General features: G+C 69.5%; 50 protein-coding genes, 2 tRNA genes and 7 pseudogenes (2 of these 59 only partly in view). 45 read left to right on the top strand and 14 right to left on the bottom strand.

The features are described from left to right. The 3 genes from gyrA to AB5L52_RS22130 form a co-directional block, all read left to right on the top strand. Nucleotides 1-1707: the 3' portion of a DNA gyrase subunit A gene (gene gyrA / locus AB5L52_RS22140; protein ID WP_351016962.1), read on the top strand. It extends 891 nt beyond the left edge of the window; only the last 1707 of its 2598 coding nucleotides appear in the window; its start codon lies off the left edge, out of view; its stop codon occupies nucleotides 1705-1707. Between the two features lie 18 nt (nucleotides 1708-1725). Then, entirely contained in the window at nucleotides 1726-2460 is a 735-nt protein-coding gene (locus AB5L52_RS22135; protein ID WP_351016965.1) for a DUF3566 domain-containing protein, read from the top strand. A gap of 121 nt (nucleotides 2461-2581) precedes the next feature. Beyond that, nucleotides 2582-2658 (top strand) — tRNA-Ile (locus tag AB5L52_RS22130). Between the two features lie 508 nt (nucleotides 2659-3166). On the opposite strand, the gene AB5L52_RS22125 is transcribed toward AB5L52_RS22130, so the two are convergent. Further along, on the bottom strand, nucleotides 3167-7288 hold the full coding sequence (locus AB5L52_RS22125; RefSeq protein ID WP_369365753.1) for a hypothetical protein: 4122 nt from the start codon (nucleotides 7286-7288) through the stop codon (nucleotides 3167-3169). A 516-nt stretch (nucleotides 7289-7804) separates the two neighbouring features. Between AB5L52_RS22125 and AB5L52_RS22120 the strand changes: the two genes are divergently transcribed. Both AB5L52_RS22120 and AB5L52_RS22115 read left to right on the top strand, forming a co-directional pair. Further along, complete coding sequence (locus AB5L52_RS22120; RefSeq protein ID WP_369365751.1) at nucleotides 7805-8287, top strand: hypothetical protein; 483 nt, start codon at nucleotides 7805-7807, stop codon at nucleotides 8285-8287. Nucleotides 8288-8383: 96 nt separating this feature from the next. Continuing rightward, nucleotides 8384-8572, top strand: a complete 189-nt coding sequence (locus AB5L52_RS22115) for a ferredoxin (RefSeq protein WP_351016974.1) — start codon at nucleotides 8384-8386, stop codon at nucleotides 8570-8572. A 31-nt stretch (nucleotides 8573-8603) separates the two neighbouring features. Here AB5L52_RS22115 and AB5L52_RS22110 read toward each other — a convergent pair whose 3' ends face one another. Next, the gene (locus AB5L52_RS22110; protein WP_369365749.1) at nucleotides 8604-9392 is read right to left on the bottom strand and encodes a glycosyltransferase family 2 protein; all 789 of its coding nucleotides are present in this window, start codon (nucleotides 9390-9392) and stop codon (nucleotides 8604-8606) included. A 246-nt stretch (nucleotides 9393-9638) separates the two neighbouring features. Beyond that, on the bottom strand, nucleotides 9639-9989 hold the full coding sequence (locus tag AB5L52_RS22105) for a DUF6344 domain-containing protein (RefSeq protein WP_351016980.1): 351 nt from the start codon (nucleotides 9987-9989) through the stop codon (nucleotides 9639-9641). 52 nt (nucleotides 9990-10041) lie between these two features. Between AB5L52_RS22105 and AB5L52_RS22100 the strand changes: the two genes are divergently transcribed. From AB5L52_RS22100 to AB5L52_RS22090, 3 genes are all read left to right on the top strand, one after another. Further along, nucleotides 10042-10170 carry a hypothetical protein gene (locus tag AB5L52_RS22100; protein ID WP_351016983.1) on the top strand — a complete coding sequence of 43 codons (129 nt, stop codon included), beginning with the start codon at nucleotides 10042-10044 and terminating at the stop codon, nucleotides 10168-10170. Nucleotides 10171-10338: 168 nt separating this feature from the next. Then, complete coding sequence (locus AB5L52_RS22095) at nucleotides 10339-10467, top strand: DLW-39 family protein (protein ID WP_003999697.1); 129 nt, start codon at nucleotides 10339-10341, stop codon at nucleotides 10465-10467. Between the two features lie 154 nt (nucleotides 10468-10621). Next, nucleotides 10622-12118 carry a hypothetical protein gene (locus AB5L52_RS22090; protein WP_369365747.1) on the top strand — a complete coding sequence of 499 codons (1497 nt, stop codon included), beginning with the start codon at nucleotides 10622-10624 and terminating at the stop codon, nucleotides 12116-12118. Here the strand turns inward: AB5L52_RS22090 and AB5L52_RS22085 are convergent. Both AB5L52_RS22085 and AB5L52_RS22080 read right to left on the bottom strand, forming a co-directional pair. Beyond that, complete coding sequence (locus AB5L52_RS22085; protein WP_369365744.1) at nucleotides 12082-13614, bottom strand: protein kinase; 1533 nt, start codon at nucleotides 13612-13614, stop codon at nucleotides 12082-12084. The genes AB5L52_RS22090 and AB5L52_RS22085 overlap by 37 nt on opposite strands. A 308-nt stretch (nucleotides 13615-13922) precedes the next feature. Next, entirely contained in the window at nucleotides 13923-14471 is a 549-nt protein-coding gene (locus AB5L52_RS22080) for a DNA-binding protein (protein WP_351016992.1), read from the bottom strand. Nucleotides 14472-14654: 183 nt separating this feature from the next. Between AB5L52_RS22080 and AB5L52_RS22075 the strand changes: the two genes are divergently transcribed. The 3 genes from AB5L52_RS22075 to AB5L52_RS22065 all read left to right on the top strand — a co-directional run bounded on the left by AB5L52_RS22075 (nucleotide 14655) and on the right by AB5L52_RS22065 (nucleotide 15871). Next, nucleotides 14655-14727 (top strand) — tRNA-Ala (locus AB5L52_RS22075). Between the two features lie 251 nt (nucleotides 14728-14978). Next, on the top strand, nucleotides 14979-15377 hold the full coding sequence (locus AB5L52_RS22070) for a hypothetical protein (protein WP_351575728.1): 399 nt from the start codon (nucleotides 14979-14981) through the stop codon (nucleotides 15375-15377). A 5-nt stretch (nucleotides 15378-15382) separates the two neighbouring features. Further along, nucleotides 15383-15871 carry a DNA-processing protein DprA gene (locus tag AB5L52_RS22065; protein WP_351575731.1) on the top strand — a complete coding sequence of 163 codons (489 nt, stop codon included), beginning with the start codon at nucleotides 15383-15385 and terminating at the stop codon, nucleotides 15869-15871. A gap of 210 nt (nucleotides 15872-16081) precedes the next feature. On the opposite strand, the gene AB5L52_RS22060 is transcribed toward AB5L52_RS22065, so the two are convergent. Beyond that, on the bottom strand, nucleotides 16082-17230 hold the full coding sequence (locus tag AB5L52_RS22060) for a hypothetical protein (protein ID WP_369365742.1): 1149 nt from the start codon (nucleotides 17228-17230) through the stop codon (nucleotides 16082-16084). Nucleotides 17231-18001: 771 nt separating this feature from the next. Between AB5L52_RS22060 and AB5L52_RS22055 the strand changes: the two are divergent. Then, nucleotides 18002-18085 (top strand): annotated as a pseudogene (locus AB5L52_RS22055) (IS5/IS1182 family transposase); the annotation flags it as partial. A gap of 82 nt (nucleotides 18086-18167) precedes the next feature. Here AB5L52_RS22055 and AB5L52_RS22050 read toward each other — a convergent pair. After that, nucleotides 18168-18392 (bottom strand): hypothetical protein, encoded by a 225-nt coding sequence (locus AB5L52_RS22050; RefSeq protein ID WP_351575734.1) that lies wholly within the window; start codon nucleotides 18390-18392, stop codon nucleotides 18168-18170. 35 nt (nucleotides 18393-18427) lie between these two features. Continuing rightward, nucleotides 18428-18712, bottom strand: coding sequence for a hypothetical protein (locus tag AB5L52_RS22045; protein ID WP_351575737.1), 285 nt, complete (start codon nucleotides 18710-18712; stop codon nucleotides 18428-18430). A gap of 605 nt (nucleotides 18713-19317) precedes the next feature. On the opposite strand from AB5L52_RS22045, the gene AB5L52_RS22040 reads away from it, so the two are divergent. The 15 genes from AB5L52_RS22040 to AB5L52_RS21970 all read left to right on the top strand — a co-directional run bounded on the left by AB5L52_RS22040 (nucleotide 19318) and on the right by AB5L52_RS21970 (nucleotide 38608). Further along, nucleotides 19318-21048, top strand: a complete 1731-nt coding sequence (locus tag AB5L52_RS22040) for a BTAD domain-containing putative transcriptional regulator (protein WP_369368949.1) — start codon at nucleotides 19318-19320, stop codon at nucleotides 21046-21048. A gap of 107 nt (nucleotides 21049-21155) precedes the next feature. Next, nucleotides 21156-23324, top strand: coding sequence for a TOMM precursor leader peptide-binding protein (locus AB5L52_RS22035; protein WP_351575743.1), 2169 nt, complete (start codon nucleotides 21156-21158; stop codon nucleotides 23322-23324). After that, nucleotides 23314-25233, top strand: a complete 1920-nt coding sequence (locus tag AB5L52_RS22030) for a TOMM precursor leader peptide-binding protein (protein WP_351766091.1) — start codon at nucleotides 23314-23316, stop codon at nucleotides 25231-25233. The genes AB5L52_RS22035 and AB5L52_RS22030 overlap by 11 nt, the downstream gene beginning before the upstream one ends. 9 nt (nucleotides 25234-25242) lie before the next feature. After that, nucleotides 25243-26817 (top strand): SagB family peptide dehydrogenase, encoded by a 1575-nt coding sequence (locus AB5L52_RS22025; RefSeq protein WP_351575749.1) that lies wholly within the window; start codon nucleotides 25243-25245, stop codon nucleotides 26815-26817. 27 nt (nucleotides 26818-26844) lie between these two features. Beyond that, complete coding sequence (locus AB5L52_RS22020; RefSeq protein WP_351575752.1) at nucleotides 26845-29535, top strand: lantibiotic dehydratase; 2691 nt, start codon at nucleotides 26845-26847, stop codon at nucleotides 29533-29535. A gap of 1 nt (nucleotide 29536) precedes the next feature. After that, nucleotides 29537-30610, top strand: coding sequence for a lantibiotic dehydratase C-terminal domain-containing protein (locus AB5L52_RS22015; RefSeq protein WP_351766087.1), 1074 nt, complete (start codon nucleotides 29537-29539; stop codon nucleotides 30608-30610). Next, the gene (locus tag AB5L52_RS22010) at nucleotides 30607-31704 is read left to right on the top strand and encodes a peptidase M50 (protein WP_351575758.1); all 1098 of its coding nucleotides are present in this window, start codon (nucleotides 30607-30609) and stop codon (nucleotides 31702-31704) included. The genes AB5L52_RS22015 and AB5L52_RS22010 overlap by 4 nt, the downstream gene beginning before the upstream one ends. Nucleotides 31705-31730: 26 nt before the next feature. Continuing rightward, nucleotides 31731-32636: an ABC transporter ATP-binding protein gene (locus AB5L52_RS22005; RefSeq protein ID WP_351575761.1), complete on the top strand. Its 906-nt coding sequence runs from the start codon at nucleotides 31731-31733 to the stop codon at nucleotides 32634-32636. Nucleotides 32637-32647: 11 nt separating this feature from the next. Beyond that, nucleotides 32648-33400 carry an ABC transporter permease gene (locus AB5L52_RS22000; RefSeq protein ID WP_351575803.1) on the top strand — a complete coding sequence of 251 codons (753 nt, stop codon included), beginning with the start codon at nucleotides 32648-32650 and terminating at the stop codon, nucleotides 33398-33400. Next, a complete protein-coding gene (locus tag AB5L52_RS21995; protein WP_351575764.1) occupies nucleotides 33397-35319 on the top strand; it encodes a TOMM precursor leader peptide-binding protein in 1923 nt (640 codons plus the stop codon). The genes AB5L52_RS22000 and AB5L52_RS21995 overlap by 4 nt, the downstream gene beginning before the upstream one ends. An 86-nt stretch (nucleotides 35320-35405) precedes the next feature. Beyond that, nucleotides 35406-36356 carry an ABC transporter ATP-binding protein gene (locus tag AB5L52_RS21990; protein ID WP_351575767.1) on the top strand — a complete coding sequence of 317 codons (951 nt, stop codon included), beginning with the start codon at nucleotides 35406-35408 and terminating at the stop codon, nucleotides 36354-36356. Beyond that, nucleotides 36353-37081: an ABC transporter permease gene (locus tag AB5L52_RS21985; RefSeq protein ID WP_351575770.1), complete on the top strand. Its 729-nt coding sequence runs from the start codon at nucleotides 36353-36355 to the stop codon at nucleotides 37079-37081. Before AB5L52_RS21990 ends, AB5L52_RS21985 begins: the two co-directional genes overlap by 4 nt. Nucleotides 37082-37104: 23 nt before the next feature. Continuing rightward, nucleotides 37105-37767 (top strand): hypothetical protein, encoded by a 663-nt coding sequence (locus AB5L52_RS21980; protein ID WP_351575773.1) that lies wholly within the window; start codon nucleotides 37105-37107, stop codon nucleotides 37765-37767. After that, nucleotides 37764-38081 carry a transcriptional regulator gene (locus AB5L52_RS21975; protein ID WP_351575775.1) on the top strand — a complete coding sequence of 106 codons (318 nt, stop codon included), beginning with the start codon at nucleotides 37764-37766 and terminating at the stop codon, nucleotides 38079-38081. The genes AB5L52_RS21980 and AB5L52_RS21975 overlap by 4 nt, the downstream gene beginning before the upstream one ends. A 95-nt stretch (nucleotides 38082-38176) precedes the next feature. Continuing rightward, the gene (locus AB5L52_RS21970; RefSeq protein WP_351575778.1) at nucleotides 38177-38608 is read left to right on the top strand and encodes an enediyne antibiotic chromoprotein; all 432 of its coding nucleotides are present in this window, start codon (nucleotides 38177-38179) and stop codon (nucleotides 38606-38608) included. 53 nt (nucleotides 38609-38661) lie between these two features. Here the strand turns inward: AB5L52_RS21970 and AB5L52_RS21965 are convergent, their stop codons facing one another. Next, nucleotides 38662-38820 (bottom strand): thiazolylpeptide-type bacteriocin, encoded by a 159-nt coding sequence (locus tag AB5L52_RS21965; protein ID WP_351575781.1) that lies wholly within the window; start codon nucleotides 38818-38820, stop codon nucleotides 38662-38664. A gap of 943 nt (nucleotides 38821-39763) precedes the next feature. Then, nucleotides 39764-40822, bottom strand: a complete 1059-nt coding sequence (locus AB5L52_RS21960; RefSeq protein WP_351575787.1) for an LLM class flavin-dependent oxidoreductase — start codon at nucleotides 40820-40822, stop codon at nucleotides 39764-39766. Between the two features lie 175 nt (nucleotides 40823-40997). On the opposite strand from AB5L52_RS21960, the gene AB5L52_RS21955 reads away from it, so the two are divergent. From AB5L52_RS21955 to AB5L52_RS21935, 5 genes are all read left to right on the top strand, one after another. Continuing rightward, the gene (locus AB5L52_RS21955) at nucleotides 40998-42269 is read left to right on the top strand and encodes an amidohydrolase (protein ID WP_351575789.1); all 1272 of its coding nucleotides are present in this window, start codon (nucleotides 40998-41000) and stop codon (nucleotides 42267-42269) included. A 95-nt stretch (nucleotides 42270-42364) separates the two neighbouring features. Further along, complete coding sequence (locus tag AB5L52_RS21950) at nucleotides 42365-42919, top strand: AMP-binding protein (protein ID WP_351575791.1); 555 nt, start codon at nucleotides 42365-42367, stop codon at nucleotides 42917-42919. Nucleotides 42920-42927: 8 nt separating this feature from the next. Continuing rightward, nucleotides 42928-43098 carry a hypothetical protein gene (locus AB5L52_RS21945; protein ID WP_351575794.1) on the top strand — a complete coding sequence of 57 codons (171 nt, stop codon included), beginning with the start codon at nucleotides 42928-42930 and terminating at the stop codon, nucleotides 43096-43098. Next, on the top strand, nucleotides 43095-43247 hold the full coding sequence (locus tag AB5L52_RS21940) for a hypothetical protein (RefSeq protein WP_351766085.1): 153 nt from the start codon (nucleotides 43095-43097) through the stop codon (nucleotides 43245-43247). Before AB5L52_RS21945 ends, AB5L52_RS21940 begins: the two co-directional genes overlap by 4 nt. Nucleotides 43248-43275: 28 nt before the next feature. Next, a complete protein-coding gene (locus AB5L52_RS21935; protein ID WP_351575797.1) occupies nucleotides 43276-43767 on the top strand; it encodes a flavin reductase family protein in 492 nt (163 codons plus the stop codon). A gap of 49 nt (nucleotides 43768-43816) precedes the next feature. On the opposite strand, the gene AB5L52_RS21930 is transcribed toward AB5L52_RS21935, so the two are convergent. Next, nucleotides 43817-44029, bottom strand: a complete 213-nt coding sequence (locus tag AB5L52_RS21930; protein ID WP_351575806.1) for a hypothetical protein — start codon at nucleotides 44027-44029, stop codon at nucleotides 43817-43819. On the opposite strand from AB5L52_RS21930, the pseudogene AB5L52_RS21925 reads away from it, so the two are divergent. The 3 genes and pseudogenes from AB5L52_RS21925 to AB5L52_RS21915 all read left to right on the top strand — a co-directional run. Beyond that, a pseudogene (locus AB5L52_RS21925) lies at nucleotides 44020-44496 on the top strand (3-deoxy-7-phosphoheptulonate synthase); the annotation flags it as partial. The gene AB5L52_RS21930 and the pseudogene AB5L52_RS21925 overlap by 10 nt on opposite strands. Before the next feature lie 565 nt (nucleotides 44497-45061). Further along, a pseudogene (locus tag AB5L52_RS21920) lies at nucleotides 45062-46272 on the top strand (UvrD-helicase domain-containing protein); the annotation flags it as partial. A 478-nt stretch (nucleotides 46273-46750) separates the two neighbouring features. Continuing rightward, a complete protein-coding gene (locus tag AB5L52_RS21915; protein WP_369365731.1) occupies nucleotides 46751-47008 on the top strand; it encodes a hypothetical protein in 258 nt (85 codons plus the stop codon). Between the two features lie 37 nt (nucleotides 47009-47045). On the opposite strand, the pseudogene AB5L52_RS21910 reads toward AB5L52_RS21915, so the two are convergent. Continuing rightward, a pseudogene (locus AB5L52_RS21910) lies at nucleotides 47046-47276 on the bottom strand (transposase); the annotation flags it as partial. Nucleotides 47277-47386: 110 nt separating this feature from the next. Here AB5L52_RS21910 and AB5L52_RS21905 point away from each other — a divergent pair. Beyond that, nucleotides 47387-47812: pseudogene (locus AB5L52_RS21905) on the top strand (helix-turn-helix domain-containing protein); the annotation flags it as partial. A 158-nt stretch (nucleotides 47813-47970) separates the two neighbouring features. On the opposite strand, the pseudogene AB5L52_RS21900 reads toward AB5L52_RS21905, so the two are convergent. Then, nucleotides 47971-48249, bottom strand: a pseudogene (locus AB5L52_RS21900) (transposase); the annotation flags it as partial. A 154-nt stretch (nucleotides 48250-48403) separates the two neighbouring features. Between AB5L52_RS21900 and AB5L52_RS21895 the strand changes: the two are divergent. Continuing rightward, nucleotides 48404-48517 (top strand): annotated as a pseudogene (locus AB5L52_RS21895) (leucine zipper domain-containing protein); the annotation flags it as partial. A gap of 115 nt (nucleotides 48518-48632) precedes the next feature. Here the strand turns inward: AB5L52_RS21895 and AB5L52_RS21890 are convergent. Beyond that, a complete protein-coding gene (locus AB5L52_RS21890; protein WP_351577049.1) occupies nucleotides 48633-48890 on the bottom strand; it encodes a phosphopantetheine-binding protein in 258 nt (85 codons plus the stop codon). Between the two features lie 309 nt (nucleotides 48891-49199). On the opposite strand from AB5L52_RS21890, the gene AB5L52_RS21885 reads away from it, so the two are divergent. The 8 genes from AB5L52_RS21885 to rfbA form a co-directional block, all read left to right on the top strand. Beyond that, the gene (locus AB5L52_RS21885; protein ID WP_351577052.1) at nucleotides 49200-50189 is read left to right on the top strand and encodes an ATP-binding cassette domain-containing protein; all 990 of its coding nucleotides are present in this window, start codon (nucleotides 49200-49202) and stop codon (nucleotides 50187-50189) included. 70 nt (nucleotides 50190-50259) lie between these two features. Continuing rightward, the gene (locus tag AB5L52_RS21880; RefSeq protein WP_351577144.1) at nucleotides 50260-50991 is read left to right on the top strand and encodes an ABC transporter permease; all 732 of its coding nucleotides are present in this window, start codon (nucleotides 50260-50262) and stop codon (nucleotides 50989-50991) included. Nucleotides 50992-51205: 214 nt separating this feature from the next. Further along, nucleotides 51206-51940, top strand: coding sequence for a TetR/AcrR family transcriptional regulator (locus tag AB5L52_RS21875; RefSeq protein WP_351577055.1), 735 nt, complete (start codon nucleotides 51206-51208; stop codon nucleotides 51938-51940). A gap of 178 nt (nucleotides 51941-52118) precedes the next feature. Further along, the gene (locus AB5L52_RS21870) at nucleotides 52119-53345 is read left to right on the top strand and encodes a macrolide family glycosyltransferase (RefSeq protein ID WP_351577058.1); all 1227 of its coding nucleotides are present in this window, start codon (nucleotides 52119-52121) and stop codon (nucleotides 53343-53345) included. Between the two features lie 102 nt (nucleotides 53346-53447). Beyond that, nucleotides 53448-54689, top strand: a complete 1242-nt coding sequence (locus AB5L52_RS21865) for a macrolide family glycosyltransferase (RefSeq protein WP_351577061.1) — start codon at nucleotides 53448-53450, stop codon at nucleotides 54687-54689. Further along, nucleotides 54676-55263, top strand: coding sequence for a dTDP-4-dehydrorhamnose 3,5-epimerase family protein (locus tag AB5L52_RS21860; protein ID WP_351577064.1), 588 nt, complete (start codon nucleotides 54676-54678; stop codon nucleotides 55261-55263). The genes AB5L52_RS21865 and AB5L52_RS21860 overlap by 14 nt, the downstream gene beginning before the upstream one ends. 3 nt (nucleotides 55264-55266) lie before the next feature. Then, a complete protein-coding gene (locus AB5L52_RS21855) occupies nucleotides 55267-56202 on the top strand; it encodes an NAD-dependent epimerase/dehydratase family protein (RefSeq protein WP_369365728.1) in 936 nt (311 codons plus the stop codon). A gap of 13 nt (nucleotides 56203-56215) precedes the next feature. After that, nucleotides 56216-56648: the 5' portion of a glucose-1-phosphate thymidylyltransferase RfbA gene (gene rfbA / locus AB5L52_RS21850; RefSeq protein ID WP_351577070.1), read on the top strand. It continues 440 nt past the right edge of the window; 433 of the gene's 873 nt are visible here — the first part of the coding sequence; its start codon is at nucleotides 56216-56218; its stop codon lies beyond the right edge, outside the window.

Raw genomic sequence — 56648 nt, 5'->3', positions numbered from 1 at the left:
GACGGCAAGGTCGGCGGCATCGCCGACGTCCGTGACGAGACGTCGTCGCGCACCGGCCAGCGGCTGGTGATCGTCCTGAAGCGGGACGCGGTCGCCAAGGTCGTGCTGAACAACCTGTACAAGCACACCGACCTGCAGACCAACTTCGGCGCCAACATGCTGGCGCTGGTCGACGGCGTCCCGCGCACGCTGTCCCTGGACGCGTTCATCCGGCACTGGGTGACGCACCAGATCGAGGTCATCGTCCGCCGTACGCGCTTCCGGCTGCGCAAGGCCGAGGAGCGGGCGCACATCCTGCGCGGTCTGCTCAAGGCTCTGGACGCCATCGACGAGGTCATCGCGCTGATCCGGCGCAGCGACACCGTCGAGATCGCGCGCAGCGGCCTGATGGGCCTCCTGGAGATCGACGAGATCCAGGCCAACGCGATCCTGGAGATGCAGCTGCGGCGCCTGGCGGCCCTGGAGCGGCAGAAGATCGTCCAGGAGCACGACGAACTCCAGGCGAAGATCAACGAGTACAACGAGATCCTCGCCTCCCCGGTCCGCCAGCGCGGGATCGTCAGCGAGGAACTGGCCGCGATCGTCGAGAAGTACGGCGACGACCGCAAGACGATGCTGGTGCCCTACGACGGCGACATGTCCATCGAGGACCTGATCGCCGAGGAGGACATCGTCGTCACCGTCTCGCGCGGCGGCTACGTCAAGCGGACCAAGACGGACGACTACCGCGCACAGAAGCGCGGCGGCAAGGGCGTGCGCGGCACGAAGCTGAAGGAAGACGACATCGTCGACCACTTCTTCGTCTCCACGACCCACCACTGGCTGCTGTTCTTCACCAACAAGGGCCGGGTGTACCGGGCGAAGGCGTACGAACTGCCCGAGGCCGGCCGGGACGCGCGCGGCCAGCACGTGGCGAACCTGCTCGCCTTCCAGCCGGACGAGGCGATCGCCGAGATCCTCGCGATCCGTGACTACGAGGCGGCGCCGTATCTGGTCCTGGCCACCAAGTCCGGCTTGGTCAAGAAGACGCCTCTGAAGGATTACGATTCGCCTCGCTCCGGCGGTGTGATCGCGATCAACCTGCGCGAGCGCGAGGACGGCAGCGACGACGAACTGATCGGCGCCGAACTCGTCTCGGCCGACGACGATCTCGTTCTGATCAGCAAGAAGGCGCAGTCGATCAGGTTCACGGCCTCGGACGACACGCTGCGCCCGATGGGCCGTGCCACGTCCGGTGTGAAGGGCATGAGTTTCCGCGAGGGCGATGAACTTCTGTCGATGAATGTGGTGCGACCCGGTACGTTCGTGTTCACTGCCACCGACGGTGGGTACGCGAAGCGGACGGCCGTCGACGAGTACCGCGTCCAGGGCCGCGGCGGCCTCGGTATCAAGGCCGCCAAGATCGTGGAGGACCGTGGTTCGCTCGTCGGCGCGCTGATCGTCGAGGAGAGCGACGAGATCCTCGCGATCACTCTCTCCGGCGGTGTGATTCGTACGCGAGTCAACGAGGTCAGGGAGACGGGCCGTGACACCATGGGCGTCCAACTGATCAACCTGGGCAAGCGCGATGCCGTGGTCGGTATCGCACGTAACGCCGAGGCGGGGCGCGAGGCGGAGGAAGTCGACGGCGACGTGGTCGTGGACGAGACCGCCGAGGGGGCCGCGACCGCCGGCACGGACGAGGGTGAGTCGCCCTCGGCCGAGTAGCACGAGGAGTGAGTCATCGTGAGCGGAGCCACGGGCGCCGGATCGGCCGGTACCTCCAGGGGTACGGATACGGACGGCGGCGGCCGTGGCTCCGCCGCGCATGCGGCGGGTGCGGGGAGCGTTGCCGACCCGCACACGACCAATCTCAAGCCGGTGAAGGTGTCCGAGAACGGCTCCTCCGGCGCACCTGGATCCCAGGGGGGAACCGTGACGGACACCCGAGGCCCGGCCGCGGCCGGCGAGGCACAGTCGTCGTCCCCGCTCCCCGGGGAGCGGCTCCCGGAGCAGCCCGCCGCGCCGTACCACCCGCCGCAGGCCTATCAGGCGCAGCCGCCGGCCGGTGCCGTACGGCGCCCGCGCACCGGTGCCCGGACGGCGCCGCGCACCCGTAAGGCACGGCTGCGGGTGGCCAAGGCGGACCCGTGGTCGGTGATGAAGGTCAGCTTCCTGCTCTCCATCGCGCTCGGCATCTGCACGATCGTCGCCTCGGCGGTGCTGTGGATGGTCCTGGACGCGATGGGCGTGTTCTCGACGGTGGGCGGCACGATCTCGGAGGCGACCGGCTCGAACGAGGCGAACGGCTTCGATCTGCAGGCGTTCCTCTCGCTCCCCCACGTTCTGACGTTCACGACGATCATCGCGGTCATCGACGTGGTCCTGGCCACCGCCCTCGCGACCCTCGGTGCGTTCATCTACAACCTCTCCGCGGGCTTCGTGGGCGGCATCGAGCTGACCCTGGCCGAGGACGAGTGACGCCCCCCGTACACCCCGCAGCTCTCTGACCTGATGGTCCCCCGACAACCGATTTTGGGACTGACGTGGTCGTGCGCTAATCTTCAGGAGTCAGCGCGCGGGACACACCGCACAGCGCGGCGGGGCTATAGCTCAGTTGGTTAGAGCGCATCCCTGATAAGGATGAGGCCACAGGTTCAAATCCTGTTAGCCCCACCAGCACGAAGGCCCCCGGTCCGGATGGATCGGGGGCCTTTGGCGTTCACGGCTGACCGCAGCCGCCGTGCGTCCGGAGGGCATACCCCGGAGAAGGGCATACCCCGGCGGGCTGAACGGGGAGGCGAGCGACAGGGGAGGTCGCCCAACCGCACCGTGCGCAGATTGGCGAGATTTGATCCATCGATGGCGGGGGATCGCCGCGCCGGCGCCCGGCGGTTGGTGGCGCCGGTCTGCCGCCGGGGGCGGTTCGCCGTCGTACGGCCGCGACGGGGCGCGGGGTGGGGAACGGGCACAGGAACGTCGCAGGAAAGGCGCAGGAAAGGCGCAGGGCGGGCGCAGGAAAGGCGCAGGAAGGGCACAGGAGCGGCGCGGGGAGGGCGCGGGGGTGCCATGAAAAGGCCCGATCGCTGGCGACGGGGGATGCACCAGCGATCGGGCTATGGCCAAGGTTAACAAGACTGGGCGGCTTGTGGGGGCAAGTCGGCCGGGAATCGGTCAGGTTGGCCGATCATCGACCGCACGGAGGGTCGTAGGAGAGGCGGGGCAGGTATTCGTGCCACTTCTGCGGGGTCAGCACGCCCCGGGTGACCGAGCAGATGTGTGTGATCGCCGCGTCGGTGTCCAGGCTCAGCAGCCGGACCGTGTCGGCGCCGCTGGAGAGGCCGAGGACGCGGCTTCTGGGGCTGAAGGAAAGGAAGTTGCCCGTCTGGCCGTTGGAGCTCATGGACTGGCCGATGGGCCTCGCCGAGGCGGGGTCGGTGACGTCCCACAGCCGGACCGTGTTGTCGTCGCCGCCGCTGGCCAGAGTGCGACCGTCGGGGGTGAACGTCAGTGAGGTCACCGCCTCGCTGTGGCCGATGAGCGGCTTGCCGAGCGCGGCGGCCGAGGCGGGGTCGGTGACGTTCCACAGCCGGACCGTGTCGTCGTCGCTGCCGCTGGCCAGGGTGTGGCCGTCGGGCGTGAACACGAGCGCGTTGACCGGCCCGGAGTGCTCGGCGAGCGGGGTGCCGAGCAGGGTCGGGCGGGCCGGGTCGGTGACGTTCCACAGGCGGATGGTGCTGTCCGCGCTGCCGGTGGCCAGGGTGTGGCCGTCCGGGCTGAAGGCGAGGGCGTTGATGTACCCCCGGTGGCCGCTGACCGGCTTGCCGAGCGGTACGGCGTGCGCGGGGTCGGTGACGTTCCACAGCTGGAACCGGTGGCCGTCGTAGGCGGTGACGAGGGTGCGGCCGTCCGGGCTGTACGCCAGCGCGTTGGGCCCCATGAAGCGGTTCTGCAGGGCGAGGGGTGCTCCGGCGGGGACCGGATGGCCGGGGTCGGTGATGTTCCACAGGTACACCAACCGGTTGGGGGTGAGGACCACGAGGGTGCGGCCGTCGGGCGAGAACAGCACGCGCCGGCCGTCCTTGCCCTGCATGAACGGGTCGCCCAGCGGCACCGGCCGGCCGGGCCGGGCCACGTTCCACAGCCGGACCCGGCCGTCCCGGGCCGCCGTGGCCATCACCTTTCCGTCCGGCCGGAACACCGCGCTGCGGCCGATCACATCGGTGGTCGGTACCGACCACAGGCGCACCTTGCCGTCGCCGCTGCCGGTGGCCAGGGTCCGCCCGTCGGGGCTGAACCCGAGGGCGTACATCTCGCCGCTGCTGCCCGCGAACGGCTCGCCGACCTGCGAGGGGGACGTCGGATCGGCCACGTTCCACAGGCTCGCCGTGCTGTCCGCGCTCGCCGCGGCCAGTCTGCGGCCGTCCGGGCTGAAGGCCACCGACCAGATCGGTCCGGTGTGGCCGGTCAGCGGTGAGCCCAGCGCGGCGGGGTGCGCGGGGTCGGACACGTCCCACAGCCGGATCGTGTCGTCCGCGCTGCCGCTGGCCAGGGTGCGGCCGTCGGGGCTGAACGCCACCGAGTGCACGAGGTCCGTGTGGCCCTTCAGCGCCGTGGGGTACGGCTCCGGCCGGCGCGGGTCCGCCGTGTTCCACAGCAGGATCGTGCGGTCGTCGCCGCCCGCCGCGAGGGTGTGGCCGTCGGGGCTGAACGCGAGGCTGCGCACCGCGGCGCTGTGACCGGTCAGCGGGGAGCCCAGCGCGGACGCGTGGGCGGGGTCGGCCACGTTCCACAGCCGTACCGTGTGGTCCTCGCTCGCCGAGGCCAGCGTGTGGCCGTCGGGGCTGAAGGTGATCAGGTAGATCGTGCCCTTGTGGCCGGTGAGCGGTTGGCCGAGTGGCCGCGGGTGCGCGGGGTCGGTCACGTTCCACAGCCGGACGGTTCCGTCGTCGCCGGCGCTCGCGAGGGTGTGCCCGTCCGGGCTGAAGACCGCGCTGCTCACCCAGCCGGTGTGCCCGGTCAGCGGCTTGCCGAGGGGCTGCGGGCGGCCCGGGTCGGCCACGTTCCACAGCCGGACGGTCCGGTCGTAGCTGGCCGTGGCCAGGGTCTTGCCGTCGGGGCTGAAGGTGGTGAGGTAGACGGCGCCGGTGTGGCCGGACAGGGGGGTGGCCAGCGGGGCGTTCACGATCGAGATCAGGCGGCTGTACGTGCCCTGGTCGTCGGGGCGCAGCCGATGGGCGACCAGGTCGAGCTGCGCGGCCAGGGACGGATCCGTGTGCTGGACCCGGTCGGCCTCGGCGAGCACCTGCTCGAAGACGGCGTCGTCCCGCTGCTGCCAGGCGATCACCGCGGAGACGCCCGCGACCAGCGCCAGCGCCACCAGGGCGGCCACCGCGGCCCGGCTGATCCACACCGTGCGCTTGCGCAGCCGTACCGAGGCGGCCAGGAACTCCACCGCGCTGCGGGTCAGGAAGGTGTCCCCGGCCGACCTGGCCCAGGTGCGGGCCTGCTCCAGCCGGGAGCCCCGGTACAGCAGCGAGCTGTCCCGGTCCGAGTCCTCCCAGGACCGGCCGTCCTCCTCCAGCCGCTGGCGCAGCAGCTGGTCGCCCCGGTCGTCGTCGATCCAGTGGCGCAGCCGGGGCCAGGCGTGCAGCAGCGCCTCGTGGGTGATCTCCACGGTGTCCGCGTCCAGCGTCACCAGCCGGGCCCGGACCAGGGCCTCCAGGGACTCCTCCGTCTTGCCGGGGTCCGCGGACTCCGCCGCGAGCTGGCGCCGGGTGCCCCGGCGGCGGGTGGCCTGGGTGTCCTCGCCGAGGCGGACGAGGCGCAGCAGGAGCAGCCGGGCGGCCGTACGGGCCGCCGGGTCGAGCCCCGACCAGGCGCGCTCGGCGGTCGCCGCGACGGCGCCCTGGATGCCGCCGGCCGCGCGGTAGCCGGCCAGGGTCAGCCGGCCGGCCTTGCGGCGCTGCCAGGTGGCGAGCAGGGCGTGCGAGAGCAGCGGGAGCACGCCCGCGTCGTGCGCCCCGCGCGGGCCGTCGGCGCTCACCTCGCGGACGATCAGCTCGGCCAGCCCCGATTCCAGCTCCAGACCCACCGCCTTGGCCGGTCCGGTCACCGCGTCGCGCAGCTCGGCGCTGGTCAGCGGGCCGAGCACCATGTGCCGGTGCTGGAGGGCGTCGGCCAGTTCCGGGTAGCCGAGGCACTGCTCGTAGAAGTCGGCGCGGATGCCGAGGACGACGAGGACCGGGGCGGGCTCGTGCGAGCCGGCGGCCGGGGTGCAGGCGGCGTGCAGCAGCTGGATGAACGTACGCCGCTCGGCCTCGTCCGCGCAGAGGGTGAACGCCTCCTCGAACTGGTCCACGACCACGACCGGCCGGGTCTCGGCAGCCGTCTCACGGCGGGCCCACTCCGCCACGGCCGCGCGCGCGGCTCGGGCCACCCGGGGCGAGTCGGAACCGGGAATCCCCGGGCTCTCCATCGCCTCCCGCTCGGCCCGGTGCGCATCGGCGGCGACCTCGCCGAGATCGGGGACATGGCGGACCAGCTCACCCAGGGGGTCGGCACCGGGGAAGAGGTGCAGGACGCAGTCGGCCGCGTTCTTGCCGTTGCCGGAGTTGCCGGAGTTGGCGGTGCTGCCGGTGACGGGGACGGTGGCGTCGGGCGCCGCGCCGGATCCGTCGCGCAGGGCGCCGCCGCGTAGGGCGCCGCCGCGCAGGGCCGGCACCAGGCCGGCGTTCAGCAGCGAGGACTTGCCCGCTCCCGAGGCGCCCACCAGCATCACCAGACCGCCGGTCCGCTCCGCGGCCCGCAGCTGTGCGACGAGCGCGCTCGTGCTGCGCTCCCGGCCGAAGAACCACCGGGCGTCCTCCTGCCGGTACGGGGCCAGCCCCCGGTAGGGGCACACGCCGCCGGTGACGGGCAGATCCTGGACGGGCGGCCGCCGGTCCTCCTCGGCTGGCTGTGCGGGCCGGTCGCCGACCGGGTCGGCCAGCGCGCGCTCCCACAGCCGCTGCCAGTGCGCGAGGTCGTACAGCCCCGAGGACACCGGCGCGGGCCGCAGCCTGCGTGCCTCCGGGATCAGGATGTGCAGCACCGCTGCCAGGGCGGTGAACTGGGCCGGCACGTTCTTGGCCCGGCGCCAGTCGCTGATCCGCTGCGCGGACACCCGCACGGGCCGCCCGCGCTCGTCCACCCGCTGCAGCCGTACGACCGCCTCGGCGACGCTCTTCAGGGGAGGGTTTCCAGCCTCCTTGTAGAGGAGCGCAAGGCGCTCGGCGAAAGCTGTGCGCGTCCCTGAGTCGGAACCCAAGGCCCCACCCCTTTACTTTCCCCCCGCATCTGGACGTCCGGACCGGAAAACCCACCTTATACGGCTGACCTGCGGATTAGCACGGGACCGGAGGGCGTGGTCTCCTCGCGGGCGGGCAACAGATGGCAGGATCCGGACGCGGTAGCGGACCGGTCACCCACCGTCCGACACCGTCCGACAGCGTCCGAACAGGCCACGGCCCTGTGCCCGGAAAGACAGAGCCATGGCGCCGAGGGATCTCGGCCAACTTCCACCCACGACAGACGAGCGGACACCGCCCTCCGGCGGCTCTCTGCCTCGGCCCGTGCCGAGCCGACATGGCACGGGCCGACACCCCGCACCGTTCGGCACCGGTCCCCACGAGGGGAGGGACCGGTGCCGGGCGGGTGGGGGTTCGTGCGATCAGATCAGCCGACCGCACCGCACCTCTGGTCATCTGACGCACCGTCAGATACGGTGCCCTCCGCCGGCTGTTCCCGCAGGGGCGAGCGTCCCGTTCCCGAAGGGGTGAGTGCCATGCAGAAACGTCCCCCGTGCCCGCCACCGCCCGGTGCGCCGCGCTGGGTCGCGATGTTCCACCGGCCCGGCCAGGACTCCTGGACGGTGGGCGCCGAGTCCCCGGACCGGGCTCCCGTGCTGTACGCCGTAGGGGACATGACCCAGACCGTGCGGGCGCGCGGCGAGGAGGTGGCGGTCGCGCTGTGGGGGCCCGAGGCCGGCGCCTGGCACCTCTTCGACACCCCGGCCGCCAGGGACACCGCTCCTGCCCCCGCCGCCTCGGCAGCCACGCCCGCGTCCGGCGCCGGCACTCCGGCCAAGCTCGCCGAGCGCATGACCGGCCGCCGGCACCAGGTGCTCCTGGCCGGCCTGGGCAAGGCGGGCCTGTACGACCTGAGCGCCGAGGACGGCGAGGCGGTACGGGCGATGGCCGAGCTGCTCGACGAACCCACGGTCCGCCGGGTGGCCCACTGGCTCGTGGTCGCGGGTGGGGAGCGGTAGCGCGTACGGGGAGCGGTAGCGCGTAAAGGCCCGATTCGGCGCGCGGTTCGCCGGGCAGGGACGTCCTGGAAGCCACCGTCCAGGGCTGGAGGGCGTATGAAGATCTCCGTCGACCGCTCCGTGTGCTACGGCTCTGCCGAGTGCGCGCACCGGGCGCCGGACGTGTTCGCGTTCGAGGACGGATACGGCGTCGTACGGCCCGGCCGGGAGGAGTCCGCCGACGACCCGCGGGTCCTGGAGGCGGCCGAGAGGTGCCCCTCACAGGCGATCCTGCTCAGGTCGTAACTCAAAGTGCCCGGATGGTAACTCGGGGCGCTCAAGCGGTGGTTCGGGGAGTGGGTGCGGCGGCCGGGTAGGCCCACGCGAGGCCGGCCAGGGCGCGGGCCCGGGCTTCGGCGACCGCCGTACGGGCCGCGTGTTCGACGGGGTCGGCGTGCGACGCCTGGCCCGTGGCCTGGCCCGCCCACTTGCGGTACAGCAGGCCGACCTCCGCCGAGAACCAGCCGCGGCTCACCGCGTCCAGCGCCAGCAGCAGGCCCGTGTCCTCGGAAGCCGGCAGGGCCATCCAGCCTCCGAGGGCGATGAGCAGCTCCCGCCGGACGCACAGGGTCGCCGGATGGACCGGTGCGCGAAAGTCGTTCCGCTTCCAGTGATCGAGCACGGAACCGCGGTCCAGCGGGCCGTCGTCCGGATCGCCGGGGAAGCCCGCCGTGGAGCCGTCGGGCAGCAGGTCGAGGGCCCGGGACGTCGTCCAGCCGATGCCGCGGTCCGCCTCCAGCACGGCCAGATCGCGGGCCAGTGCGCCCGGCGTGAGCCGGTCGTCGGCGTCCAGGACCTTCACATACGTGCCCCCGGCGCGCGCCAGCGCGATCGTGCGGGCGACTCCGGGCCCGCCCGGCCGGCCCTGGCCGAAGCTCACGCGCGCGTCCTCCGGCACGTACGGGCGGACCTCGTCCGTCGTGCCGTCCTGCTGGATCACCCATTCCCACTCCCAGCCACCGGGCAGCCGCTGCTCGCACAGGGACGCATGGGCCTGCGGCAGGAACCGCGCGGACGGGCCGTGCACAGCGGTGACGACGGTGACGCGCGGGGACCGCGGGGACATGGCAGTGCTCGCCGCCTTTCCGGGAGGGAGCGTCGAGGGTGTGTCCGTGTCCGCCATGGTGTCCGCCATGTCCCCTGTTGACAACAGTGGTTGACGAAGGCCGGTGACAACGGCGGATGGCAACAGCGCAAGACCCCCGGCCGAACCCGGCCGGGGGTCTGTCCGTATCGACTGTGAGGTGTACGCAAGTCGCCCTGATGTCGAGACGTTGCGGTATTGCGAGGAGGAGTGGGGGGAGGCGGAAGGTCAGCAGTCGAGGCTGGCCGCCGGGGTTTGTTCAGGAACTGCCGTGCTCTCCACGCTGTCGTCGAGGGGGCGGTGCCGGCAGCTGGGGGACTTTCCGTGGGCCTCGGCCCGGATGCGTTGCTTCATCGTGGGGGGCAGGGCTCTGGAAGAGGACCAGGCCCAGTGGCGTGGTGCCGGGATCGTCGGGACGGTCCGCTGCGTGGTGGCGGTACCGGTGCGGGGGCTCTCGGGCTGGGGCGCCGCCGTCGCGGTCGTGGCGGTCGCGGTGGTGATGAGTCCGAGCGCCGTGCACAGCGCGAGGAAGGCGGTGACGATGGTGGTCCACAGGTTCATGACCTTGTTCTGGGTCATGGCCCCTCACTTTCGGGTTGGGCGATTTGCGTACTTTCCTCATGATGTGTATGTGGATCGCGAAGTGGTGGACCTCGGCCCGTGGCGCGTCGATGTTCAGATCAACACCACCCGGATGGCGGTAAGAGGGCTGGAAAACTCCCAAAAGCTGGTGAGGGTGAGCGAAGAGGGAGCAAAGTAACGGTCCGTGGAGGTGTGATCACCCTCCGATCGGAACGGCCCTGGACCTGGCCTATTGCGCTGGCGGAGGCGGGAGTTGGGGCCCGGCGCAGATCACCGATCGATATCGGTCGGTGTGTATAGTCGGGCGCCAGAGGTCCCCTACGTCAAGGAAAGACGAGGTCGCGCGGTGAAGAAGCTGCTCCTGGTCGCACTGGCCGCCATCGGCGGGCTCCTCGTGTACCGCCAGATCCAGGCGGATCGCGCCGAGCAGGATCTGTGGACGGAGGCGACTGACTCCGTGCCCACGGGTTCGTGAGTGCCGATACCAGAATCTGAACAGACCCCGACCGCCCGCGCGGTCGGGGTTTTGTGTTGCCCGTCCAGGCATCGCCTCCTGTTGCGGGGGCCCGGCGGGTGCTGTAGGCGTTCATGGGGTCCGGTACGGCGAGTGCGACCAGGGGAGGCGGCACGTGCGGCGGCGAGGGCGACGTACGGCGTGGCGATGGCGGTGGCGGGAGCGGGAGGGGCGCTTCGGCCGACCCGCGGTCTTCGGTGCCGGTGCCGGTGCCGGCACCGGTGCGGTGCGGGCGGTTCTGCTGTCGGGACTGTGCGCGCTGCTCGTCGCCCTGCCGACGGTCGGTACCGCGGCCACGGCCACGCCCGCGACCGCGGCCACGCCCGCGACCGCGGCCACGCCCGCGACCGCAGCCACGCCCGCGACCGCGGCCGCGGCAGAGGACGGACGGTCGTACGCCTTCGCGCCCGGCGCCCGTGACATCGCGGGCGCGACGGGCCCGGCCACGGCCGAACGGCTGGACCCCGGCCGTATCTACCACAGCTCCCTGCCGCGCAACGGCAGGCTCTACTACCGGCTCGACCTCACCGCCGCCGACACGGCGTACGTCCCCGTCACCGCCGTACCCCCGGCGAACGCCACCGTCTCCGCCACCGACGGCATCAGGGTGTGGGTCCAGGACGCCCACGGCACGCCCTGCGGCTATGCGGCCGCCCGCTTCGGCGCCGGTCTCAGCCCGCGCCCGGTCACGGCGCTGGGGCAGCGGGAGGCCGGCAAGACGCTGTGCCAGGGCGCGGGGACGTACTACGTGCTCGTCCAGCGCCTCGACGCCGAGGGCTCCGGTACGACGGCCCCGGCACAGCGCTGGGGCCTGGAGCTCGCGCCCGCCACGGAACCGCGCCCGGCGCGGGCCGGGTCCACCACCGCGCCGCAGACCTGGGACTCCGCCACCCCCGAGCCGCTCGGCGGTCAGCCCCGCGAGTCCTCCGGCGGCACCGGTTTCGCCTCGGCCCGCCCACTGGGCCAAGGGGTGTGGCGGACGGCGCTGGTGCCCGGTGAGACCCGGTTCTACAAGGTGCCGGTCGACTGGGGCCGGCAGCTGAACGCCTCCGCCGAACTGGACGGCGCCTCGGGCCACGGGTATGTCGGCGGGGCGTTGAACCTCTCCCTCTACAACCCGGTCCGCGGCTACGTCGAGGACGCCGCGCTCGGCTACACGGGCATCTCGAAGCCCGCCGTAACGGCACCGCTCCCGCCGGTGGAGTACGCCAACCGTTACGCCGCTGCCGCCGCGGTGACCTCGGTCCGCTTCGCCGGCGACTACTACCTGGTCCTGCATCTCAGCGAGCAGTTGACCGGTCTGTACGGGCGGGGGCCGTTCGGTGTGACGCTGCGGGTCCGGGTCGCCGGGCGGGCACACGCGGGGCCGCAGTACGCCGGGCGGCCCGTGCCGGGCGATGTGTTCACGCTCACCGGGCAGGAGCAGTGGGCGCCGGCCACCGGGAGCACCGGGGGCGGGAGTGGCGGCGGGGACGGGGGCGCCCCCGGGATGAGGCTCGTCGCGATCGGCGGGATCGGCCTGGGCACCGTGCTGCTCCTGGTGCTCGCCGTCTGGACGGTGACGGCGCGACGGGCTCAGACGCGGGTCAACGCCCAGAAGCCCACCGCGTAACAGGCCAGCGCCAGCAGCAGCATCGGGATCGCCACCTTGGCCGGCGGCCCGGCCCGCCGGCTCCGGCTCGCCCGGCGCGACCGGGTCGCCCGGTGCCGTTGCGCGGGCACGGGTGTGGTGGGGATCGGCTGCGCGGGAGGCGGGACCTGCGCGTTGTGGGCGGTGTACGAAGCGGTGGGGGTGTGGGTGTGGGGGGAGAAGTACGGCTGATGAGGGGGGAGTTGGGCGGGGGGTTCGGAAAGGGGCGGGAAAAGGGGCTGGGGCCGCTGGACGTACGGAGGGTGCGGGGCGGGAGTGACGGACCGAGGTACGTGCTCGGCAGCCTGCTGCGGTGACTGTCGCGGTGACTGCTGCGGTGACTGGTGGGGTGACTGCTGGGGTGGCTGCCGGGAGTACGGCTCGGGGACCGAAGGATCCTGCGGAGGCGGCAGACGGAAGCTGCCGGTGTCCGAGAGGGAGCCGGTGCCGGTGCCCGTGTCGGCGCGGGAATCCGTATGCGCACCGGGGCCGGCACCCGAATCCGTGCCGTCGTCGAGGCTCGGTCCGGGACCGTCCTCCGGCGCCGGAGTCGTATACGCGCCCTCGACCAGCTCCAACGCCACTCCGGAGGCCGTCTTGAGGGGGCCGTCGGGGGCGAACCCGGGCGGGAGCGGGCCGAGTTGGTCGAAGATCTCGATCAGTTCGTCGTCGGGCTCGGGCTCCGGCAGGAGTTCCGCGGCGGAGGCGAGGGCCTTGCGTGCGCCCGTGGCGGTGCGGAAACGCGCGTCCGGGTCGGGCTGGAGCAGGGTGGCGACGACCTGCCAGAGCGGTTCCGGGATGCCCTTGGGCGGGCCGGGCGTGCCGTGGTCCGCGAAGTACTCCACGAGCGCCTTGGCGTCGGGCTTGGCGCCTTCGAGGAGATACAGCGCGACCAGGCCCACGGCGAACAGGTCGGCGGGGAAGTCGGGTTCGCAGCCGAGCATCTGCTCGGGTGCGAGATAACCGGGCGTGCCCACCACCAGGTTGGTCTCCGTCAGACGGGGTTCGCCGAGCCGCATGGCGATGCCGAAGTCGGACAGCCGCAGCCGCGGCCGGCCGGTTCCGGTGGCTTCGAGGAGGACGTTGGCGGGCTTGATGTCACGGTGGATGACGCCCTCGGCGTGGACCGCGGCGAGACCGGACAGGAGCTGGTCGAGCAGGGTGCACACGAACGCCGGTGGCAGGGGGCCGTAGTCACCGACGAGATGGACCAGCGAGCCGCCGCCGACCAGGTCCATGGTGAAGAGCACCTGGTCGTCGTCGGCGGCCCAGCTGGCCGGGGCGAGGACATGCGGGTGATCGATCCGCAGGGCCTGCTCGCGGACGAAGCGCAGCAGGGAGTGGGCGTCACGCTGCTGGAGCACCTTGGCGGCCACATAGCGCCGTCGGCGATGGTCCCAGGCGCGCCATACGGCGCCCACGCCACCGCGGCCGATCGGGTCGGCCAGCTCGTACCGTCCGGCGAAGACCTCACCCATGGCAGCCCATCACTCCTCCCCCTGGCCCCCCGCCAGTCCCGTTGTCCCCTTACTTCCCCGCTTCCCCACTTCTCTCGCTTACCTCGCTTCCCCCTGATCTCTCCCCCGACCGATCCCCGGTCTCCGATCCCGGTCTCCGATTCGGGTCTCCCCCGCGATGAGTGATACGCCCCCGTATACGCCCCCGTTCCCGCACGAGGACCGGTCCACCCCCGTGGACCGGCCTGCCCCCTCTTCGGCCTGCGGCTGGGCCTGAGCCTGGGCTCCGGCCCGGTTCCCGGACCCCCTCCGTGAACCGGGCCGGGCTCCTAGTTCTGGTGGGACTGGTAGTGCGCGACGGCGTCGGAGGTGCGGCCGGCGCCGTAGACGCGGAGGAACTCCGCCAGTTCCGGATGGCTCGGGGCGAGGCTGTCCGCGGCGTCGATGATGTCGCCCGCGGCGGCCACCGAGCGCAGCAGCGACTGGATCTCGCGGACCACCCGCTTGACCGTCGGCGCGCCCGAACCACTCGTGGTCTGGGTGGTGTTGCTGAGCACGGAGCCCCCCTGCGACTTCTTGATCTCGTCCATCCGCTGGGTGGCCTCGGCGGCACTCACGCTGCCGTCCGCGACCTGGGCCGCCAGCTCCTGCAGCAGCTGCACCCGCTGGACCACGGCGGGATTGCCGATCTTCGCGCGCTGGCCGCTCATCAGCTGCGAGAGCATCGGAGCGGACAGCCCCAGGACCGCCGCGAGACGGGCCTGGTTGAGCCCGAGATCGTCGATGAGCTTACGGAAGAGCGCCCCCAACGGCTCTCCGTACCAGTTCCGCTGCAGCTCCCGCGCTCTCGCGGTGGCTTCCTGCTGTGCGGCGTCCATTGCGTCTCCCCATCGCTTCCCCTGTAATACCGCGGTTCGCTGTAGCGAACCACGTCGAGCATCTTACGGAGAGTGGTCATCCGCGGGGACCCCCAATCTTTTTGCGGAATACCGGGGGTGACCCGGTACTCTGTTCTGCGGCACCCGCCGGAACGCGACATCTCCGGCAGGCCGCTGCTTCCCGGGGCCTTAGCTCAGTTGGTAGAGCGCCGTCTTTGCATGGCGGATGTCAGGGGTTCGACTCCCCTAGGCTCCACTCCCTTGCACCCATCTGACCTGCGGAAACGCTGTCAGGGGGGTGTTTTTGTCCCGATTTCCCGTGCGCACGTGTGCGCACGGATTCGCCGAGGGGATACCAGGGGAGTTCTCTCCTGGTCAGCGGAAACGGCTCGGTGCATGGATTGAGAGTGCTTGCCCCGCCTTGACGGCTGAGAGAGGTCGGTCGGGAGCCGGGCACATGGGCGGTTGCCCATGGCCCTGTGGTCGGCAGGCAGTGTCGTCGGGTGTATGGAGGAGCGCTGGGGGGATGAGCGGGCGGCGATGGCCGTGCTGCTACGACGTGCCCGCAGCGAGCGTCAGGAGCGGGATGCCGTGGCGCGGGTGATGGAGGCCGGCAGCGCCTGGCAGGTGCTCGACGAGGAGCAGCCTTCTCTGTTCGGCGGCTCCGCCGAGGATGAGCTGCCTGCGGCTCGGGCGGAGCTGGATCGCTGGGCAGGACAGGGCATCGGGGTGCGTGCGCTGACCGAGCCGGACTATCCGCAGCAGCTGAGCAGTGCCTTTGATGCCCCCGGTCTCGTCTTCACCCGCGGAGTCCTGAGCCCCAAAGACGATGGCGTCGCTGTCGTTGGCTCGCGCAGCGCTGCGTCGCGTGCCTGGCCGATGCGGCAGCGATCGCGCGTGGGCTGAGCGTGGTGTCTGGGCTGGCAGCGGGGATCGATACCGCTGCGACCGAGGCGGCGCTGGACGGTGGTGGACGGGTGGTCGGCGTGATCGGCACGGGCGTTTACCACGCTTATCCACCAGAGAACCTTGGTCTGCACCGCCGAGTTGTGGCCTCTGGGCTGGTGCTCTCACCATTCTGGCCGGACACTCCGCCGTCGAAGACGACCTTCCCGCGTCGCAACGGCACGATGTCGGCTTACTGCCGGGCCACGGTGATCGTGGCCGCAGGCCCGCGTAGCGGTACCCGCATCCAAGCCCGTAAGGCTGTCGAGCACGGCCGCCCGGTGATCCTGCTGCGCTCGGTCCTCGATGGGAACGACTGGGTGCGCGAACTGCTGGAGCGGCCGGATGCGCACGTCGCCGACGACGTGGACGGTGTCCTGGCAGCACTGGACGAGATTGTGCGCCGTCCGGCGGACGTCGACCGTCTGCTGCGGGATCTCGTCGATCTGCGGTGAAGCGAGAGTCGGAAGACACACAGGGCGTTCGCGCAGCCGAGATCGTTGCCCGTACCCGGTTCACCGATCACTTCCTCGCTCCTACCCGATCCGCCCGCGGCATCTGCGCGGTGTGCGCTGGACCGCTGGCCGGCGGCGATCCGATCTGCCTCACGTGCACAAACCACGAGCGTCAGGCACAAGCACTCGGCACGTGGACGGCGGACCGGGTCATCTTTGTGGCGTACTCGGTGGCGGACAGCCAGTCCGACTGGGACATGCACCGCTACAAGGCCGCGCCCGGTGCGGCCAACCCGTCGTGGATGCGGACGGCGGGACTGGCTGCGTACTTCGGCTTGATGCACCGTGCTTTATGTGGCCAAACACCTCAACAAGGTCCCTGATGCCGCCGCGATAGCGCACGTGTATCTTGCCCGATCCCGTCAGTTGGACTCGCCCCATGCCACGCAGCCCGAGTTCTGCGTGGCGCTCTGGTCGGTATCCGACGAGGTCATGCATGAGCCCCGGCGGCGCAGTTCGGTGCTCGAAGAACGGTGCCCACTGCCCGTCGGGACGCCGAGTTCGGCCCTTGGTTTGGCGCAGGATGGATGGCAGGTTGTTCGGCACGGTGTGCTCGAACACAAGCAGCCCCTCGCTGCCCGACCAGCCTGGACCGTCTTCGGTTCGCCGTGCGTAGTCTTCGCACAGTTTCCTGATCCTCCCGAGCTCGTCTTTATGCCACTGAGCCGAGGGTAGGTCCATCCCGCGGTGCAGCACCGACACCCCGTCGTACAGTCCACTGGCACGGATGCGCCGCAGTCCGGCCGTTGTCGCGGCGAAGAGGACCAGGTGCAGCCGGATCAACTTCAGGGAGCGCCAGCTGCGGATCGTCGCATTCCGCAGCCAGGCCCGCGCGTACGCCAAGGACTCCTCACCTGAGCCGGCATAGTCGGAAACGAACACTAGGCTCCGCGCACGCCGCTTCTGGAGAAGATCAATCGTCATGGCGTTGCGCGTCACGACCGAGGTGTGCAGACTCCGCTCTACATCGCGGATGATGTTCTGGACGATCAACTCGCTACCGCCGCCATCGCCACCTGAAACCTGTGGTGAGACGTTGTCGACGAACATCGTGTCCGGCGGCTTGCAGGAGCGGACTCCGTACAGCGCTGCCGGCCTCTCTATGTTGGCTTCATCGGCTAGGGCCGACCGCAGATGTTCCAGTAGCCCCTGCCTGAATATCGTCTCCGAGACGATATGCAGGCCGTCGAGCAACCGCTGAGCCGTCTCAGCGTCCCTGGGGGCGAAGTTGGTCAGCCACTCGACCCCTTGGCGGGTTTCGCCTGGCCTCTTTGGCTTCCCAGCGGCACGCGTGTGCATCGCGCCCCCTTGTTACCGGATTCCGTAACTGACCTGGTGTTTCTCACCGTAGCGACTGCCCACACATCTGTGTGGGCATGGTTTCGGGCGTACGGGCTGGCGGTCGCCACTACGCTCTGGGATGTCGTGCCGCCGAGAAGAGGGTTTGCGCAAACCCATGCCTTGGGCCCGCCCTGGTTCGATGGATACTGCGATCGCTGTGATTTGTCGTTGCAGCCGCAATGGTCTGTGGTGGCGTGCGCACGTGTGCGCACCGGGTGCGGATGGAGCCGGATCGAGGGGGATCGAGCGGGACGGAAACAGGGGTGTTTATCCCGCTTTCTGGTAAAACCGCAGCTCGGTTAGGTAACGGTTTCGGGTTCGACTCCCCTAGGCTCCACTGAGGAAACCTCACCTGACCTGCGTGAACGCCATCAGATGGGGTTTCTGGCGTGCCGACATGTCAGCACGCTTCGAGGTGCAAAGTGCTCGGGGATCGAGAGGGCTTGTTCCTCTAGGCTCGCGGGCGACTTGGTGTGGGCTGGAACCGTGAGTACTCCTCGTGGCCATCGAACTGCGTACCGAGCGGTTGTGGCGCATGGGGTGCCATGGATGAGCAGCCTCCCGTGGTCGTGCTGCCGCCTGCGGCGGACAGCGGGTGACGCTCCAAGGCGAGCGCATGGTTTCGCGTACAGCCTGTTCGACGTGCTGGACTTCCTAAACCGTTCGGGGCTTCCCGCCACTGACACGGCCGTCGACGACCCTGAGTTGATCGAGTGGCGCGGCGGCGGACGGTAATGCCGGCAGCATGGCGACGGCCTCCGCCATGCTGTCCAGGCCATCGCCCGCATGCACAACCTCGCCCTCGCCAAGTGATCGACAAGCGCGCGCAGGCGCACCGCACTGCCCGCCCACGGATTTCTGGACCACGCTTCAGCCCGGATTGCGGACTGGGCCGTCAGCCGTCCGTGTCCCGGCGCCGCTTCGTGAGCTGCCGGGCGGCGTAGGCCAGCGGGGGGACGACGAGGAGCCAGTACCAGGAGCCGGTGAGGACCGCCAGGGCGAAGCCGAGGGCGCCGGACAGCGGGAAGAGGGTGTAAGCGGCGTACGCGGCGAGGTCCAGCGCCTTGCCGGAGCGTTCGGCGCGGGCCGGGGTACGGGCGGGGTCGGGCGTGAGGGACATGGAGACTCTTTCCTGGTTGCGGTGCCGAACGGCCTTCAGAGCTTAGGAAGGACTTCGCCGACGAAAGGTTTCATACTCGCCTGCATCTGCTCATGGTTCTGGCCACCGAAGTCGACGTTCCACAGATAGGTGTCGGCGCCGTACGTCTCGTGCAGCTCGTGGATCTGCTCCACCGCGGACTCCGGGGAGCCGATGACGGTCGTGCCGTAGTGCTTGACGTCGAAGGAACCGAGGTGCTTCACGTCCCGGCCCATCGACTCGTAGCCGACGTAGCCGCTGGAGCTGGTGTCGCGCCAGGAACGCGCCGCCTCCGGCCGCACCTGCAGGCAGCGGCCGGAGGCGGCCGACCGCGACCGGCGCCGCTCCGGTAGGGATGGTTTTCAGCCAAGGCAGTCGTCAAACACTCAATCAATGGCGCCAAGTATCCGTAAAGAGCCGAACAAAGATGGGTAATATCCTCAACCAACTCGGCCATTTTCGCATCCAAACATAAGCGCTCTAAATGTGACTCACTTCACGTCGGTATGGGGGCTGTGGTGGCCCACTCTCCAGGGAGTCTTAGTGATATGTTCCACTCAAGGGAATTGACTCACTCGGGGGAAATCGTGGGATCAGGACAATTATCGGCCCTGTTGTTGCAGCTCGCCTCGGATTCACCGTTTCAGCGCCACAGTCGGCCGGAGAGGATCTCTCGGGCTACTCCGGGTAACGCCGCTTGACCACGCGGTAGGGACTCGGGTGGCAGGGCGGGCGCATCCCGGGCAGGGCGGTGGGAACGGTGCGGGCGGCATGGCCCCGCCAGGTATTTTCATGCCCTTTTCACGGCATGGCGGAAAAACCTTTTTCCCGGCCCTTTCCGAGAGAACGTCCATCCCTTTTTTCGCAAGTTTTTAATGGGGGAACAAATTTGGATGCCCGTTTCTCGGTGCTCGGCTTGCTGAGCATCTCTGAGAAAGGGGATGCGGTGGTGCTGCAGCCGTCGAAACCCACGACATTGTTGGCTGCGCTCCTGCTGCGTCCCAATGAAGTCGTGTCCATCGATTATCTGCAGCGCGCCATATGGGGAGAGCGTTCGGCGGTCACCGCCACGGCGACGCTGCGCACGTACATCATGCGGCTGCGCAAGCTCTTCGCAAAGTTCGGCATCTCCGACAACCTCATCGACACGCTGCCCGGCGGCTATCGCCTCCGCGCCACGCCGGCGAGCCTGGACCTGCTCGAGTTCCGGGAGCAGGTGAGGGCCGCCGCCGTACAGGAGGACCAGCAGGCCGAACTCGATCTGCTGGTGCGGGCGGTGAAGCTGTGGCGCGGGCCGGTGCTGGGCAACATTCCGTCGGATGCCCTGCACTGCCAGGAGATCCCGGCGCTCACCGAGGAGTGGCTGCGCTCCTGGGAGCGGGTCTTCGACCTCTCGCTCGCACTGGGCCACGGCCGGCAGGTCCTACCCGAACTGCGCACGGTCGTACGGTCGCACCCCGGCCACGAGCGGTTCTGGGAGCAGCTGATCGAGGCCCTCTACCGCTCCGGCCGGCAGTCCGATGCGCTGGCCGAATACCAGCGGGTCAAGGGGTACCTCCGCGACGAGCTCGGGGTCGACCCCGGGCCCGCGCTGCAGAGCCTCGAGCTGGCGATCCTGCGCGGCGAGCGGCTTGAGCCCGTGCCGGACGGGGGCGCTGCCGTCACGGCGGAGGCCGCGCCCGCCGAGCCCGGTCCCGTGCCCGCGCGCCTCGCACTGCCGCCGGACCTCCCGCACTTCGTCGGGCGGGCCGATGGCGTCGCCTCGCTGGTCGCGCAGCTGACCCGGGAGAGATCGGGCCCCGCGGTGGCCGTGCTCTCGGGGCCGCCCGGTATCGGCAAGACCGCGCTCGCCACGCACGTGGCGCACCGGGTGCGCGACCATTTCCCCGACGGGCAGTGGGCCCTGCGGATGCGGGACGGCCACGTCGGCCATGCCAATGACATCGTTTCCCGGATCGACTCGGCGCACGGGGACGACCAGAGGGTGCTGCTTCTCCTCGACGATGTCTCGGATCTCGAGCAGGTGCGTCCTCTGCTGCCGGCATCGGCGGGCAGCGCGGTGATCGTCACCAGCCGGATCAACCTCGCGGAGCTCGCGGTGAGCACGGGCGGCACGCTGCACCAGCTGATGCCGCTGGACCCCGAGGACTCCTATCGGCTGCTGGCCGCCGTCGTGGGGGCCGAAAAGGTACGCGCGGAGCCGGAGGCGGCACACGACCTCGCCCGGCTCTGCGGCCATTTCCCCCTCGCGCTCGCCATTGCCGGAGCGCGCCTGCTCGGGCGGCCCCGGCACCGCATAGCCGACTGCGTCACCTGGCTGGAAACCGGCACGCTGGAGAAGCTCTCACTGCCCGGCGGGCGGCTTTCCGTGGGCCGGCTCTTCCAGGAACACCTACAGCAGTTGGCACAGCCGCTCGGTGAGGCGTTCCTCAGGATCGGGGAGCACGCCGCGGACGCCCTGTCCGCAGCGCAGTGCGCGGAACTGCTGGGCGTCACACCCACGCGGGCCCGCCACCTGCTCGAGCAGCTCGTCGACGCCCATCTGCTCGAGGAATATCCGCTCGGCCATTTCTATACGCACGACCTCCTCCGCCTGTTCGCCCGGCAGCACGCGAGTCCCGTCGGCTCGGCCGCATAAACCGCGCTATCAGGATTTCCCGGGCAACTGCCCGGTGGGACCAGTCGGTTCCGACCATTCCCTTCGCGCTGCTCTGCGCGCGACTTCCGCACCGATTCTCCAGAGGGTTGACGACATTGGTAGCCACGCAGGCATCGATCACCCAGGCACGTCCCCGGATCCAGCGCGACGTGCTCTTCACCGAGACCCCGCTGGGTGTGCTCTTCCACAACGCCCGCGGCGGATTCCAGATTAAGGCGAAATCGGCATACCGGTTCGCCATGCTGATCGTGCCGCACCTCGACGGCGAGAACCGGGTGGAGGACCTCTGTAAGGGGCTGGCGGAAAGCCAGCAGAAGATGCTCCTGGGACTGGTCCGTGCCCTGTTCGACCACGGATTCGCGCGCAACGTCCGCAGCACGGACACGGCGGAGATACCCGCAGGCACCGCCGAGTTGTTCAGTGCCCAGCTCCTCTACATCGACCACTACGTGGACGACGCCCCGTCGCGGTTCCTCAGGTTCAGGAACACCCGGGTCGCGGTGATCGGGGACGACGAGATCGCCCGCTGGTGCGCGCTCGGCCTGGTCCGCAACGGCGCGGCGCACGTCGCCATGAGCCGGCGCTTCGGCGAGGTCGTCACCGAGGCCGGGGAACTGTCCGCGAAGGGCAGCCCGGTAGAGGTCGGCCAACTGCGGTCCGCATCCGGCGCATTCACGTGGGACGACCTTGCTGCGTACGACGTCGTCGTCGTGTCGGAGCTGGACACGGCGCCGCGCCGGGTCCTCTCCCTGCTGCAGGCCGGGCTCCCCGAGGGCAAGATGCTGCTTCCCGCCTGGGGATTCGGGAATCAGGCCGTCGTCGGCCCGCTGATGCGTACCGGCACCCCGGCGTGCTGGGTGTGCGCGATGCTCCGCCTCGGCGCCGACGAGGACGGGCACGGCCCCGCGGCCCAGGTGTGGAGCGAGGCCGTCCTGCCCGCCACCGGGCAGCCGGGTACGGCCCCGAGCCGGCCGCTGGCCGCGATGCTCGGCAACCTGCTGGGCTACGAGGTCTTCCGGGTGGTGACCGGCGCCCTGCCGCCCGAGACCGAGGGGCAGGTCCTCATCCAGGACCTGGACTCCGTCGACGTCACCTCCGAGCCCGTCGTCGCCCACCCGCGCTGCCCCCACTGCGCGGTCGCCCCCGCAACCGGCGAACTCACCGAGGCCGTACCGGTCCTGTCGGTGCCCGTAGCCGGGCCGGGCACCGACGCCGACGAGCTCATGAAGCAGCTCGACGAGCACCTCCTGCTCGTCCGCCCCCGGGCCGGTGTGTTCCGTGCATTCGACGACGAACCCCTCAAGCAACTGCCCCTCAAGGCGAGCGTCCTCCGGTTCGGGCTCGGGCACGGCGGCGAACGCTCCGTCGCAGCCTTCGACGTGCACCACGTCGTGGGGGCCCGCATGCGCGTGCTGCGCCGCGCCGCGGGGATCTACACCGAGCACGTCGCCCCGGCCCGGCACGCGCTCTCCGGCGAGGCGCTGGAGGCCGTACGCGCCTTCCCGGCGGTGGACCCGGCTGCGCTCGTCACCAACAGCGGTGCGGGCGTGCCCGGTTCGGCGATCGCGTACTGGTCGGCGGCGACCTCGCTGGTGTCGGGGGCGCGGCGCCTGGTGCCCTCGGCGGCTGTCCTGACCGCGGGGCCCCACAACGCCGACAAGGTGTGCGCCGTCACCTCGGCGGGCACCGGTGCCGGTGCCACCGCCGGGGAGGCGCTGACCCGCGGGCTGCTCTCCGCCCTGGCTCACGACGCCCTCGAGCGCACGCTCCGCGGGACGGCACCGGCCGCCTCCGTACCGCTCGACGCCCTCGCGGACGGGGCGGAGCTCGCCTTCCTCGTCGACTCCGGCCGCAACCTCGGCCTGGACCTCGAACTGCTCGACCTTGCCGCGCACGAGGACGGGCGGTACGTCCTGCTCGCCCGCTCCGGCGACGTCTGGGCGCTCGGCTCGGGCCTGACCTGGCGGTCCGCGGCCGTCGCCGCGCTGCGTGACGCGGTCGGCGCCGCGCAGCTTGCGCAGCAGGCTGACGGGCCCGCCGACTTCGGCGATCCGGTGATCCGCGCATTCGACCCGGCCGCCGTCGTCTCCGAGGGGACGGCCGCCGCCCGGCTCGACGCCGAGTTGTCCCCGGAGCAGGTGCTCCACGCCCTCAGGACAAGGGACATGGACGCCCTGGCGGTCGCGACCACACCGTCCGACCTGCTGGCCGGCGGCCTCCACACCGCGCGGGTGGTGCTGACGCGTGGCAACTGACCTCAGGAGCGACCTGGCCGTGGCCGGCCTGACCAAGGCCGTCCGGGCCGCGCTGGCCCGCCACGGCTCCGGCGGGGTGACCGTGACCGGCCGGGCCCTCGGCGTCCGTGACGAACTGGCCGTCCCCGCCGGGGACACGGAGCCCGGGGATGTGTCGGTGTACGTCTACGGTCACACTGCCGTCATCGGCCCACTGCACCACGGCGGCGTGACCGCACCCGCCTGCGGGCGCTGCCTGGCCCGCCGCTGGCAGGCGGTGCGGCCCGAGGACATCCGCGACGCGCTGGAGACCGGGGGCGACACCCACGCGTGCGGCGACCACCCCTTCCTCACCCCGTTCACCGCCGACGCGGTGGCTGGCGTGATCGCCGCCCACGTCGTCGGCCACCGGGACGTCACCACTTCCGCGCCGTACTCGACGGTCTGCCTGGTCAACCTCGAGACCCTCGAGGTCCAGCAGGTCCCACTGGTGCCCGACGCCGACTGCCCCGAGTGCGGCCGTCGTACGCCGGACACCCCGGAGGCCGCCGAGGTGGCTCTCGAGCCGACGCCGAAACCGGTACCGGACGTGTTCCGGACCCGCCGGCTCGGGGACTTCGACCTCCCGGTCGGTGCCTTCGCCAACGCGGTCAGCGGAGCCCTGGGCCCCGCGCCCTTCCTCGAACTCGACTCTCCCACCGCGTCGTCGACCCTCGGCTGGTTCAGCCTGCGGACCGGGCCCTACCTGCACAAGACGTACTGGGCGGGGCACACGAACTCCTACGGCGACAGCATCCGCGTCGGCATCATGGAGGGCCTTGAGCGCTACGCGGGCACCAGGCCGCGGAGCAAGACGGCGACGGTCGTAGCCTCGTTCGAGGAGCTCGGCGACCAGGCGCTCGACCCGCGCCGATGTGGCGTGTACAGCGATGAGTTCTACGAGCACGACGGCCGGATGGCGCCGTTCTCCGAGAAGCGCCCGATGCCCTGGGTGTGGGGCTGGTCCCTGCGCGACCGGCGTCCGGTCCTCGTGCCCGAGATCATCACCTACTACAACAGCTCCACCACGGAGGCCCCCTTCGTGCAGGAGTGCTCCAACGGCTGCGCCTCCGGCGGCTCCCTCGTCGAGGCGGCCTTCCACGGCCTGATGGAGCTCATCGAACGCGACGCGTTCCTCCTCGCCTGGTACGGGATGGCCGCGCTGCCCGAGATCGATCCGCACAGCAGCAGCCGCCCGGACACCCGGATGATGGTCGACCGGCTGGCGATGTACGGGTACGAGGCCCGCTTCTTCGACACGCGCATCACCTTCCCTGTCCCGGTGGTGACGGGCGTGGCGATCCGCAAGGACGGCGGGCTCGGCACCATGTGCTTCGGCGCCGGGGCGAGCCTGGACCCCGAGGAGGCTGTCGCCGGCGCCCTGGCCGAGATCGGTACCGACGCGGCGCGGCTGCGCCTGCGCACCGAGCTGCAGCTGGCCGAACTGCGCGAGATGGCTCGCGACTTCGACAAGGTAAGGGCCCTCAACGACCACCCGGGCCTGTACGGGCTCCCGGAGATGGCCCCGTACGCCTCGTTCCTGCTCGACGGAGCGCGTGACGCCCGGCCCCTCGTGGAGGTGTTCGGCGACGGACGGCCGGTGCTGCGGCCCTCGGTGGATCTGAGCGAGGACCTCGCGGCGTGCGTGGACGCCGTCGCGTCGGCCGGGTTCGACACCATCGTGGTCGAGCAGACGCTCCCGGAGCAGCGGGACATGGGGCTGAGCACGGCCAGTGTGATCGTGCCCGGCCTGCTGCCCATCGACTTCGGCTGGGGGCGCCAGCGCGCCCTGCACATGCCCCGCACGCGAACCGCCCTGCGGGAGGCGGGCCTGCGCGGCGACGACCTCACCCGGGATCAGCTGAACCCGGCGCCCCACCCGTTCCCCTAGGGAGTGTCCATGAATGCCGCACACGCATACGTGAACGCAGTGATCCAGCGCGGCCGGGACGGCATGCAGCCGCCCGGTTTCGACCCCGATTGGTCCGACGCGCCCCGGGACGGCAAGTTCTATCCCGGCGCCGAAACGATCCCCCTGCCTGCCGGTGAGCTCACCGCCAGCGCAACGCTGCAGGACGGCCTCGCCGACGGCGGTGGAGCCGGCGGGTTCACCCTCGACACGCTCGGCGGGATGCTGCTCGACTCCTACGGGCGTATCGGCCGCCGTCTCGCGGTGCACGCCAACTACGACGTGCCCACCCTGCCCGGCTATCCCCAGGCCCGGTGGGCCAGGGGCACCGCTTCGGGCGGCGCCCGCTACCCGGTGAGCGTCTACTGGGCTGCCGGACCGGGCGGTCCGCTGCTGCCCGGGGTCTACCACTACTCGTCCCCCCACCACGCCATGCAGCGCCTGCTGGCAGGCGACGTGACCGGCGAGGTGCGGGAGGCCGTCGGCGACCCGGCGCTGACCGACCACACCGACCAGTACCTCGTGCTGGGCATCAAGTTCTGGCAGAACTCCTTCAAATACGGCAACTTCAGCTACCACGTCGTCTCGATGGACATCGGTACCATCGTGCAGACTTGGCGGATGTGGGCCCGTGCCCATGGCCTGGACGTCGAGCCCGTCCTGTGGTTCGACGAGCACCGCCTGACCCGGCTCCTCGGACTGCCCGACGGTGAGGAGGGCGTCTTCGCCGTTATCCCCCTGCGCTGGCGGTCCGAACGGAAGGGAAAGCACCCGGCGTTCGCTTCCGCCGCCCCGCGCGTGCGCTTGGCGGACTCCGAACTGTCCAAACACACCCGCGGGTTCGAGATGGGTGACGAGGTCCACGCCGCCACGCTCGAGAACGCCGCCGTGCGCCCGCCGGCCGGAGCTGCGAAGGCCGCGGCGCCCGAGGTGCGGGGCCAGGGTCCGGCGATACCGCTGCCGCCGCCACGCTCCCTGGGCCTCCCGGTCCGGGAGGCACTGCGCCGCCGCACCAGCAGCTTCGGCCGGTTCACCCCGGACCACGCCCTCACCCCCGAGGAGCTCGCCACCGCGCTCGCCGGTGCCCGGGCCGGGGCGCTGGCGGCCGACGTCGGCGCACAAGGGCTCACTAAGTCCTACGTGTTCGTGAACAACGTCGAGGCCATCGCCCCCGGAAGCTACGAATTCGACCCCGAGCAGAACGCGTTGCTGCCCGTCAAGACCGGACCGCAGGGCAGGTTCCTTCAGGAGCACTACTTCCTCGACAACTACAACCTGGAGCTGGCCGGAGCCGTCATCGTGCCGGCCGCACGCGCGCTCACCGCGGTCGACGCGCTGGGCGCACGGGGCATGCGGCTGGTCAACGCCGAGATCGGGGCCGTCTCGCAGGCGGTGTACACGGCTTGCGCCGGGCTGGGGATCGGCTGCGGTGCCGCGCTCGGCTTCGACAACCGCGCCTATATCCAGGAGCTCGGGCTCAGGTCGACCGACGAGGCGCCCCTGGTCATCCTGCTGATCGGACACGAGCGCCCGGACACCGCGGACTTCCGTTACGAGATCGCCTGAACCATGGGACAAGCAGAGGAACGCACCGTGACGGAAACCCGCCGCCCCGGCGACACCTTCATCCTGCGCATCGCCGGAGCCCCCATCGAGACGATGCGTGGCCTGCGCTCCCCGCGGAGCGCCGCGTGGGCTGCCGCCGTGCTGGAGCGCGAGGAGGAGCTCCTCGCGCTCGGCGCGCACGTCAGTGACCTGCTCCACGACGTGGTCAAGCAGACCGAGGACACCGGTGCTCGGCGCGCGCTGGTCGAGCTGCGGCGGCAGGTGTTCAACAACCGCCTGCCGCGCGACGCGGATGCGGTCCGCGGCCTCGCCGCCGCGCTCGAGCCCGCACCTGCCCGGCTCGTCACCGAGTGGCTTGCCACTCGGCTCGCCCTCGAGGACCTGCACACCGAGGGCGAGGAGACCGTACGCACCGAGCTCGGCGCCGCGCGGGCACATCTCGCCGGGCTCGCCGGGGACGCCGGGCTGCGCAAGGCGCTGCTGCTCGCGTCGCCGTCGCTGGACACGTACCTCCACAAGTACGTCCGCAAGCACGGTGGAAAGCTCGGCAAGAGCGAGCGTCGGATCGAGCGCTCCCTGGTGGAGTACCTCTCCCGGATGGCCTGCAAGACCAGCCCGTTCAGCACGTTCACCGGACTCGCCCTCGGCCGGTTCACCGACGGCGACAGCGGTCCCCGGCGCACGGCGCCGGTTGACGGGTGGAGCAGCCACCCGCGGCTCAACATCGTGGTGCTGGGCCGGATCGCCGACCTGATCACCGAGAACGACACGCTCCGCCTCGACCTGCCGGTGCGGCTCACCGCGGGGTGGCGGCTGGACGACCTGGACCGCATCCGGTACGTCCGGCGCACTGTCACCACGGGAGACGACGACGCCACGGTCAGCTTCGACACCGTCCGCGACAGTCTGTTCTTCCTGCGGAAGACGGGCACACTGGACCGCGTCTTCACGATCACCGAGGCCCACCCGGACATCCGCTACGGCGACCTGCTGGACCGGCTGAGCGAGGAGACAGGCATTCCGGCCCTCGAGTACGACCGCTACGTCGCGGTCCTGCTGCGCCTCGGCCTGCTCCAGGTCCCGTCCCTGCACCTGGACCTGCACAGCCACGACCCGCTGCGGGCGTTCCGCGACCAGCTGGACGGGCTGGAGTACCCCTGGGCGCGCAGCCTCGCGGCGCAGCTCAACCGCCCGGCCGAGGCCTTGGACGCCTACCGGGTGGCCGACGTGGCGGGCAGACGGCAGCTCCTCGCGGCCGTTCGCCAGGATCTCCTCCGGATCCTGTCCGACCTCGGCGCTTCCGACGCCACGTTGCCCGTGACGCTGGTCTACGAGGACTGCTCGGCCGGCCGGGAGCCCGTGCTGTGGAACCGCGAGGAGTGGCAGCACACCTTCGGGGACGCGCTCGAGGCGCTGAGCCGGGTGTTCCCGGCGTTCGACTCCCTGGTCTGCCACCGGCTCACCCTCAAGGGGTTCTTCGTGTCGCGGTTCGGCCGGGGCGGCCGGTGCGACGACGTGCTCAGCCTCGTCCACGACTTCCACGAGGACATCTACCACCAGTACTCCCGCTGGTCCGGGCGGTACGAACCGTTCGAGGAGGACGGCACGTACGTGCCGCAGAGCAACTGGATGCGGCTCCCGGAGATCACCTCCGTCGACAAGGGGCGGCAGCTGTTCGCCCGGCGGATACACGAGCTCGCGGGCGGCAGCGAGGCGGACGAGGTGCGCATCGGCGAGGAGATCGTCGATGAGGTGGCCGCCGAACTCGCCTGCATCACACCGGACTTCAGGCCCCGCAGCTGGTTCCTCCAGCTGGGCCGTGACGCCGGGGGACCGCTGGCCGTCCTGAACCGGTCCTACAGCGGGCTCTCTTTCCCCTTCTCGCGCTTCACCCACTGCTTCGACGCGCCCGGCACCGAGGAGTTCACGGCAGGGCTGCGCGCCTCGATGTCCGAGTCGTGTCCCCCGGACGCGGTGTTCGCGGAGATCACGGGTGGCATCGCGACGACCAACCTGAACCTGCACGGCCGTCTGACGCCGTACGTCATCGTGTGCCCGGGCGAGTCCACCAGCGCCCCCGAGGAATGCCGGATCCCGCTCGCGGACCTGTACGTGGTGCACTGCAACGAGCAGGACCGGGTCATGCTGCGGTCGCGACGGCTGGACAAGGAGGTCATCCCGGTCTACCTCGGCTACCTGTTCCCCCTCGCCCTGCCCGAGATCCCCCGCATCCTTACTCTGTTCTCGCCGACGCCGATGATGACGCTCGACATCTGGGGCGGAGTGCCCGAGCAGATCACCGAGGGAGGAGTGGCCGTACGGCCACGCGTGCGCTACCGCAACGTCGTGGTCGCGCGCCGCCGATGGACGGTCGCCGCGGAGGCGCTGCCGAAGCGCGAACCCGAGGCGACCGACGCGGGCTGGTTCCTCCAGTGGCGGCGCTGGCAGCGCACGCACGACCTGCCCGACCAGGTCTTCGCCACCGTCGATCACCGGACCGCGCATCAGGACGAGACGGACCCCGGCGCATGGCGCGGCCAGTCCAAGCCGCACTACGTGGACTTCACCAGTCACCTGTCCCTGACCGCGCTCGAGTCCCTGCTCAAGCGGAACGGCGAACGCGTCGTGTTCCGCGAAATGCTGCCGGCCGAGGACGACCTGGACATGACCTCGAGCGTCGGCCGCCATGTCACCGAATACGTCGTGGAAGTGAACTGAGATGGACAACAGCACCTTTCTCACCAACAAGCCCGTCTCAGACCCAGGCGGCTGGCAGGCGCTGCACGTCTTCTACGCCGCGAGCCCGCGCCCCGTCATCACCCAGTGCGTCGAACCCCTGATCCGTGAGCTCACCGAACGGGATTTGCTGGACGGTCACTTCTTCATCAACTACTGGTTCGGCGGCCCCCACGTCCGCATCCGCCTCAAGCCCCGCTCCGCGGACGTCTGCGACGAGATCAGGGAACGCGCCGAGCACCACATCACCCACTTCCTGCGTACCCGGCCCGCGTTGTACGAGGTCCAGGAGACCGATTACCTGTCCCAGTTCTACGACGTGCTGTACGAGCTCGAGTACAGCGACGACGAGGACCAGAAATCCCTGGCCCTGGAGGACCGTGAGCGCTTCCGGGCCAACAACACCTTCAGCTACGAGCCGTACGAGCCGGAGTACGGCAAGTACGGCGGTGGGCCCGGAGTGGCCCTGGCCGAATGGCACTTCCAGCGCTCCAGCGACCTCGTCATGGACCTCACCCGCCGGATGAACCTGCACGTCCGCACCGTCCTGCTGGGCGTCTCCGCCCAGCTGATGATGGTGATGTCGACGGTCTTCCGGCAGGACGCGACCGCGACGGCGGAGTACCTGCGGCGCTACCACGAGTTCTGGCAGGACGCCTTCACCGGCACCAAGTTCATCAGCGAGGACGGTTACGAGCGCAGCTACACCTCCATGGCCGACGGCCTGAGGCGCCGGTTCACGGAGATCCGGCGCGCTTTCGACGAGGGCACCGCCGAGGCCCTGCCCGGGTTCGTCGGCGCCTGGGCCGCCCACTGCGCCGAACTGCGCGAGAGGGTGACCAGGTTGGCCGTGCGCGGCGACCTGACATTCCACGCCTGGGACGGGGACGGCGAGGCGCCCGTTACCGACCCCGACGAGGCCCTGGAGCGGCTCCTCACCCCGTATATGCACATGACCAACAACCGGCTCTATGTCACGATCCCGGACGAGATCTACCTCTCCTACATCCTCGCCCGGGCGCTCGATGAGCCGGCGGCCGGGCCGGTTGCCCTGTGAGCACGGCGGGCAGCCTGCTGGAGTGGGCCCCGGCGCTGCGCCGGGGCGTGCGCCTGGGCCCCCGGCTGCTGCGGGGGGCCTCGTATCTGCACCTGATCCACGACCCGGACAGCGGGCGCACGTACGAGATCGGCGTACGCGAGCACTTCGTCTTCTCCCGGCTCGACGGGCGGCGCACCCTCGCCGAGGTGGGCGAGGAGTACGCCGCTCACTTCGGTCGCGTGCTCGGCGAGCCGGGCTGGAAGCAGCTGATCCGGCTGCTCACGGAGCGCGGCCTGCTCGAGGGACTGCCCGCCCGGGTGGCGGCCCCTGCCGCGGCGGCGGCCGTACCGTCGTCGCCGTGGCGGGGGCGGCGGGCGTTCGGCGATCCGTCGCGTCTGCTGGAGGTGCTGCACCGCCGGCTGCGGCCGGTACTGCGGTGGTACGTCCTCGCCCTGCCGGCCGTGGCGGTGTGCGCGATGGAGCTCGCGCTGGCCGCCGACGGCGGCGCCCTGCTGCGGGACGTCCGGGACCTGGCCGGCCGGCCGTTGCCCGGCATCGCGGTGCTGGTCGGCATCTTCCTGTTCACCACGGCCAGTTCAGGTCTGCACGAGCTGGCGCACGGCCTGGCGTGCCGGCACTTCGGGGGTCGTTCGGATGCGATCGGGGTGGGCTGGCGGCTGCCGTTCGTCTACTTCTACTGCGCGGTGGAGGACTCGCGGTTCTTCGGTCCGCGGCGGCACCGGGTCATCACCGCACTGGCGGGGGTCTTCGTGAACCTGCTGGTGCTGCTGCCGCTCTTCGCGTGCCGGACCTGGGCACCCGTGGGGGACACGGTCCGCCAGGCCCTGTCCGCCACTCTGTTGCTGGCCAGTCTACGAGCCCTGGCGAACCTGCTGCCGTTCCCCAAGCTCGACGGCTACATCGCGCTGAGCCACGCACTCAACGTGATGGACCTCGCCGACGAAAGCATCCGCTTCGCCCGGCGCCGCGGAGCAGGCGGCTATCCCGGGTGGGCGAGGTTCGCCTACCTCGGATACCTACTGTCGCTGCTCGTCGTGTGGTCGGTCCTGATCCTCGGCGGCTGGCTCCTGGCCGCACGGGCCCTTTCCTGAAATCTCATCACTGCTTAGGGAGCGGAATGTCGCAACCTGTTGTCTCACTGCAAGACGTACGCAAACAGTACAAAGGGGTGGCAGCCGTCAACGGCGTCTCGTTCGAGATTGCCGACGGCGAGTTCTTCGGCATTCTCGGCCCCAACGGGGCTGGCAAGACCACCCTGATAGAGATCATGGAGGGGCTGCGCCGGGCCGACTCCGGGATGGTGCAGGTCCTCGGGCAGAGCCCGTGGCCGCGCAACCGGGACCTGCTGCCGCGGCTCGGCGTGCAGACGCAGGCGTCCGCGTTCTTCGAGAGCCTCACCGCGATCGAGCACATCACGACGGTCGCCCGGCTCTATGGGATGGCCCCGCAGCGGGCCCGGGAGGCGCTGGAACGGGTCGGGCTCGGCGAGAAGGCGGACACGCGCGTCAAGAAGCTCTCCGGCGGCCAGCGTCAGCGCCTGGCCATCGCCAGTGCGCTCACCCACGAACCGGAACTGATCTTCCTGGACGAGCCGACCGCCGCCCTGGACCCCCAGGCCCGGCGTGACCTGTGGCAGCTGCTGCGGGACATCCGCAGCCAGGGGCGCACCATCGTCTACACCACGCACCACCTCGACGAGGCTGAGGTGCTCTGCGACCGCGTGGCCATCATCAACCGCGGCGGGGTCGTCGCGCTCGACACCCCTAACAGCCTGCTGGAGTTGGTGGGCAGCAGCACCCGGCTGTTGGTCCCGCAGCACCGGATCTCGCTCGACGCGGCCCGCGGCATCGCCGGAGTGGACAGCGTGGACATCGAGGGCGGCGCGGTGGTCCTCACCACCACGATCCCCGGACAGGTCCTGGCCGCAGTCGAACAACTCGCCGGATTGCAGGGCGTCCAGACGCGCACAGCAACGCTGGAGGACGTCTACCTCCAGCTGACCGGAACGGAATTCCAGGTATGAGCAGTTACGGCTTGAGCGGGTACGGCGCACTGTCCGCCGCCACATACCGGGCGTTCGTCCGCGACAAGGTGACGCTCTTCTTCTCCTTCGTCTTCCCGCTGATCTTCCTGGTGGCCCTCGGCCTGGTCTTCAAGGGGCAGGCGCTGAAGAACGGCCACCACTACATCGACTACATCGGCCCCGGCATCGTCGCCTACGGCATCGGCAACGGCGCGCTGTTCGGCGTGGCCTACACGATGATGCACTGGCGCCGTGACGAGGTGATCCGGCTGATCCGGATGACACCGGTGTCCTCGGTGACGGTCCTGGGCGCGCGGTACGTGCTCACCGTGGGCGTGGGCCTGGTGCAGGCGGGACTGTTCGTGGCCGTCGCGAGCCTGCCCGTGTTCGGCCTCCACCTGGCGGGCACCTGGCCGCTGACGATCCCGGTGCTGCTGTGCGGGATCACGGCGTTCTTCGTCATCGGCCTGCTGATCGGCTCGTACGTGAGCTCGCCCGAGGCAGTAGGCGCGGTGTCCAACTGTGTGATGATGCCAATGGCGTTCGTGTCCGGCACGTTCTATCCGCTCGACGCCTTCCCGGGCTGGCTGAAGGCGATCTCCTCGGTACTGCCGCTGCGGTACATGGGCGAGGGCATCGCGGGCTCGCTCACCGGCGTGCGCGGCGTGGGCACGGTGGGGCTCGCCTGTGCCGCGCTCGTCGCGTTTGCCGCGGTGTTCGGTCTGTTCTCGGTCAGGTTCTTCAGGTGGAGCAGGGAAAAGTGAGTGCGCTGACAGCAGAACCGTTGTCGGCGGCCCGGCAGCTGCTAGCGAGCGAGCTCGCGCTGCGGTGCTCGGCAGTCGGCCAACTGCCGCTGGAGGTCGTGGCCCTGGGCGACTCGGACGTCACGGAGCCCGAGCCGGATGCCCGCGCAACGGCCCGCATCCATGTGACCGCCCGTGCCGTCCTCGTCGGGCCGTGGACCCGCGACGGCTCCGCCCCCGACGCGTGCGGGCACTGCCTGGCGATCCGGTGGCAGCGGCTGCGCGGTGAGTACGAGCGCATCGCCCTGGAGACCGGTGGCCTCCTGCGGCCCGCCGGCGACTGGCCGTTGCTGCTGCCCTGGCACGTGGACGCCGTCTGGGCGATGCACCAGCGTGTGCGCCTCGACCCGCCGCACCTGCCGCCCGGCCCCGGGACCGCCGGGCCGGGCCGCACCTGGGTGTCGCTGCTGGACCTGGCCACGCTGGCCACCCACGACGTGCCGATTGTGCGTGAGCCCCTGTGCCCCTCCTGCTCGCTCACGCAGGAAACGGAGTCCGCGCCCGAAATCCGGCTGACGTCGCGGGAGAAGGAGCACCCCGGGGCGTACCGGCTGCGGCCCGCCGAGTCGTACGACCTGCCCGAGCAGGCGCTGGCCAACAGCGTCTGCGGGGTGATCGGCGGCGCTCCGGCCATGGACATCGGCTGGACCACCACGGCACCGGTGGTGGGCACCGTGCAGATGCGCGGCTACAGCGGCCTGCTGGAGGTTTCGTGGACCGGGCAGGCCGACTGCTACGCGACCAGCCGCGGTCTGGCTCTGCTCGAGGGCCTCGAGCGGTACGCGGGCACGCACCGCCGCCGGGCCGGTGCGGTGGTCATGGACTCCTACCGCAACCTCGGCGAAGCAGCCCTGGACCCGCGGACGTGCGGCGTCTACCCCGAGGAGACCTACTGTGAACACCCGCTCCTGACCCCCTTCGACGAGACCCGCGCGATCCCCTGGACCTGGGGGTACTCGCTGCGCGACGACCGTCCCCTGCTCGTGCCGACGAGGCTGTGCTACTACAACGACCGTGCGGAATCGGACCGGTTCGTCTTCGAGAGCTCCAACGGCTGCGCCATCGGCAGCTGCCTGGAGGAGGCGATCCTGTTCGGCATGCTCGAACTCATCGAGCGGGACGCCTTCGTGCTGGGCTGGTACGGCGGCGCGGAGTTGCCCGAGATCGACATCAGCGGCTCGCGGAACGCCACGCTGCACGCCATGGTCCACCGTGCCGGGCTCGAGGGCTACGACATCCGCCTGTTCGACAACCGCATCGACCTCCCCGTCCCCGCGGTGACCGGCGTGGCCGTACGCCGCGACGGCGGCCTCGGCGCCCTCTGCTTCGCCTCCGGCGCGAGCCTGGACCCGGAGAAGGCCATCGAGGGCGCCCTGTCCGAGATCATCACCTATGTCCCCGCTGTGCCACGCAGGACCCGCAACCGCAGGGCCGAACTGGAGGCGATGGCCGGCGACTTCTCCCGGGTCCGTGTCCTGCGCGACCACTCTGCCCTCTACGGATTGCCGGAGATGGCCCGGCACGCCGAGCGCTATCTGCGCCCGCGCACCGCGCAGCCGGTGGAGTCGCTGTACGCGTCCTGGGAGGAGCAGCGGCCCCGCACTCGTGACCTGCTGGACGATCTGCGGTTCTGCCAGGGCGTGTTGGAGCGGGCGGGCTCCGACGTCATCGTCGTCGACCAGACGACGCCGGAGCAGGAGGCTGTCGGGCTGAGCACCGCGTGCGTGATCGTCCCGGGGCTGCTGCCGATCGACTTCGGCTGGGAGAAACAGCGCGCGCTGCACATGCCCCGGATGTTCTCCGCCTACCGGCAGGCGGGCTGGCGTACGGACGACCTCACCCCGGCTGACCTGCACCGCGTCCCCCATCCGTTCCCTTAATCGCTCGGCATCAGGGGCGTGTTGACGGGCGTTCAGCCCGCACACGCCCTTTTCAGCACAATGAAGTTTGTGATACAAACATCTTTATGAGTGCACTGCGCGAAGCGCCACCCTCGTCGGGGGCGATCCCCGCCCCCGACGAAGCGATCCACGTGACGGGACTGGCCAAGAGCCACGGCAAGGTCCGTGCGGTGGACGGTATGACGCTGACCGTCGCCCGCGGCGAGGTCGTCGCCCTGCTGGGGCCCAACGGTGCGGGCAAATCCACCACGATCGACATGCTGCTCGGACTGACCACGCCGGACGCCGGCGAGGTCCGGATCTTCGGAAGGCCCGTCCGTGAGGCCGTGACCACGGGCGACGTCGGCGCCATGCTCCAGTCGGGCGCGCTGCTCGAGGATGCGACCGTCGCCGAGACGGTCGGCGTGCTGGCGTCCATGTACGCCCGCCCGCTGCTCACCGCGACAGCCCTGGAACGCGCCGGGATCACCGACCTCGCGAACCGCCGGGGGCGCAAGCTCTCCGGCGGCCAGAAGCAGCGGGTGCACTTCGCCATGGCCCTGGTCGCCGACCCCGACCTGCTGGTGCTCGACGAGCCGACGGCCGCGATGGACGTCGAGAGCAGGCGCGCCTTCTGGGCGTCGATGCGCGAGTTCACCGCTTCGGGGCGGACCGTCCTGTTCGCGACCCACTACCTCGCCGAGGCCGAGGAGTTCGCCGACCGCGTGATCCTCATGCGCAGCGGCCGGATCGTCGCCGACGGCTCGGTGGCACAGATCCGCGCCGCGGTCTCGGGCCGGATGCTGCGCGCGGTGGTCCCGGGCGCGACCCGCGAGCGCCTCGCGGCACTGCCCGGCGTCACGTCGGCCGAACTGCGCGGCGACCGTGCCGAGTTGTCCTGCGCCGACTCCGACACGGCAATGCGGGCACTGCTCGCCGCCTTCCCGCAGGCCACCGACATCGAGATCACCGCGCACGGCCTCGAGGAGGCCTTTGTCGCACTGACCCAGGACGCCGGGGAGGACACCCCGTCATGAACGCGACGTACTTCGCCTTCGAGATCAAGCGGATCGTCCGCAACCCCCGGTTCACCTCCTTCGCCATCGCGATGCCCGTCGCCATGTACCTGCTGTTCGCCGGGATCTACGGCGCCGAGGAGGTCGCCCCCGGGGTCACCTCGGGAGAGCTGACCATGGTGAACATGGCGGCCTACGGCGCCATGTCCGCCTCCCTGTTCGCCGGCACCCGCATCGCCGCCGAGCGCGACGCGGGCTGGCAGCGCCAGCTGCGGCTCACGCCGCTCAGCGGCTCGGGCTATCTGGCGGTCAAGGCCGTCTCCAGCGTGCTGGTCGGACTTCCGGTCATCCTGCTCATCTGCGGCATCGCCGCCGCACAGGGCACCACGCTGAGCGCGCTCCAGTGGACCCACATCGTCCTCGGTCTCTGGCTCGCCTGCCTGCCCTTCGCCGCGCTGGGCATCCTCCTCGGCCTGTTCACCACGGGCAGCAGCGTGCAGGCGATCACCGGCGGGATCATGATGCCGCTCGGCATGCTCGGCGGCCTGTGGGTCCCCTTGCGGATCCTCCCCCACTGGATGGTCTACGTCGCCAAGGCGATGCCCACCTACTGGATGGGAGAGGTCGGCCGGAGCGCGGTCATGAAGAGCTCGGGGACCGGGATCGCGGCCTTCGTCCTCGTCGCCTGGCTGCTCGTCGTATCGTTCGCTGCCGTCCGGCGGTTCCAGGCCGGCACAGCCCGCTGACGAAGCAGACGAAGGAGGAGCCCGTGAACGCCGCACAGAAGGAAGAGGGGCCGCCCGGCCAGGACGAGTCCCCTATGACGGCCGCGCAGTCCCTGGCCGTGATCCAGGGGCAGGCCGAGAAGGTGCGCCAGGAACTCGGCATCAACTCGACCCAGTTGTTCGGCGCCTGGGGCATCGCGTGGACCGTGGGATGGGGCGCCTTCTACGCGGCGCAGGCCGGAGCGGAACCGGTGGTCCCGCTGTGGGTGGCCGGGCTGGTCCTCGCCGTCCTGCTCGTCGGCGCCATCGCAGTGTCGCTGGCCCACGGCATCCGCCGCAGCCAGGGCATCAGAGGACCGTCCCAGGCCATGGGCGCGATGTACGGCTTCACGTGGATGGCCGGCTTCGCCGCACTGGTGGCGGTGAACGTCGAGATCAGTAGCAGCCGCGGCCTCTCCCACGACTCCGTCGTTCTGCTCTGGTCGGGCACCTCGCTCACCCTGACCGGCCTCCTCTACATGGCCGGGGGCGTCATCTGGCGCGACCGGCTGCAGTACGGCCTGGGCCTGTGGATGCTCGCCTCGGCGGCGGGCAGCGTGTTCGCCGGGGTGCCCGGCAACTTCCTGGTGCTGTCCCTCGCGGGCGGTGGCGGCTTTCTGGCAGCCGCGCTCTGCCACACCCTGCGCGGCAGAGACGGCATCCGGTGAACTCCCCGCAGGATCAGGGACTTCCGCAACTCGACGCGGTCATCCACGCCCAGGCACGGCTGAAGGTCATGGTGGCCCTCGCCGGGCTGGCACCGGACGACCGCATCACCTTCCCGCGTCTCCAGAAGTTGCTGGACATGACCGCCGGAAACCTGTCCACCCACCTCCGCAAGCTCGAAGAAGCCGAGTACGTCGAGGTGACCAAGACCCATGAGCGGCGCACCCCTGTGACCCATATCGCGCTGACTCCCCAAGGGCGGCTCGCGTTCGACACCTATGTGACGAACCTGCGCACGCTGCTCGACGGCCCCTAGAGGCTCCGACAGACCGCAGCGCCGGGCAAGAAGGCGCTGCTTGCAAGAAAATCCGGTGCATTTAGCACGTTAGCGATGAACTGAAAGGACTCACCATGAAGGCGAACCTGACTCGCTCCTGGAAGACCGCCGCAATCGGCACTGCCGCCGCGGGCCTGCTGATAGCCGGCGCTTCCTCCGCATTCGCCGTGGGGCCCGCGGTCACCGTCACCCCGGGCAACGGCCTGTCGGACGGCGCCGTCGTGACCGCTTCGGCGGCTGGCTTCAGCGGCGGTGCCGCGGTCAAGGTCGAGGAGTGCGCGATGGTCGACCAGAAGGGCGTCTGCGACACCGCGACCGTCCAGCAGGCAACCACCGACGCCAAGGGCTCCGTGACCGCGAAGGTCACGGTGCACAAGTCGTTCTCCGGCCTCGGCACCGACGGCAAGCAGCGCACCGTCGACTGTTCCTCCGTCGACCACGGCTGCTACATCGGCGTCACCGGCCCGGCCAACTCGTACGGCTACGCCCAGATCGCCTTCAAGTAACACAAAAAACGTGCGGGGTGCGCCATGAGGCGCACCCCGCACGGATCGTAAGATCAGGCGCAGCAGCTGGTGGAGCTGGTGGTGCTGGAGCTGGTGCAGGAGCACGACGAGTCCATCATGACCTCGCCACTGTCGGCGTAGTCGGTGATCTCGAAGGTCTCGGACTCCAGCGCCTGCATCTCCTCGGCGAGCTGCGACAGGGTGCTGTCCATGGCTTTCTCCTTCTGCCTTGCGAACCGGCCGGCGGCCCGTTCTCTCCCCTTCTTTCTACCGACGGGCCGTGACAGTTGAGGTGGCAGTTCGCTGTCACTACGCTGGCGCCCCCGTCGCAACACCTGTGACACAACGCAGGGGCCCGGACGGCGACTTCACCGACGCTGACTCTGTCGGGGATCTTGGTGTCGTCTGCTCGCCTCGGTCGTGCCGAGCTCTTGTGTCTCCGGCACCATCCTCACCTCGCTTCCACTTGGATGCATGACAGGCGGCGGCTGCCCATGGAGCGGAGGGGACATCGGCAAGCTGAATGGCGTGCTCTAGGCAACAGTGCACGGCCCCTCAGGCCAGCTCCGGCGTCAGACTGTGGTGCGGGATCCACCCCCAAGGTGCTGCCGACGTCAACGGACAGCCGCCGACCCCATTTTCCGCCCGGGGCAAGGCGTCACGCAGGGATACACAAACTGTGGCGAAAGCCGGGATCGTCCAGCTCCATGGCCATCGCGTACTTGAAATCGATGCGACAGCGAACCGCCTCGGCCGCCTGCTCGGTCCGACAGACCGAGCAGGAACTGCAGCACACACACGGTGGTCAGCTGGGCGGGCGAGAGACCCGGGCGGCCGTCGCGCGGGTACCAGTCGGCGAAGTCCTGATCACGCCACAGCCCGTCGAGGTGGTCTCTCACCCACATCGCGGTCGTACCGCCCGGGTTACTCGCCCGCGCCATCTGCACGGTCAGAGAAGGAACCTGCCCACCAGAATGGGCGTGGAGCGACAACGGACACCTCGACAACTGCATCGGTCCTTGAACAGAGCCGAGCATGCCCGTTGATCATGCTGCCCCGCCGGGGATCCTCAAGATCCCCGACAGAGTCAGCGTCGGCGACTTCACCGTCCGGGCCCCTGCGTTGTGTCAGATGCTTCGTGTCAGATGTCTCGCATCAGAGCTGCGGCAGCACCTTGTCGACGAACAGCCGCATGCTGCGCTCCATCATCGGAAGGTCCTGGCCGCCGAAGTCGATCTGCCACAGGAAGTCCTCGATGCCCAGGCTCTCGCGGAACTCCTGGATGCGCTCGACGACCCGGGACGGCGAGCCGATGACGGCGGTGCCGAACCGGCGCAGGTCGAGGTGCTCGAGCTGCGGCGAGTGCTGCGCCATGGCGTCGTAGCCCTTGTACTGGTCCGAGGACGTCGTCTTCCACGCGCTGGCCGCCTCCGACCACACCGCCATGTACTCGCGGTAGACCGGCTCCGCCAGGCGGTACGCCTCCTCGTCGGTCTCGGCGACGAACAGCGGCGTGCTCATCGCGATCCGCGGCTTGGAGTCCGGGCCGTGCTTGGCCTTGAAGGTGTCCCGGTAGAGGTCGAGCAGCCAACGGCTCAGGCCCACATCGTGCTTGACGGGCGCGAGCGCCATCTGGAGGCCGAAGCCGTTCTCTGCGAGCCAGGTGAAGCTCTCCGGGGAACGGACCGCGGCGCCCCACACTGGCGGGTGCGGCCGCTGGACCACGGGCGGCAGAGAGGTGGCGTCCTTGAAGGAGAAGAACGGCGTGTCCTCGGTGACCTTCTCTTCCGTCCACAGCCGCACGACCGCCTTGATGGTCGCCTCGTAGCGGGCGCGGCTCTCCTCGATCGGGACGCCGAGCGCCTCGAACTCGTACGGCAGCCATGCGCGCCCGAACCCGGCCTCGACACGGCCGTTGCTGATGGCGTCAACCTGCGCGATGTGAGCCGCGAGCTGGATCGGGTGGTGGAACGCCGGCAGGAGGGCGCCCGTCATCAGCCTGATGCGCTCGGTCTGCGTGGCCACCGCGGCGAGGAACGTCAGCGGGCTGGGACAGTAGCCGCCGTAGTCGCCGAGGTAGTGCTCGGTCATCTTGACGTAGTCGATGCCCTCACGGTCCGCGAAGCGACTGATCTCCAGCACGTCCCGGTAGTACTCGGCCGCGGAGCGCTTGTCCTTGCGGCAGTCTGGCAGAAGAGAAATCCCATGTCCCATTGCGCGCCACTTTCTTCAGATCGGTGCGTTTGTCTCTTCCTACACACCCTTTGCGGCGCACCGGTGGACACCGGGCTGGCATCTCCCTGACACCTCGCTGACACCCCGGTAGCAGCGGTTGACCAGGCCGGGCGCGCGGGCGAGCATGGCTGTTCACGCGACCTGAGAGGTGATTGTGGCGGACCCGACCGTCGACGTGCTCGGCCCTGTGACCGACCTCTACCGTGACCTCCACCAACACCCCGAACTCTCGGGCCAGGAACGGCGAACGGCCGGGCGGCTCGCACAGTGGCTGGACAGCGCCGGTTACGAGGTGACGCGGAACGTCGGCGGCCATGGCGTCGTAGGCCTGCTGCGCTCGGGCGAGGGGCCGACCGTGCTGCTCCGGGCGGATCTCGACGCCCTGCCCGTCGCCGAGGCCACCGGGCTGCCGTACGCGAGCAGGGAGTTCGCGGCCGGCCCCGACGGGCAGCAGCGGCCCGTGATGCACGCCTGCGGGCACGACATCCACGTGGCCTGCCTCGCGGGCGCGGCCGTCCTGCTCGCCGAGGCGGCGGACCGGTGGCGCGGCACCGTGATGGTTGTGGGGCAGCCCGCGGAGGAGACGCTCTCGGGCGCCGAGGCGATGTTGCGGGACGGCCTCTACCGGCGGTTCGGCAAGCCGGACATCGCCCTGGCTCAGCACGTGTGCCCTCTCCCCGCGGGATTGATCGCCCATGCGCGGGGCCCCGTCACGGGGGCAAGTGCCGCCGTGCGCATCGTCGTTCATGGCCGCGGCGGCCATGCCGCCGCGCCGCACCTGGCGGTCGACCCGGTCCTCACGGCGGCGTCCGCTGTGGTGCGCCTGCAGAGCGTCGTGTCGCGCGAGAGCAACCCGTCCGAACCGCTGGTGCTCACCGTCGGCTCGTTCCACGCCGGTGACGTCGGCAACGTCATACCAGACAGCGCCACGCTGGAGCTCAGCGTGCGCGCCTTCTCCGACGCGGCGGTCGACCGGGCCCTCGCAGCCGTCGATCGCATCGTCTCGGCTGAGTGCGCCGCCGCGGCCTGCCCGGCCGAGCCGGAGATCACCGTCGTCTCCCGGGCGGCCGTCAACATCAACGACCGGAGCCTCGCCGCCGTGGTGCGCGCCGCGCACGAGGCGGACGCCGGCCCTTCGGCGGTCGTCCCGCTATCGCCGTCGTCGGCGAGCGAGGACTTCCCGTTCTTCGGCGCGGCCGGTACCCACCTGTACGACGGCCCGGCCGTGCCCACCGTGTACTGGATGTTCGGCGGGACCTCGGAGCGGGACTGGGCCGCAGCCGGGGGCTCGTCCTTCCACGAGAAGCTCGCGTCCGTCCCCGCGAACCACTCTCCCGCCTACGCCCCCGATCCGGAACCCACGCTTCGGATGGGCATCCGCGCCATGACCTCCGCCGCCCTCGCCTGCCTGGACGGGGTCGGATAGGGGTTCCGTCCGGGCCGGCAGCCGGGTCAGCGTGGTCAACTCGCTCTCTCGGGTCGAGTTTGCCGCGGGCCGCCGTCGCGCGTGGCTGCCTGCCGGTGCTGCAGCGCCCCCTCCTGCAGGTCGGCGGCACCGTGGTCATGGCGTCGAACCCCTATCCGTGCACTGCGTTCTGGTTGATCGAGCGGGAGCGTGTGACCATCGCCTCGCTCAATCCCACCCTGGTGTCGCGCTGGCTGGCCGAGTTGGAACGCGCTTCGGCCGATCTGTCCCGCCAGCGGGTACTCCAGGTCGGCAGCGCGCGGCTGGCCGACGATGTGGCGGCCAGGGTGGTGGATCGGCTGGACTGCACGTTGCAGCAGGTGTTCGGGATGTCCGAGGGGCTGATCTTGCTGACCCGGCTGGACGATCCAGTAGAGTTGTTGCGCACCACCCAGGGGGTGTCGGTGTCCGCCGACGACGAGATTCTCGTCGTGGACGGCGACGGCCGGCCGGTGCCGGACCAACAGGTCGGGGAGTTGCTCACCCGCGGGCCGTACACGCTGCACGGCTACTACCGTGCCACCGAGCAGAACCGGGCCAGCTTCGGGGAGGACGGTTTCTACCGCACCGGGGACCAGATCCGCAGGCTGCCCAGCGGGCACCTGATGTGATCGGCCGGGTGAAGGACCAGAGCAACCGCGGTGGGGTGAAGACCGACGCCACCGAGGTCGAGGGCCATCTGCTGGCCCACCCGGACGTCGTCTCGGCGGCGCTGGTGCCGGAACCGGACGAGAAGCTGGGCGAGTGCTCGGTGGCGTTCCTCGTCATTTCCGGGGGCAGCCGGGTGTGAAGACGACCGGGGCCTTCCTGCGGGAGCGTGGGCTCGCCCCCTACAAGACGCCGGACCGGGTGGAGATCGTCATGCAAATGCCGCTGACCGCGGTGGGGAAGATAGACAAGAAGGCTCTGGCCGCTACATACATCGGCCGTCGGCCGTAGAAGTCTGGACTAGTTCGTGAACACACTGATGTCCGAAACGGTTTCCACACCGGCGGAGGTCTTCGCCGAGGCGATGTCCAGCATGGTGTCGGGCGTGGCCGCGGTGACCGCCCGTACCCCGTCCGGGGATCCCTGCGGTCTGCTGGTGTCCTCCATCTGTTCCTACAGCGTTGCTCCGCCGTCCGTCCTGGTGGCGGTGGACCGTTCGTCGCGCTCCTACCACGCACTGTTGCGAGCGCCTGAGTTCGGGGTGCATGTGCTGGGTGCGGACCAACGGGAGCTGGCCCGGGTCTTCGCCAGCCGCAGTGACGACAAGTTCGGTGGCCGGCAGTGGGACTGGGACGGGGCGGTGCCCAGGCTCGCCGGATCCCTGGGGTATCTGCGGTGCGCCACGAGCAGGATCGTGGAGCACGGCGACCATGCCGTGCTGATCGGCCAGGTGGTGTACTGCCGTACGGCGCCCGGGGAGCCGCTGGTGTACTTCCGGCGCGCTCTGGACTGGCGGCTGGACGTGGACTGATCCGACAACTGTCGTGGCGGGCCGGGGCGGTGCCCCGGCCCGCCTTCTGTCAGGGCGCGGTCGGGTTGGGGCTCGGGCAGAGCGCGAACGGCTGGTCGGTCGGCTCGGACGGGCTCACCGGGGCTGGAGCGGTCGCGCGCAGCACCCGTTCGGTACGGCGGATGGCGCGGCGGGCCGCCGTGCTGTCGATGCCGCGGAACCTGCACGGCGGCGATGGGGTGTACGGCGTGTGCCCTGCGTAGCGTCTCTCGCGACGGCGCATACGTGGAGTTCTTCTCGCGCGTCCATAATCCGATCGCCGTCAAGCGTGGACCGACAACCGACGTTGACGCCATACTCGGCCTCCTCGATCGCCTCGATCCCGAACGGGAGCCCGGCCGGCTGACGTTCGTCTTGCGCGCCGGCGCCGACCGGATCAGGGACCTCCTGCCCGATCTGGTCTCCAAGACCGCCGAGTCCAGCGGCCACAAGACCCGGGAGTTCGCGACTGTCCTCGACGAAGTGCGCGGGTTCGCGGAGGTCCATCAGACGTTGGGCACTCACCCAGGTGGTGTCCATGTCGAGCTCACCGGAGACGATGTCACGGAGTGTGTTGGCGGAGGCGACGAGATCCTCGCCGAGGACCTACCACGACGATACGAAACAGCCTGTGACCCGCGACTCAACCACAGCCAGTCCCTGGAACTGGCTTTTCTGGTCGCACAGATGCTCCGCCGCAGCGCGCCATGACGCTCGCGGAGCCGACAGCCGGTGTGTTGGTGACGGGCTTCTGCACATCCCCGAGGTTCTCCGTGCCATTCGGCTGAGGGCGTCGCCCTTGTGCAGCCGCGAGGGAGTGGGCAATGAGAGGATCGAATCTGTCCGAACGACCCGACCAGCGCCCCAACGAGATCGTGTTACGAGCCCTGAGTGCCTGATTCGCGCTTTGTCACTACGCGGCGACAACCGGGCCAACCGCCGACCTGACTCCTGGACGCACCTTGGCTCCCGAACGGGTGTGGTGCTTCTTGAACCGCGCTGGGTTCGTCGGAGATTCCGGTGTCTCCGTGGCATAGGGGAAGGCTCGGCCGCTGGTGACTACGATGCGGCGTGTCGTGCTGACACAATCGCGGGCGCTCCGGAGCCATCATGGTGATTTGCTTCAGCACGCGCTGTGAAACCGGAGTGGCAAGCCCGGAAGCAGTGCGGAGTTCGACTGTCTCCGGTAAGCCGTGATTCGTGACTGCAACGGCGACTTCGGGTTCGACTCCCCTGGGCTCCACTCCTTCAGCCCCCTCTGACCTGCGGAAACGCCGTCGCCTTCAACAAGTCCATCGCCGGTGACGCGGCCCGCAAGTTTCCCGGCAACGTGCTGTGCAAGACCGCGCACTCGCTCGCCTTCGGCGCTGTGGGGCACCGGTTACGCATCCCGCTTGAACGCCCCCAGGGTCCCCGGCTGGAAGACCGGTGCGTCCCTTGATAAAGCCGTCAACATGCGCATCCGTATCGGTGAGCAGAATGTCACCGACAAGGCCCTCTCGTACACGGTGCTGCGGACCGTCACCCGTTTCTGCCAGTCCGCGGACAGCATCATCAAGCGCCACCACGTCCCGAGGCTGCGGGGCATCGAAGCCGAAGACCTGCACGCCCAGCTCGTCGACGTCGTCCTGCCGTACGCGACCAGGGCGTGGGACGACCTGCAGAATCCTCAGGAAGGCGTCGTCCGCTTCGACCACGACCACTATGTGAAGATCTGGGCGCTGACCGAACCCACGATCAGAGCGGATTTCCTGCTGCTCGACGAGGCCCAGGACACCAACCCGTCGTTGAGGAGATCTTCAACGCCCAGCGGTAGCACACCCAGTTGGTGATGGTCGGTGACTCGGCCCGAGCGATCTACGGATGGCGCGGCGCCTGGGATGTCATGACCGACTTCGACGGCACGTAACTGGCGCTGTCCCAGTCCTTCCGTTTCGGCGCGGAGTTGGCGGAGGAGGCCAACCGGTGGCTCCATATCGTCGACTCCCCGATCCGGCTCACCGGCACCCCGGCGATCAGTACGCGCCTCGAACGTGTCGAGGAACCGGACGCCATCGTCTGCCGGTCCAACGTCGGAGCCATGCTCGAAGTCATGCGTCCGCTGCGACCTGGTCGATGAACACGGTGCCGCCGTCATCCTCAACGCGATGGACAGGCTCTCCGTCGAGCAGGGCGGCCGAGATCGTGGCCTCCACCGCGCACAAGGCCAAGGGCAGCGAGTGGGCGTCCGTCCGCATTGGTGAGGACTTCACCGAACCGGTGGATCAAGAAGAAAGCGATGAGAACGGCGACCCGTTGCCGGGCGACATCGACGACGCCGAAGCCCGCCTCGCCTATGTTGCCGTCACCCGCGCCCGTCACCGACTCAACATCGGTGGCCTGGGCTGGAGCAATCAGCACCCCCAGGGCAGTCCGGGTGGCTCGCGTCCACGCAAGGACCCCGAACCTCCCTCCCCTTGGGACGGCCTGGGCCCGTCTCCCCACTGAACCGTCCGGCCCATGTATTGCCCGCCGTCAGACGTTCCCACTGATGCCGGAGCCCTGGGCCCAGCGGGCAGCGGAGCCACCCGCCCGGGGGTGTCAGCCAGGGCCCTCACAGTGAGTGGCGTGAGCGATCTTCCCGACCCGCAGCCGACGGTCGATGACCTCTCCAAGCTCATCCCGGAGGTGGTCCCGGACGGCGAAGCCGACCCGGAACTCGTCAGCATCGGCGAGCGTTACTGGGCTCTGGCCGGCTGCGCTCCGGAGCTCGACACACCCGTTTGGTGCGAGAAGGCCAAGGGCATCGACAGCGCCGGCCCGGGCCACCAGATCTACGCCGTCGCGGCATCTGGTGTGTGGGCCGTCGTTTCCCGGACGCTCGTGCTCCCAGTGCGCGGGGCCGCTCGGTCTCACGTCCCGGAAGGCGTTCCAGCAGCTCTGCGACGGCCAGGACCCGGCCTGTGTGGAGTGCACCGAGTCACTGATGTCCGCAGTGCGCATCGTCGTTGACCCGGCGGGCAAGGCCAGGCGCGAAGCCGCCAAGGCCGAGGCACAGGAACGGCAGGCTCAGGACGGGACACATGCCAAGTTGCGGCAGGCCCAGCAGGCGACCGTCGCACGGCATTACGCTGCGGTCTTCCCCTCCGGCCGCAGCGAACTGCCCGTCGCCCCTGTCCGGGACATGATCGGTGCTCCGGCCCTGCTTCGGTATGCCCCCTCCACCTCACCCATCGCCCATTGAGCTTGTTCCGCTTTGACGGACACCATCGGTGTGGTGGTCAGGCCGCGAGTGCGGTCTCGTATTCGGCGGGACTGCGGTAGCCGAGGCTGCTGTGCAGTCGGTGCAAGTTGTACCAGCCCTCGATGAAGTCGAATATCGCGGTGCGGGTGGCGGCCCGGCTGGGCCAGGTTCTTGTGTCGAGCAACTCCCGTTTGATGGTGGCGAAGAACGACTCGGCGAGCGCGTTGTCCCAGCACTGGCCGGTGCGGCCGACGGACAGGCGGACGCCCAACTCCGTTGCCAGGGTGGCGAATTGCTGACTGGTGTACTGACCGAGTTCAACCAGTCGTAGCAACACTCCTGATCAGAGGGTGAGTTGTGGGACGACCAGCGGGTTGGATGGCGGAGTTGACGGGGCGGTCACCGATGAAGTCTCCGGGGCGGCCCTCGACTCGGCGCGAGATCGAGCGGCTGTTCTGGGGCGAGATCGCCAAGGGCCTGACAAGTGAGGATGCGGCGGTCGCTGTCGGAGCCGCGCCAGCGGTGGGAACGCGGTGGTTCCGACACGCTGGCGGGATGCCGCAGATCAGCCTGACCGTCTCGGGCCGTTATCTCTCGTTCGCCGAACGGGAGGAGATCGCTCTGCTGCGCGTGCAGGGCGCCGGGGTACGGGAGATCGCCGGACGGCTGGGCCGGTCACCATCGACGATCTCCCGGGAACTGCGGCGCAACGCGGCCACCCGCGGCGGCAGACTGGAGTACCGGGCCTCGGTCGCGCAGTGGAAGGCCGACCTCGTGGCACGGCGCCCCAAGGAGGCGAAGCTGGGCGCGTATGAGCGGCTGCGGACCGGGTCTGGCACTGCGGCGGGCGTAGAAGGCGGCTCGGGAGACCTGCAGCAGTTCACACACGCGCTTGACGTTGTGACCGTCTCGCTTCTCCGCCTCGATGAACGGGTGCACCGTCACCGGGTCTCCTTCGCGAAGAAAGCCGTGGCCCGCTTGAGGACCTCCACGTCCTCCCGCAGCCGGCGGTTCTCCCGCCGCAGCGCGGCCAGCTCCTCGCGTTCACTGCTGGTCAGCCCGTCGCGCTCGCCCGCGTCGACCTCGGCCTGGCTGACCCACAGCCGCACCGCCGTCTCGGTCAGGTCGAAGTCCTTGGCGACCTGGCCGACCGAGCGGTCACCGCGCCGGCACAGCTCGACGATCTCGGCCTTGAACTCAGGCGTGAACGAACGGCGAGGCCGAGGCTTCTTCTTCCCCATGCTCTCCATGATGGACATCCTCCTGGGGCAGAACCCCTGATCTCGGATGTCCGTCAAAGCGGATCAAGCCCACATCGCCGAGATCAGCGCCTGGCCTGACCCGCTGTATCCGGACAGCGGCAAGCGGGCCAGTTCGTCGCCAGGCGGATCCGGCGTGCTTGCGAGGTGCGGTCGCGGTCCTGTCGCCCATGCCGCGGCTGAGATGGGCATCTCGCGAGCCACTGCCCACAAGCGGATCCGCCGCTGTCGGTCTGACGGTGACCGAGGCCCCATGTCCACCTTAAGAACGTGCACTGCCGGGGCCGCACACCGGATCCCGGTTGTCAGCTCTTGGGTGCGCGAGCCCGGTGCCCCGGCTGCGGAGCGTTTCCGAGGCGGAATGTTCAGGCGACTGGATCGGCCAGCCGGGCCACCGTGGTCCACAGTGCGTCAGGTGTGGCGAAAGTGTCCCGGTTGAGCGCGTCATCGACGAAGTGCACCTGGTACTGGGCCTCCAGCTTGCCGAGCAATTCCACGGTGCCGAGCGAGTCCAGCCCCATGTCGCGCAGGTCGAGATCAGGGTCGAGGGACTCGTCCTCGGCCAGGAACGGCAGAAAGCCGCGCAGAATCTCCTCGAACTCGGGTTCCCACTCCGTGCTCATGCGTCCCGCCTCCACCCATCCATACATCGATCAGTCCTCGGATCGTGACGCTATGTCTGCGGGATGCGTCGAAGTAACCCCTCATCCGTGCTACGCCACCCCTATCACCAGCGTGGCCGGACCGTACCTGAACTGCGCTTGCAGAAGGGCTCCTTGACGCTCACCGACGGTACTGTGTACCTTGTACGCGTTGTTGCGTACGAGGCACGCTTAAAGTGTGCGCTTTACGCAAAACGGAGACTGTGTATACAGTACGAACGTGCGTGTCTCGTACGCAAAAGTGTGAGGCCCGCGTCATGGAGGCGGAGAATGGGCGGTAACTGGGCTGTCGAGGCGGCCGGGCTCAAAAAGTCATATGGGAAGGTCGACGTGCTCGCTGGCATCGACCTGCAGGTCCCGGAGGCCAGCGTCTTCTCACTGCTCGGGCCGAACGGTGCGGGCAAGACGACGACCGTGCGGATCCTGTCGACGCTGTTGCGTGCGGACGCCGGACAGGCCCGGGTGGCGGGGTTTGACGTGGACCGCCAGCAGCGTGAGGTGCGGAGCGTCATCAGCCTCACCGGGCAGTACGCGGCTGTGGACCAGTTGCAGACGGGCGAGGAGAACCTCTGGATGACGGCCAGGCTGGCCGGTGTCTCGCGGGGCGAGGCCCGGCGCCGCGCTCAGGAACTGCTGGAGCGCTTCGACCTCGTGGATGCCGCGCGCCGCCGGGTGGCGACCTACTCCGGAGGTATGCGCCGCCGCCTCGACCTTGCCGCGGGCCTTGTCGGCCGTCCCTCCGTCATCTTCCTGGACGAACCCACCACCGGCCTGGACCCGCGCAGCCGCCGAGCCATGTGGGAGGTCATCACCGGTCTTCTGGGAGAGGGCGTCACTATCTTCCTCACCACGCAGTACTTGGAAGAGGCCGATCAACTCGCTGATTCGGTCGCCGTGATCGATGGCGGGCGCGTGGTCGCCCAGGGCGCACCCGCCGAACTCAAGCGGCGGGTGGCCGGGCAGCGGCTCGACGTCGTCTTCGACGACGACTCCGCTTACGACGAGGGGCAGCGGCTGCTGGCGGGCCGAATCTCCACCACGGACCGCTCCCGGCTGACGATCGGCGTGCCCACCGACGGCAGCGCGGCGCAGGTGCGGTCGCTGCTCGACGAGATCGACCCTGAGGCCCGGCTGGTCAGCCGGTTCTCGGTACACACGGCCACGCTCGACGACGTCTTCCTGGCGTTGACGGGCCGCCCCATGCAGCGTGACAAGAACGAGAACACCAACGAGAACGACAAGGAGACCGCCGGTGTCTGAACTGGCCTTCCCCGCAGGCGCGCTGCGGCACAGGAGCAAGCCGGCGGCCGTCGTCCAGAACGCGATCACCATGAGCGGCCGGTGCATCCGCCTGACCTCGCGCGCACTTGACGCGATCATCACGTCCGTGATGATGCCGGTCATGCTGATGCTGGTCTTCGTCTACCTCTTCGGCGGTGCGATCAAGAACAGCACCGGTGGTGACTACGTCAACTACGTCATTCCCGGGGTGCTCATGCTCTGCGCCGGCTGGGGTAGCGCGGCTACGGCCGTGAACGTCAACCTCGACATGAACGGGGGTATCGTCGACCGACTGCGGTCGATGGACGTCGGCGGCACGGCCGTACTCTGTGGCCACGTGGTGGCCAGCGTCGCGCGCAATGTCGTCTCGACCCTGATCGTGTTCGGCGTCGCCCTGCTCATTGGGTTCCGCGCCGACGCCGACGTGGTGCGCTGGATCGCGGCAGCGGGCGTGCTGCTGATGTACATGCTGGCGGCCTCCTGGCTCGCCGCCGTCTTCGGACTCCTGGTCAAGACGGCCGAGGCGGCCGGCGGATTCTCCTTCCTCATGATGTTCGTTCCGTACGTGAGCAGTGCCTTCGTCCCCGTCTCCACCTTGCCGTCGTGGTTGCGTGGCGTGGCGAAGCACCAGCCGGTCACTCCGATCATCGAGTGCCTGCGCCGACTGCTGAACGACCAGCCGCTGGGCGACAACGCCTGGCTGGCCGTAGCCTGGTGCGCCGGCATCCTGCTGGTGTCGGTGGTACTCGCCGACCGAACCTTCCGGAGGCGGGTCGCGTAACGCACTTCCCCCTGGCACGCAGACTGTAAGTGTGCCCAATCCATAGACCACCGGTCGTCCGTGCCCCCCCGTCGCGGACGACCGGTGCTGTGGTTTGCGAATCCGATATCAATGTCCCTGAAGGCAGCCGTTTCGGGATAGATTGAGGTTGCTGTGACAGTGTCGATGGAGTGCATGAAACGGGAAAGCAGGGGCAATGGGTAAGGAGAGCGGGATGGGCCTGCCGACGAGTATTGAAGTGGCCTGGGGGCTGCGGGAACCAGTCACCAAGGGGCCCAAACGCGTACTGAGTCTCGAACGGATCGTCGGGACCGCGGTGAAAATCGCCGAGGAGTCGGGTCTCGGTGCTGTTTCGATGAACCGCATTGCCAGAGAACTGAATTCCTCGACCATGTCGCTCTACCGATATGTGTCGGCGAAGGACGAGCTGCTTCCGCTCATGGTGGACCAGGCATTCGGGCCCCCGGTCGCGCCGGACGAGGAGTGTGTCGGCTGGCGGGCCGGTCTGGAGCACTGGAGCTGGTCGTACCTGGCGGTGCTCCGCCGCCATTCCTGGGTGGTCCACGTACCCATCGGCGGCCCCCCCTCCACACCCAACCAGGTCGCATGGGTTGAGCAAGGGCTTTCCTTCCTCGAAGACGTGAACCTGGAGGAGGCGGAAAAACTGTCGACGATTCTGCTGCTGGCGGGAATCGTCCGAAACGACGCCATGCTCGCCGTTACGTACGAAGCCTTCGCAAAGCCGGATGCCTCGGGCCGCGAGGTCATGATGGAATACCGCCGGCTGATCGAGAAGCTCGCCGACAAGGAGCGTTTCCCGGCGATCAACAAGGTCATCCAGGCAGGCGTGTTCGACAGTGCGGATGATCAGGACACCGAATTCATCTTCGCGCTCCGTCGGGTTCTCGACGGCGTGGACGCACTTATTTACCGGCGTACCCAGTCCTAAAAGGGGTTGATAGGGGTTCGGCAGGAGGATAGGGGGTCATGTTTAGGGGGCTGTAGGGATCCCTTCACGTGCGCAATGTGCGGTAGAAATGACGCAGACAGCTCGACCCTATGCGAGGGGCATTCTGTGCTCCTGCTGTCGGCGCTTTTCACTGATCCCAGCCAACGGAGCCTATTTCATGAGTCTGCACCTCCTGTTCATGAGCATGCCTCAGCCCGGCCACGTCTTCCCCAACCTCGCGGTCATCGAAGAACTGGTGCGTGAGGGGCACCGCGTGAGCTTCGCGACAGGAGCGAGCCTGACGGACGCCGTGGGCGCGGCCGGCGCCACAGCCCTGCCCTACGACTCCGTCTACGACCGGCCGGTGCGGCTCAAGCTGGAGTCGGAGCAGTCGGACATGGCGCTGATTGTCCACGACGACGGTCTGGCCATGCTGGCTGCAGCCGAGTCGGCGCTCACGGACGACCGGCCCGACGCGGTCCTCTACGACACCATGACGGCGCAGGTCGGCCGGGTCCTCGCGGAAAAGTGGGGACTCCCGTCCATCCAGTTGAACCCCATGTTCGCGTCGAACGAGAAGTTCAACATGATGCGGGCACTCTTCACGCAGGAGGAGTCGGACGCCGCGGTCGACAACGTTGAGAGCGTTGCAGCTGCCATGCCGCCCGAAATGCAGCAATGGTTTGCGAAGACGACCGCCATGCTCGTGGACAACGGCATCGAAACCCCGCTCGGTGAATGGCTCGCACGTGTGCCCGATTTCGGTGTCGTCTACCTGCCGCAGGCATTTCAGTACGCGGGGGAGCTCTTCGATGAGCGATTCGCCTTCGTGGGCCCCTGCCTGAGCGACCGCGGCTTCCTCGGTGCCTGGCAGGTGCCGGACAGCGGACTGCCGGTGGTGCTGGTCTCCCTGGGCACCATCGTCAACGACCACCCCGAGTTCTTCAAGTCTGTCGTGCAGGCGTTCACCGGCGCCCCGTTCCATGTGGTCATAACCGTCGGCAAGGGTGTCGACCTGGCGGCTCTCGGCCCGCTGCCCGCGAATGTTGAGGCTCACGCGTTCGTCCCGCACCTCACCGTCCTCGAGTACGCCCAGGTGTGTGTCACCCACGGCGGTATGGGTGGTGTCATGGAGGCCATGGCCAAGGCGGTCCCGTTGGTGGTGGTCCCGCAGTCCTACGCGTCGGCCTCCATCTTCCACCGGGTCGAGGAACTCGGCCTCGGCCGTGTCCTGGACGCGGCCGACTTCACCTCCGCATCCCTGCGCAAGACGGTGGAGGAGGTTGCCGGGGACGAGCGGATCCGCGCCAACGTGCGGGACATGCAGCGTCACATCCAGGAGGCGGGCGGCGCGCGCCGCGCTGCACGGGAGATCGAGAACCACCTCCGCCGCGTCCGGGGCTGACCGACCCGCGACTTGCACCTGCCTGCCCACCAGCCATGTGCCCGTAGGCCATGGCACACACCCAGATTGGATCACTGACGCATGGGACAGCACGTTCTCTTCATGAGCATGCCCATCGCGGGGCATCTCTTCCCCAACTTGGCCGTGGTCGAGGAACTGATCCGCCGCGGGCACCGGGTCAGCTTCGTGACCGGGGAGAGTCATGCCGACGCCGTCCGGCGTACCGGCGCCGACGTCATCACCTACAGCTCGTCCTTCGACGACGTCAAGAAGCTGAACCTGACCCAGGACCGGGACGGGGTCAACACGCCCCTGACCGTGCTCAAGGACGGCATCGTGATGCTGGAGGAGGCCAAGGTCCGGCTGGCCGACGACCGGCCGGACCTCGTCCTCTACGACATGCTCGCGTTCCACGTCGGCCGCGTACTCTCCCACGCCTGGGGCGTGCCGGCCGTCCAGCTCAATCCCATGTTCGCCAGCAATGAGCACTTCTCGCTGCACAAGGCCATGCATGACGCACCGCCGTCGGCCGACGGCGGGCAGGAGGAGCAGAAGCCGGAGGCCCTGGCGGCCGGGATGGGGGAGTGGTTCGCGGCGCTCGCGGGGCTGCTCGCCTCGCACGGCGTGGACACCCCGCCCCAGGAGTTCCTCACCGCCACCGAGGAACTGACCCTGGTGTACCTCCCGCGGGAGTTCCAGTACGAGGGCGACACCTTCGACGAGACGTTTGCCTTCGTCGGCCCCTGCGTCAACAGCCGCTCCTTCATGGACACGTGGGAACCGCCGACCGACGGCTTCCCCGTGGTGCTGGTCTCGCTCGGTGGCATCTTCAACGAGCTGCCCGACTTCTTCCACACCATCGTCAGCACGTTCACGGACAGGCCATGGCACGCCGTGATCACCGTGGGCGACGGCATCGACCCGGCCGAACTCGGCCCGCTGCCGGCCAACATCGAGGTGCACCGCTGGGTGTCGCACAGCGCGGTGCTCGCGCACGCCCGGCTCCTGGTCAGCCACGGCGGCACCGGTAGTGTCACCGAGTCGCTGAGCCTCGGCGTCCCCCTGGTGGCGATCCCTCAGTCCTCCGACACCCGTCCCACTGCCCGGAGGGTCGAGGAGCTGGGCCTGGGCCGTCGCCTCAACCACACCGAGCTGAGCGCGGAACTGCTGCTCAAGACGGTCGAGGACGTCGCGTCGGATGAGGCGATCCGCGGAAACGTCGACCGGATGAAGGAGCGGATGCGGGCCGCCGGCGGCACCACGAGTGCCGTCGACGCACTCGAGGCGCACCTGCGGCGCGTCGTCACCGAGCGAGGCGGGGAGGCGTCGCATGCAGGCGCGTGAACTGGCGGTCGCCGGCGCCTTCGTCTTCACTCCCGACGTTCACACAGATGAGCGGGGTCTCTTCGTCGCCCCGTTCCAGGAGCCCTCCTTCCTCCAGACGGTCGGAGAGCCGTTCTCCGTAGCCCAGATCAACTACAGCCGGTCGTCCAGGGGTGTCATCCGGGGACTGCACTTCACCCGGACGCCCCCCGGGCAGAGCAAGTATGTCTACTGCGCGTCCGGCCGGGCCCTGGACGTCATGGTCGACGTACGGGTCGGCTCGCCGACCTTCGGCAAGTGGGACGCCGTCGAACTCGACGCCGAGTCCTTTCGCGCCGTCTACTTCCCAGTGGGCGTCGCGCACAGCTTCGCTGCGCTGGAGGACGACACGGTCCTCGCGTACATGGTCAGCAGCAGCTACGTGGCCGAACAGGAGCTGGCCATCAATCCGCTGGATCCTGAACTGGGGCTTCCCTGGCCCGGGTTCGAGCCCATTCTGTCGCCGCGTGACCGTGCGGCGGCGAGCCTGGCGGAGGTCGCCGCACAGAGCCTGCTGCCGCGCTACGAGGACTGCGTCCGGCAAGAGGGGGCGTAGCAGGTGTCCAACAGCGGCAGTCCGGCACGTGCGCGTGTCGTGGTCCTGGGCGCGACTGGCTGCCTGGGCCGGCAGATCTGCGCGACGCTTGCCCAGCAGGGCCACGACGTCGTCGCCGTGGCCAGGCACTTCGGGCCACAGATCGCAGACCACCGATTCCTCGCTCGTGACCTGGGGCGGATGACCGGCCCCGAGGTCGGCGCGATGCTGACCGAGGAACGTGCCGACGCCGTGGTGAACGCCAGCGGCACCTGGGAGCGTTCCGCGGCAGCACTCGATTACGCCCATGTCCGAGTTCCCCGCCTGGTCACCGAGGGGGTGGCGGCTGCCGCCGGACGCCCGCGTCTCGTCCACATCGGCACCATTCACGAGTACGGTCCGGTGCCTGCGGGCACGGTCATCGACGAACACCACGACACTCGGCCCGAAACCCCCTACGCGCGCGCAAAACTGACCGGCACGCGCACGGTGCTCGAGGCCGCCGAGGCGGGTCACGTCGATGCCGTCGCCCTGCGGGTGGCGAACGTGTTCGGTCCGTACCCCTCGCCCAAGAGTTTCCTTGGCACCTTGGCGGCCCGGCTGAGTGCCACCGGTCCCCAAGAGACCATCGACCTGACTCTCGCTCCGGCCCGCCGGGACCATGTCGACACACGTGACGTCGCCGACGCCGTGGGCCGGGCCGTGCGCTCCAGCGGCGACATCAGCGGTCAAGCCGTCAACATCGGCCGTGGAGAGGCCCTCAGCCTGAGGGACCTGGTCTACGGCATGGTGGCCGCCGCCGGCCTGCCGCCGGAGGTCATCAAGGAAGGCGGTACGCCCCTGTCGAGCGCCGGCGGCGGCGACTGGACTCTCGCCGACGTCGGCCGCGCTCGGGGACTGCTCGGGTGGTCCCCGCTCCACACCGTCGAAGAATCGCTCAAAGCGATGCTGGCCCTCTAGGTAGTTGGTGAAGATGAAGGGGATTATCCTCGCGGGAGGGAGCGGAACGCGGCTGCACCCGCTCACCCATGCCCTCTCCAAGCAGCTGCTGCCCGTCTACAACAAGCCCATGATCTACTACCCGCTGTCGGTGCTCATGCTGGCAGGTATTCGCGAAGTGCTGGTGATCGCGGCGCCGGACCAGATCGACATCTACCGTGGGCTGCTCGGTGACGGTGAGCGACTGGGCATCAGCATCGACTACGTCCAGCAGGACTCGCCGCGGGGCATCGCCGACGCGTTCATCGTCGGGGCTGACTACATCGGGAATGACAGCGTCACTCTCATCCTCGGTGACAACATCTTTCACGGCCCCAACTTCTCGGCGCTGCTCGCGGAGACCACGCGCGATGTCTCGGGCTGTGTGCTGTTCGGCTACAGCGTCAAGGACCCCGAACGCTACGGAG

Origin of the sequence: Streptomyces sp. CG4 (genome assembly GCF_041080655.1) — a bacterium.
Classification (GTDB): domain Bacteria; phylum Actinomycetota; class Actinomycetes; order Streptomycetales; family Streptomycetaceae; genus Streptomyces.
The sequence above is the reverse complement of the archived record's forward strand: the minus strand, read 5'-3'. Positions and strand labels throughout refer to the sequence as shown.

Excerpts from the sequence above, each read along its gene's own strand:
- AB5L52_RS21970 (WP_351575778.1), top strand. The coding sequence starts at position 38,177 with ATGAAGGCGAACCTGACTCGCTCCTGGAAGACCGCCGCAATCGGCACT.
- AB5L52_RS21930 (WP_351575806.1), bottom strand. The coding sequence starts at position 44,029 with ATGCGCCGTCGCGAGAGACGCTACGCAGGGCACACGCCGTACACCCCA.
- AB5L52_RS21885 (WP_351577052.1), top strand. The coding sequence starts at position 49,200 with ATGGGCGGTAACTGGGCTGTCGAGGCGGCCGGGCTCAAAAAGTCATAT.
- AB5L52_RS21960 (WP_351575787.1), bottom strand. The coding sequence starts at position 40,822 with ATGGGACATGGGATTTCTCTTCTGCCAGACTGCCGCAAGGACAAGCGC.
- AB5L52_RS21990 (WP_351575767.1), top strand. The coding sequence starts at position 35,406 with ATGAGTGCACTGCGCGAAGCGCCACCCTCGTCGGGGGCGATCCCCGCC.
- AB5L52_RS21880 (WP_351577144.1), top strand. The coding sequence starts at position 50,260 with ATGAGCGGCCGGTGCATCCGCCTGACCTCGCGCGCACTTGACGCGATC.
- AB5L52_RS22120 (WP_369365751.1), top strand. The coding sequence starts at position 7,805 with ATGCAGAAACGTCCCCCGTGCCCGCCACCGCCCGGTGCGCCGCGCTGG.
- AB5L52_RS21935 (WP_351575797.1), top strand. The coding sequence starts at position 43,276 with ATGTCCGAAACGGTTTCCACACCGGCGGAGGTCTTCGCCGAGGCGATG.
- AB5L52_RS22110 (WP_369365749.1), bottom strand. The coding sequence starts at position 9,392 with ATGTCCCCGCGGTCCCCGCGCGTCACCGTCGTCACCGCTGTGCACGGC.
- AB5L52_RS22115 (WP_351016974.1), top strand. The coding sequence starts at position 8,384 with ATGAAGATCTCCGTCGACCGCTCCGTGTGCTACGGCTCTGCCGAGTGC.
- AB5L52_RS22050 (WP_351575734.1), bottom strand. The coding sequence starts at position 18,392 with ATGTCCCTCACGCCCGACCCCGCCCGTACCCCGGCCCGCGCCGAACGC.
- AB5L52_RS21865 (WP_351577061.1), top strand. The coding sequence starts at position 53,448 with ATGAGCATGCCCATCGCGGGGCATCTCTTCCCCAACTTGGCCGTGGTC.
- AB5L52_RS22015 (WP_351766087.1), top strand. The coding sequence starts at position 29,537 with ATGGACAACAGCACCTTTCTCACCAACAAGCCCGTCTCAGACCCAGGC.
- AB5L52_RS21965 (WP_351575781.1), bottom strand. The coding sequence starts at position 38,820 with ATGGACAGCACCCTGTCGCAGCTCGCCGAGGAGATGCAGGCGCTGGAG.
- AB5L52_RS22060 (WP_369365742.1), bottom strand. The coding sequence starts at position 17,230 with ATGCACACGCGTGCCGCTGGGAAGCCAAAGAGGCCAGGCGAAACCCGC.
- AB5L52_RS21860 (WP_351577064.1), top strand. The coding sequence starts at position 54,676 with ATGCAGGCGCGTGAACTGGCGGTCGCCGGCGCCTTCGTCTTCACTCCC.
- AB5L52_RS22080 (WP_351016992.1), bottom strand. The coding sequence starts at position 14,471 with ATGGACGCCGCACAGCAGGAAGCCACCGCGAGAGCGCGGGAGCTGCAG.
- AB5L52_RS22105 (WP_351016980.1), bottom strand. The coding sequence starts at position 9,989 with ATGACCCAGAACAAGGTCATGAACCTGTGGACCACCATCGTCACCGCC.
- AB5L52_RS22025 (WP_351575749.1), top strand. The coding sequence starts at position 25,243 with ATGAATGCCGCACACGCATACGTGAACGCAGTGATCCAGCGCGGCCGG.
- AB5L52_RS22085 (WP_369365744.1), bottom strand. The coding sequence starts at position 13,614 with ATGGGTGAGGTCTTCGCCGGACGGTACGAGCTGGCCGACCCGATCGGC.
- AB5L52_RS21985 (WP_351575770.1), top strand. The coding sequence starts at position 36,353 with ATGAACGCGACGTACTTCGCCTTCGAGATCAAGCGGATCGTCCGCAAC.
- AB5L52_RS22070 (WP_351575728.1), top strand. The coding sequence starts at position 14,979 with ATGGAGGAGCGCTGGGGGGATGAGCGGGCGGCGATGGCCGTGCTGCTA.
- AB5L52_RS21875 (WP_351577055.1), top strand. The coding sequence starts at position 51,206 with ATGGGCCTGCCGACGAGTATTGAAGTGGCCTGGGGGCTGCGGGAACCA.
- AB5L52_RS22005 (WP_351575761.1), top strand. The coding sequence starts at position 31,731 with ATGTCGCAACCTGTTGTCTCACTGCAAGACGTACGCAAACAGTACAAA.
- AB5L52_RS21915 (WP_369365731.1), top strand. The coding sequence starts at position 46,751 with ATGTCCGCAGTGCGCATCGTCGTTGACCCGGCGGGCAAGGCCAGGCGC.
- AB5L52_RS21870 (WP_351577058.1), top strand. The coding sequence starts at position 52,119 with ATGAGTCTGCACCTCCTGTTCATGAGCATGCCTCAGCCCGGCCACGTC.
- AB5L52_RS21890 (WP_351577049.1), bottom strand. The coding sequence starts at position 48,890 with ATGAGCACGGAGTGGGAACCCGAGTTCGAGGAGATTCTGCGCGGCTTT.